Genomic DNA, 55,817 nt, shown 5'->3' with positions numbered 1-55,817 from the left:
GACGAGCACGATCGCGATCAGCACCCGGCGATTGCGAACCCTCCCCGCAAAGACGACGGTCAGAACCAGGCTGAACACCCCGAGCGGCTGGACGACCATGATTGGGGCCAAGGCCAAGGCGATGACATGGAGCAGACCGCCGCCGACGGCGAACGTCGTGCCCGTCCACCAACCGGGCGATCGCAGCAACCGGGCCAGCGTGCGCAGTCCCGGCCTGCCGCCGACGGCCAGGTCGGTGACCTCGGCGTGTTGCCGGATGGCGGCCATTGCAAACAGGACTGCGGCGAGCAGGGCGCAGGCGACAGCGAGCGCGGTCATCGGACGGCCCGCCGCAGTGCGATCGCCACGGTGGCGATGATCAGGAACTCCGCGAACAGCGCGACGCGTTGCAGCAGGCCGGCCGGCAGCCACCCAACCAGTTGCGCCGTGCCGAACGCCGCTGCGGTCATGGCCCCGGCGATCGCGCCGTGCCGAACCGCCGGCGCCACAGCAAGCCAGCGAGGCTCGGCCCGCAGCCTCGTGCTCAACGCCCACGCGGCCAACGGCAGACTGGTGAACAGCACTGCTGCGCCGACGCGGTGGATCTCGCCGGACATCGTCGGGTCCGCCGGGTTGAGGTTGCTCCGGAAAAGGAGTTGACACCCGGTGACTGCAGTTGAACAGGTCACCAGGGTGCCGAACTCTCGACGAGGTGGTTCCCGACCCCGGGCCGCCGGAACGATGTCCAGCAGCCCGGGGTGTCCGATCAGGACGGCAGCGGCATCGGGTCGATGCTCTGGTCGTTCGCGGTCAGGTCGATGCCGTAGTCCTTGGCGAAGACCATGTAAGTGCTGTCCAGCACGTTCTCGGTGTTCTCGTTCAGGGTGTAGACACGCGCCCCGCGCAGCCGGTTGCGCTCGGCACCGGACAGCCCGTAGGTGCCGAAGCCGGTGTTGCCGGCGTAACCGAGCAGCACGCCGTAGTAGTCGCCGTGGTAGGTGTTGACGTGGTCGTGCCCGCAGAACACGCCCTTGACGTCACCGCGGGTGAGGATCGCATTGAACATGCCGCTGTTGAACGGCCCGGGGCATTCGGCCTCGTTGCGCTCGCCGACGATGCCGTGCCGGGCCACACCGCGCGCGTGGTCGGCGTCGGTGCGCCCGTCGACGCTGCCGAACCACATGAAGCGGTACTCCCACAACGGGATGTGGATGAACATCAGACCCGGCACCTTCCGGCCGACCTGGCGCTCGATCTCCACCGACCGCTGGAAGTACCAGGCGACCTGGTCCATCCGCAGCCAGTCCCAGGTCGGGTAGCCCGCGAAGTTCTGCCCGGCGATGTTGTCCGGCGCGTACCGACCACTGTCCAGCAGCCACAGGTTGAACTTCGGCTTGTTGCCCCGTGAGCCGTGGACGAACAGGTTCATGTTGCCGGTACCGGTGACGCCGCGCGGGCCGAGCTCGTTCACATTGTGGGCGTAGGACCGGTAGAACTTCAGCATGTCGGATTCGTCGAGGCCGCCCTTCTCGGTGGAGTCCTCGTCGTGGTTGCCGTAGGTGATGGCCCACGGGATCCTTCGTTCTTCCATCGGCTGCACGATGTTGTTCATCGCCTGCAGCATCTCCAGCTCGGTGTCGCAGCCGCCGGTGATGTTGTCGCCGTTGAGGATGACCAGATCGGGCCGCTGGTCGTCCAGCACGGCGTTCATCAGCTCCAGGGTGCGGCGGTCGATGCGCTCGTCATCCTGGGTGTCGTTGAACTGCACGATCTTGTAGGTGCCGTCCGCCCGGAAACGCAGGTTCGCGGTCTGCGAAGCCGGCGCAGGCGCTGCCGACGCCGCAGGAGCTGTGACGCCGAGCGCCACGGTGGCGGCGCCCAGACCGCCCAGCGCCATGAACTGGCGCCGGCCGACGCCGGCCTCGGTCGACTCGGGTGTAGAGGGGTCGGACTGCTCGTTCATCGTCGTCCCTTGCAAGTAGTTTCGGGGAAACCGACGTTATCGACGAATCGCGACCGCAAAGTGCGGTCTGTCTAGCTCCATGCGGCGAAACCGTGAACATCTCGGCAAGTTAGGCGCCCCGGTACCGGCTCGGAACGAGTGCTCGACCAGAAGGCGAGCGAGTCGGCACTGGCTCCGGCCGCTTCGTTTTCACGTGTGCATGCCTGGGGACCGTGTTCGGGATCTCGCAGACCACCGCAGTGCGCTACGCGTGAACACCCGGCGACTTCTCGAGGATGATCGGCATGCCGATGTTTACGGTGCCGATGCTGTTGTTGTTGCGTGCCAACCTATCCAGCGAGGCGCCAACGCCTGCGCACGAATGTTCACGAGATTTGACGGCACGGTGCTCGCGTCGTTGGTGGATGACATGATCATTCAGCGGCTCACACCCCGGCACGCCATTCCGGCGGCCCCGGGCCGCACCGCGACAGCCTGACCAACCGAAGGGACCGGCATGCGCAGACTCGTCCATTACATCGCCACCACTCTCGATGGCTTCATTGCGGGCCCGGACGGCGCGGACCCCACCGGCCCGAACGGCTTCTGGCCCATACCGGAGGACTACATACAGCACCTCGTGACCGAGTACCCGGAGACGCTGCCCGTCCAGGCCCGGCAGGCACTGTCGGTCACGGCGAGGGGCACGCACTTCGACACCGTGCTCGAGGGACGGCGCAGCTACGAGATCGGTCTTGCGGCCGAAATCACCGACGCCTACCCCCACCTGCGTCACCTGGTCTTTTCCCGGACCCTGACCGAGATCCCGGACCCGGCCGTCGAATTGGTCGCCGACGACCCGGTAGCGATTGTGCGGGAGCTCAAGCAGCAGGACGGCAAGGACATCTGGCTACTCGGCGGCGCCGAACTGGCGGGCTCCCTGTACGCCGAGATCGACACATTGATCCTCAAAGTCGGCCCGCTGACCATCGGCGACGGGATCCCGCTGTTCTCCCGTAAGGCCGCCTTCGACCCGCGCACCTGGACACTCGCCGACCACACGGTCCTCAAGAGCGGCGCGGTGTTCCTCACCTACACGCGCGCCACCAGCTGAGCGCGCCGGGCGGCGGCGCTTGTGCGAGGCTGGGCGCGGGCGTGCTCAGAGGGTCACGCAGGCGCCGCCGTGACCGCAAGCCATGGCCGTCCTGGCAAGCACTCCCCTGGATTCGATGGCGCAGCACGTTACCCCGATCCGGTTCGGCCTGCGAGGGCCGCGGCCTGCCTCATTGGGTGTCGGCGATCCGGGTGACGAGGAAGTCGAGCCGTTCCTCCTGTCCGCCCGGAGGGATGCGGCCGCTGTCGGACAGGACGGCCATGCCGTGCAATGCGCTCCAGATGACTTCGGCGAATAGTTCGCGTTGCTCGTTGTCAGGGCGGAAGCAGCTGACGAACTCGTTGAAAGCAGCCCGTAGCGGGGGCGGTGTCTCGGCGCTCGCGAACTTCAAGTCGGTGGGCAGGATGAACATGGCCTGGTACAGGGCAGGTCGCTCGGTCGCGAACTCCAGGTAGGCGCGGCAGACGGCGCGCAGGGCCTGTCCGGGTTCGCGGGCGGCCTGCCGTGCGCGGCGCAGGTGGGCGGCGAGTTCGCTGAATCCGTCCAGGGCGACGGCGCTCACGATGGCGTCCTTGCCGTTGAAGTGGCTGTACAGCACCGGCTGGCTGTACTCGACACGTTCAGCCAGCCGTCGTGTCGTCACTGCCTCCCAGCCTTCGGTCTCCGCGAGTTCACGCGCGGCCGTGATGATCAGCTGATGACGGTGGGCGCGTTCACGTTCGCGGCGCTCGCTGATGGCGGACATGACGACATCGTAGCAACGCTAGGCATCCTGTCATCGATAATGTACCGTCGCTACTGCTACTAGCGCCGCTAGGGACTGGCGCCGTCATCAAGAGGAGGAAGCAACACGTGCTCGCCGGACTGATCGGCGTAGGCATCATCGTCATCGGCGCGTGCGCGTTTTGGGCCCCGCAGGCCGCAGTTGACTTTGGCATTCCCGACACGCCGACCGAGGACCGCAACTTCCGGGCATGGCTGTCCGTCAAGGCCGTGCGCGACATAGCTTCGGGGGTCTTCATCTTCATCTTGCTGGTTGCGGCGACACCCCAGGTGCTGGGCTGGTTCATGCTGGCCGCCGCCGGCATTCCCGTCGGCGACGCACTGATCGTGTTGCGCAGCAATGGGCCCAAGGCGGCCGTTTACGGCATCCACGGGGCCACCGCCGTGGTGATGCTGACGATCAGCGTGCTCCTGCTCGTCGCGTAACCGCCCGTAGCGCACGGCCGCGAACTCCGATCACAGGTCAGGTGACAACCAGAACCTGGGCAGACCTGGGATTTCGGATCTTCGAGTTGAAGTGGCGCAGCGCCGACGTTTCCCTGCGGTGCTAGCGTTTATGCCGAGGGATGCAAGATGGCAGTTGGCGCAATTCCAACCGAGTTGACGAGTTTCGTAGGCCGCCGCCAGCAACTCGCCATAGTAAAGCGAGCACTCTCTGGTGCACGGTTGGTGACGTTGACGGGTGTGGGCGGCGTAGGGAAAACGCGGTTGGCGTTACGCATCGCCCACGAGCGTCGCCGGGCCTTTCCCGACGGGTGTTGGTTCGTGGAGCTGTCCGGCCTCACGGACGGGGAGCTGTTGGCCACGACTGTCGCCAACACCGTCGGACTGACCGAACGGTCAAGTCGGCCGCCGTTGGAATCACTGGTGGACTACCTCGGCGACAAGCAGCTGCTGCTGGTCCTGGACACCTGTGAGCATCTCCTGTCGCCGTGCGCGGACCTGGTCAGCGCGGTGTTGTCCAGAGCCTCAGGCGTGAAGATCCTGCTGACGTGCCGCGACGTACTCGACGTTGCCGGCGAACACGTGGTTGTCGTCCCACCGTTGTCGCTACCCGACCCTGCGGCGACGTCAGAGCAGGAGATCGCAGACTGTGAGGCGGTGCGGCTGTTCGTGGACCGTGCAGCAGCTACGGCACCAGGTTTTGCGCTCACTGCTGACAACTACGTCGCGGTCGCCGAGATTTGTCGCCGGCTGGATGGAATTCCTCTGGCCATCGAGCTGGCGGTGGCGCAGCTACACGCGTTAGCCGTATGGCAGTTGGCATCACGGCTGGAAAACCGTTTCAGTCTGGTGACGAGCAGGCGCCACAGCTTTCCCGCTCGGCAGCAGACGCTGAGGGCGGCCATCGACTGGAGCTTCGACCTGTGCTCGCCGCAGGAGCAGACATTGTGGGCGCGTTTGTCGGTCTTCGCCGGGGGATGCGATCTGCACGGCGCCGAGGCGGTTTGCCACGAAGACGGGGACGACCAATACGACGTGCTCAAGCTGATCATCGCACTTCTCAACAAGTCGATCCTTTTCCGTGAAGAACACGCTTCGCCGGCCAGGTATCGGATGCTCGACACCATTCGCGAGTACGGCATCCAACGGCTGGGCGAGAGCGGCCAGGAAACGATGCTGCGTCGCCGACACCGCGACTGGGTCCAAGGTCTGGCAGCCCAGGCAGACGCCGAAGTGTTCGGCCCGCGCCAAGGGCCTTGGCTCATGCGGCTGGTCACCGAGCAAGCCAACTTGCGCGCAGCGTTGGAATTCTGCCTGACCGAACCTCACGAGGCCACGGCGGCGTTGCGAATCCTCAAGCAAACGCTTTTTTTCTGGTTCGCCATCGGGCTACCGGGCGAGGGCCGCTACTGGATCGAGCGAGCGTTGGAGCGTGTTCGACAACCTAGTTTGACCCGAGCCTGGGCGATGTGGGCCGCCACCCACCTGGCATGCCTTCAAGGCGACCCCGAGGCGCCACGGTTGCTGCGGGACTACCAGAACTTGGCGCAACAGTTGGGCGAGGATTCCGTTCTCACGGGCACTGTATACCTGTCCGGAATGATCACGCTGTGGCAGGAGGGAGACTTCGCACAAGCGGCTCCGTTGCTGCGGCAAGCCACCGAAGAACACCGCGCCCACCATGACACCGTCGAAACCTGGCTCGCATTGCTCAACTGGGCCATGGGTGCCGCCCTGACCGACGACGCCTCCGCCGAACCCCTCAGCGAGGAACTTCTCGTCATGACTCGCGATTCAGGGGCCGAATTCTTTCTGGAATTTGCGTTGTGGACGGCGTGTGTCGCCCAGTTCCGCCTGGGCAACCTCACTCCCGCCACGGCTTTGATCAGCGAAGCGATGCAGCACTGTCATAACCTCAAGGACCGGTGGGGGACGCCCTGGGTCATGGAAGTACTGGCCTGGGTCACGGCCGCGACTCAACCCGGCCCGCGGGCCGCCCGACTGCTCGGTGCTGCCCATACCCTCTGGCGACGCGCCGGGGTGTCGCTACCAGAATTGGGTATTCTGACCTCTTCCCATAATCTGGCCGAGGCCCAACTCTGCAAGTCGCTCGGCGAACCGCGATTCGACGACTACTTCCGCGAAGGCAAACATCTCACCTACGAACAAGCATTAGATTTTGCGCTCACGAAATCGCAACCCGCATTATCGGCCGCTCCAGCACAGGATAATACGGAGAGTCCATCGCCGCTGACCCGCCGAGAGATCCAAGTCGCCGAACTCATCGCCGAAGGCCTGAGCAACAAGGACATCGCTGCACGACTGGTCGTCGCGCAACGCACCGCTGAATCCCACGTCGAACACATACTCGTGAAACTGAATTTCACTTCCCGAACACAAATCGCGCGTTGGATACTGGACAGACACTCACCGTAATGTTGGCTCAACGACTTTGTCGGCGAGCGCGGCCAGCACCTGACGGCACGAAGGTGGCCCTGTCGAAACGGAAGATGTCAACCAAGTTGACGATGCCGGGCACCGCCTTGCTATGCCCGCCTGAGTTCGAGCACAGGAATGGTGCGGACTCCAGCAGTTTGGCGTGCGTAGTCGGCAAAGCCTGCGGAGCGCACCGCTTGCTCGGCGTAGACGCGGTCGCGTTCAGCGCCGGTCAATTCACGGACGGTCACGTTGTATGTCTGGGTTCCGCGTTCGACACTGCCGTCACCGGCGGCCGAACTCCTGTCGTTCACGATCCCAGGGTAGGCACTGGGATCGGGTGCTGCATGTAGTCGCAGGCACCGGTCGCCGTCATCTGCTTCGCTGCGCGGACGACCTCACGACCGAGGTTGGCCAACTGGTTCGCGAGATTGTCGTCGCGGAGGGTGCCGTTCTCGTCGAAGGCTTGCGCTGCCTGCGCCACCGGCATGACCAGCGGTACTGCCCAAGCACGCAGCGAACGCACGATGAACTCCATCGTGTTGACCGCCTGTAACCCTTGAGTGCCGCCGGCGGCCGTCATGAGCCCGACGACCTTGTCCGTCAAGTACGGTGGGTCGCGCCGGGCCAGCAACTGCAGCCAGTCGATCGCGTTCTTGAACGAGCCGGACACCGAACCGTGGTACATCGGGCTCGACCACACCATTGCCTGGGCGTGGCCCACCGCGTCCACGAATTCCAGCGTCCGCGGCGACGGCTCGATATCGGGTTGGTATAGCGGTATCGCCATCTCGCGGATATCGAACAGCCGTACGTTGGCTCCGGCGTCCTCGCTCGCCCGGAGCACCACCCGCAGCGCGGCCAGACTCGTCGAACCTCGCCGCAAGGAGCCCCCCAGTCCTATCAGCGTGACCTTCCCCATCGGATGCCCCTATCACGATGTCCACGCTCAGAATGTTGGAGTCCGCCAGGAGCTGCAACCGCACTACGCGAGTGTTGCAGGTCTTTCGACTCTTTTCCGCGATACCGCAGGCCGGACCATGGGTGCGTAGCGGCTCCCCACCGCACGAACCGGAGGGAGCGGAGATGGAAGCCGAGATCACGCTCTGGGTGGATGGGACACGACACCGATTGGTGGTGGACACGCGTACGACTCTGCTGGACGCCCTCCGCGAGCGGCTGCGGATCACGAGCCCGAAGAAAGGCTGTGACCACGGGCAATGCGGTGCCTGCACCATCCTGCTGGATGGCCGCCGGGCGTTGAGCTGCTTGGCACTGGCGGTGGCGTATCAAGGTTCGGAGATCGTCACGGCGGACGGGCTGGGTGACGGTGAGCCGCATCCGTTGCAACGTGCGTTCATCGAGCACGATGCCTTCCAGTGCGGCTACTGCACGCCGGGACAGATCGTGTCGGCGGTGGGGATGATCCGGGAGGCCGCCGAGGGGTGGCCGAGCGCGGCGGGTAAGGACCAGGACGCCGCGGAAGTGGTGCTCGATGACGAGGAGATTCGCGAGCGAATGGCCGGAAACCTGTGCCGCTGCGGCGCTTACGCGAACATCGTGCCGGCGATCGCGGAGGTGGCACGGCCATGAAGCCCTTCCGCTACGAGCGTGCGACCGACGTGCCTTCGGCGGTCGCACTGCTGGCCGAGCAACCGCACGGGGCATTTCTGGCTGGAGGCACGAATCTGGTGGACCTGATGAAGCTGGAGGTGGCCACCCCGGAGGCGCTGGTCGACGTGCGGCGGGCGACCTCGGACCGCATCGAGGAGCTGCCGGACGGCGGGCTGCGGATCGGTGCCGCCGTGACGAACAGTGAGCTGGCCGCAGACCGGACGGTCCGGCGGCGATACCCGATGCTGTCGCAGGCGGTGCTCGCGGGCGCGTCGGGACAGGTGCGCAATCTGGCCACCACCGGTGGAAACCTGTTGCAGAGGACCCGATGCGTGTACTTCCAGGACACCACGACACCCTGCAACAAGCGCGATCCCGGGTCTGGTTGTTCGGCGTTGGACGGCTACCACAGGGAACTGGCGATTCTGGGTAGCTCTCCTGCTTGTGTGGCAACAAATCCGTCGGACATGGCAGTCGCCTTGGCCGCGCTCGACGCCGTGGTGCACCTGCAGGGTCCACTCGGTGAGCGGGTGATTCCGCTGACCGAGTTCCACCGGCTGCCCGGTGCCGAGCCGGAACGTGACACGGTGATCGAACACGGTGAGCTGATCACTGCGGTGGATGTTCCGCCACTGGCGATGATGACCCGCTCGACCTACCGCAAGGTGCGTGACCGGGCTTCCTACGCGTTCGCCCTGGTCTCGGTGGCCGCCGCGCTGGAGGTCACCGACGGCGTCGTGGCCGATGTGCGGCTCGCGCTCGGCGGTGTCGCGCACAAGCCGTGGCGAGCGTGGATCGCGGAAGAGGCTCTGCGCGGGGCACGCGTGAGCACGGAGAGCTTCCAGGCGGCCGCCGATGCCGAACTCGCGGCCGCCCGGCCGCTGCCGGGAAACGCGTTCAAGGTTCCGCTCGCGCGCAACGTCATCGTGCACTCGCTGGGTGACCTGGCCGAGTTTCATCAGTTGGGCGAGGAGCTACGTTGACCACGATCACCCCTACCCCTACCGTCGGCGTGTCGATCCCCCGAGTCGAAGGCCCGGACAAGGTCAAGGGCCAGGCCCGCTACGCCTACGAGCAGCCGGTCGACCGGCCCACTTACCTCTACCCGCTGCAGGCGCCCATCACCGCCGGTCGTCTCGCCGCCGTGGACGCCACGGAGGCGCTCGCCCAGCCAGGCGTGCTGACCGTGTTCACGCACCAGAACGCGCCGAGGCTGGTGTCCACTGAGGACGCCGAGCTGGCGATCCTGCAGTCCGACGAGATCGCTTTCCGGGGCCAGTTCGTCGGCGGCGTCGTCGCGGACAGCCCGGAAGCGGCCCGCCATGCAGCGGCACTGGTGCGGCTGGACTGCACGGAAGGCGCGCACGACACCGAGTTCCGCCCCGACCATCCGCACCTTTACGCCCCCGATCACGTCAACCCGTGGTTCGATACCGACACCGACCAGGGAGATACCCAGACCGCGCTGGCCTCGGCGCACGTCACGCTCGACGCGACGTACACGACACCGCGCGAGATCAATAACCCGCTGGAGCCGCACGCCACCATCGCCATCTGGACCGACGACGAGCTCATGCTGTATGAAGCGACCCAGGGGGTCAACTGGGTTCAGCAGACGCTGGCAGCACTGTTCGGGCTCGACCCGCAGCAGGTGCGGGTGATCTGCCCGCACACCGGCGGCGGGTTCGGTTCGAAGGGACCGCACTCCAACGTGGTGCTGGCTGCCATGGCCGCCAAGCTGGTGACGCCCCGGCCGGTGAAGCTGGCCCTCACCCGGCAGCAGATGTTCGCACTGGTCGGCTTCCGCACGCCCACGGTGCAGCACATCCGGCTCGGAGCAAACCCACAGGGGAGGCTGACGGCCATCAGCCACGACGTGATCGAGGAGACGGCGAAGATCAAGGAGTTCGCCGAGCAGACCGCCGTGTGCACGCGAACGATGTACGCCTGCCCCAACCGGCACACCGCACACCGGCTGGTGCCCCTGGATGTGCAACCGCCGACGTTCATGCGGGCGCCGGGCGAGACGCCCGGCATGTTCGCCCTTGAATCGGCGATGGATGAGATGGCGTCGGCCTGTGGCATCGACCCCGTCGAGTTCCGCATCCGCAACGAACCGGACCTCGACCCTGAGACAGGCTTGCCGTACTCCAGCCGCAACCTGGTGGCCTGCTTGCGCGAAGGCGCCCACCGGTTCGGCTGGCAGGACCGCGCCCCCGACCCGCGGGCTCGGCGCGAGGGCGGCTGGCTGGTCGGCAGCGGAGTCGCCGCCTCGACGTTTCCGGTGGTCCGGCTTCCCGGCTCCTCGGCGACGATCCAGGTCACGCCGGGTGGTAGGCACGTGGTGCGGATCGCCGCCGTGGACATCGGCACCGGTACCTGGACCGCGCTGCGTCAGATCGCCGCCGACGCCCTGAAAGTCCCCTTCGATGAGGTCGACCTGCGCATGGGGGACACCGCGCTGCCGCAGGCATCAGTCGAAGGTGGCAGCTCGGGCATCACGTCTTGGGGCTCCGCCATCGTGGCGGCCGCCGTGGCGCTCCGGGAGCGGCTGATGTCCGAGCACGACGGTGTGCTGCCGGAGGGCGGTCTGGAGGTCACCGCCGAAGACCCGGGCAACCCCTACACCCAGCACTACTCGATGCACAGCTTCGGTGCCCAGTTCGCCGACGTGCGTGTTCACGAGGTCACCGGTGAGATCCGGGTGCCCCGGCTGCTCGGGATCTTCGCCGCCGGCCGGATCATCAATCCGGCAACGGCGCGCTCGCAGTTGATCGGTGGGATGACCTGGGGGCTGTCCATGGCGTTGCACGAGGACGCGTTCCGCGACCCGCGGTTCGGCCACGTGGTCAACCAGGACTTCGCGGAGTATCACATCAGCACGAACGCCGACGTACCCGCGATCGAGGTGGACTGGGTCGACGAGGACGACCCCTATGTCAACCCGATGGGGTCCAAGGGCATCGGCGAGCTCGGGATCGTCGGGACCGCCGCCGCGATCGCCAATGCCGCCTATCACGCCACCGGCATCCGCGTCCGCGACCTGCCGATCACCCTCGACAAGTTCCTTTCCTGACGAGCGAATTCCTGGCGGAGCGGGGACCGTTCATGATCGCTTCATGCGTCGTCGGCGACCCCGTCCAGGACGGCGAGCTCGTCATCGGGGAGGACGAGTCCGGCGGCGGCGATGTTGTCCCGCAGGTGCTGAACGGACGAGGTGCCGGGGATCAGCAGTACGTTCGGAGAGCGCTGCAGCAACCAGGCCAGCGCCACGGCCATCGGCGTCGTCTCCAGCCGGGCGGCGACCTCGTCCAGCTCGGCGGACTGCAGCGGGCTGAACCCGCCGAGCGGCCAGAACGCGGCGTAGGAGATGCCCTGCTCGTTCAGCGCGGCGACCAGGGCGTCGTCGCGGCGTTTGGCCACGTTGTACCAGTTCTGCACCGTCACGATCGGCGCGATCGACCGGGCCTCGGCCACCTGCTCGGCATCGACGGTGCTGACGCCGAGATGCCGGATCAGCCCCTCCTGCCGCAGCTCGGCGAGAGCACCGAACGACTCGGCGAGAGAGCCGGGTACCGGCGAGTGGCCGTCGGGACCCCCACCCCAGCGCAGGTTCACGACATCGAGCGCGTCGACGCCGAGGTTGACCAGGTTCTCGTGCACCTGGGCACGCAGGTGCTCGGGCTCGCGGGCGTGGATCCAGCTACCCTGGTCGTCGCGCACCGCGCCGACCTTGGTGACGATCACGAGGTCGTCCGGGTAGGGCGCGAGCGCCTCGCGGATCAGCTGGTTGGTGACGTGCGGACCGTAGAAGTCCGCCGTGTCGATGTGCCGGATACCGGTGTCGACCGCTTCGCGCAGCACCGCGATGGCCTCGTCCCGATCGGCGGGTGGACCGAAGACCCCCTTTCCCGCCAACTGCATCGCGCCGTAACCGACACGCGTGAACTCGAGGTCGGCTACCTGGAAGGTGCCGCCGGGCAAGTCGATCGCACTCATGCGCTCTCCGTATCCTGGGTGGTGCTGTACTCACCCCATGGTCGCCCACATGCGGGCCTTGCTCGGAACCGACCTTGTCCGGATCCACCTGCACCCGGTGGGCTATCGGGCGGTAGCGAACATCGCGACCGCTGGCCGGTTGTGGCAGGACCACCACGGCACCGGCAGGATGACGCGGTGAGCGAACCATCCTTCACCCTCGTCCAGCTCAGGTACTTCGAAGCCGCGGCCAGGCACCTGAGCATGACCGCGGCCTCGCGCGAGTTGATGGTGTCGCAGTCGGCCGTCTCCACCGCGATCGCGCAACTCGAACGGGACCTGGGAGTGCAGCTCCTACTGCGCCACCACGCTCGAGGACTGAGCCTCACCACCGCTGGGCAGGCGTTCCACCAACGCGTTCTCGACTTCCTCGCGCACGGCGCCGAACTCGTCGAAGCCGCCCGGCAGGCCGGCACCGAACTGGTGGGGCCGCTGACCATCGGCTGCTTCACCACCCTCGCCCCGTTCCGGCTGCCCGGCCTGCTGGCCGAGTTCGAGAACCGGCACCCGCAGGTGCGGGTCTCGATGCGGGAGGGCGAACACTCAGCGCTCAAGGCCGCCCTGCGCAACGGCGAGTGCGAGGTCGCACTGCTCTACGGCTACGACCTCGACGACGACATCGACCGCCTCGTCGTGGACACCGCGCCGCCCTATGCCCTGGTCTCGCCCGATCATCGGCTCGCGCGGAAGAAGAAGGTGGCGCTCACCGACCTGGCCGGCGAACCCATGGTGCTGCTCGACCTGCCGCACAGCCGCGAATACCTGCAGTCGGTGCTGCGCGACGCCGGCATCGAGCCCGAGATCCGGCATCGCACGACCGGCTACGAGACTGTCCGTGCGCTCGTCGCACACGGTCACGGCTTCGCCCTGCTCAACCAGCGCCCGCCCGTCGAGGCGACCTACGCCGGGGCACGAGCCGTGGCACTCTCCCTGACCGACGACGTCGGAGCGCTCGAGATCGTGGTGGCGTGGATCCGCGGCGTTCGCCTGACCCGGCGCGCGCAGGAGTTCGTAGAGCTGTGCCGGAGCCTCTACGCGCACCCACACCGCTGAATCGGGCTGACTACCCAAAGGCACGACTGTCTACATGCGCCTCACAGCCGGCCACCGAGGTCGATCACCTAATGCTCGAGGTAGCCGCGCTGGGTCGCGATGTGGTCGGCCACGAACTTGGCGTCGTGCCAGACACCCCAGATGAAGCTCGACCCGCGCCGCGCCAGCCACGGCAGCCCCAGGAAGTAGACGCCAGGCTCGGAGGACACACCTCGCCGGTGCCGTGGCTTGCCGTTCTCGTCGAGCGCGTCGACCTGCAGCCAGCTGTAGTCGACGGCAAATCCGGTCGCCCACACAATAGAGCCGACTCCGACGGCAGCCAGGTCGAGTTCCAGGAGGGGGTCGGTCACACAGTCCGGGTCTGTCCCGAGCGTGCGGGCACTCGGTTCCTCGGGCAGTTCCAGGCCGTTGCGCGCGACGTAGGCGTCGGCTTCGTCGAGTAGCGACAGGTAGTTCGCGTCGCCGCCCGCGATGTTGCTGCCGAGGTCCGGCGCGAAGCGGATGGTCCCGTTGTCGTAGGAGGCGGTCAGGCCGACGAGATTGATGCCGAGCGCGGCGAGGGCACGGAAATCCACAGTGTGACCGCCGCGTGCGCCGCTGACCGCGATGGTGACGTGCTCGGCTCCCCGCGGCGGTGTCTCGGCGTCCCACTTGCCGAGAACTCCAAGCCACCAGCAGAAGTCGCGCCCGCGATACCGGCGCGGAGGCCGGTCGTGGGGGCCGACGGAGAGGTAGACGCGCCGCCCCGACCGGTGGAGCTCTTCGGCGATCTGCACCCCGGACGATCCGGCTCCGATCACCAGTACAGCGCCTTCGGGTAGTTGCTCAGGGTTCCGGTAGGAGCTGGAGTGGATCTGCAGGGGCCCTGCGTCGTCGGGGATGATCGGCGGGATCACGGGCCGCTGGAACGGCCCGGTCGCGGCGACGACGAAGCGGGCGTCGATGGTTCCGTCCGAGGTCTCCACGCGAAAACCGGGCCGGCCGGCGTGCCTCCGCACGGACGTCACCTCGACACCGGTCTGAACCGGTGCGGAGATCTTGTCCGCGTAGGCCTCGAAGTAGTCCGCGATCTTTTCCTTCGACGCGAAGGCGTCCGGGTCGAGATCGACGAACTCCAGACCGGGAAAGCGGTCGTGCCACGCAGGCCCGTTCGCGACCAGCGAGTCCCACCGCTCCGAACGCCAGCGCTCAGCGATCCGGTGCCGTTCCACGACGAGGTGCGGCACGCCGCAGTCGCTCAGATGTTCACTCATCGCCAGGCCGGCCTGGCCCCCGCCTACAACGAGGACCTCAACCTCTCGGCTCGACATCCAGACCTCCACTACGAACAACGGGCAAACCGGGTCGGTTTGTCTCCACACCTCTGTGCGCCTCATCGAATCGTCGCTGGCGGCGAACTCCGTGTCCAACAGATGTTGTTGCAGCTTTAGTTCTGATTTGTTGATCCAAGGTTCCCCCGCCATTGCATCCAAAATTTCGATTCATTGCCACCGAAACATCTGTTGGACAGAACCTGGGCCGGGCGTCACGCTGGTCCGGTGTCCGCTTCACCCGCGGTCACGACGCGAAGGGACCGATGATGGGAGGCACAGCCCGATGACCGCGCACAAGCGGATCCGGCCGTTCAACACCGCCGACACCTACCCGGAACAGAACCTCGACAACGACCTGTGCCAGGCCGTCGTCGCGAACGGCACCGTCTACGTGCGCGGCCAGATCGGGCAGGACCTCGACACCAGCGAGTCCGTCGGGATCGGCGACGCCGGCGCGCAGGCCGAGCAGGCCATGGCGAACATCAAGATGCTCCTCGAAGAGGCAGGCAGCCGGATGGAGCACCTGGTCAAACTCACCATCTATCTGATCGACCCGCGGTATCGCGAAGCGGTGTACCGAGTCGTCGGCCGGTGGACCAAGGGCGTGCACCCGATCTCGACCGGGGTGGTGGTCTCCGCGCTGGCCCGTCCGGAGTGGTTGTGCGAGATCGACGCCATCGCGGTGATCCCTGAGGAGGAACGGTGACCTTGTCGCTCGTGGCGCGTGATGGCGACCGGTTCGGCATCGTCGCCAGCTCGTCCAGTCCCGCCGTCGCGGCCAGGGTCGCGCACCTGCGCCCTGGCATCGGGGCGGCTACTTCACAGAACGTCACCGATCCCCGCCTCGGCGCCCGGCTGCTCGACGGGCTCGCCCAGCACGGCGACGCGGAACGCGCGCTCGCCGAGGTGGCCGGCGCCGCCGAGCACATCGCGTACCGGCAGCTGACCGTGCTCGGGCGCAGTGGCCCCGGTTTCGCCTACAGCGGCGCCGAGACGCTGGGCAAGCACGCGACGGCGAGCGCCGACGGACTGGTGGCGGCGGGCAACATGCTCTGCGGCGAGCACATTCCCGAGGTACTGCTCGACGCGTTCGTCTCGGCGACCGGCGAACTGGAGCAACGGCTACTCGCCGCGCTGGAGGCCGCGGTCGCCGCCGGCGGCGAGGCGGGCCCAGTGCACTCGGCCGGGCTGGTCGTCGTGGCCGACGTGGACTGGCGGGTCACCGACCTGCGCGTGGACTGGGCAGAGGACCCGGTCGAACGTCTCGGCGAGGTGCTCGACATCTGGCTACCCCAACGCGACGACTATGTCCGACGCGGCCTCAACCCCGCGTCGGCACCGTCGTACGGCGTGCCAGGCGATCTCTGATGTCCGCGCTGAAGACCGCCGCCCGGCAACAGGTCGACCAGCACGCCGACGAGCTGATCCAGCTGTCCGAACGGCTGCACGCCGATCCGGAGACGGCGTGGGAGGAGCACCGGGCCGCCGCGGCGGTGCCCGATCTGCTCGACCGCGCCGGGTTCGAGGTGACCGCCGGATATCTGGGGCTGGACACAGCCTTCCTCGCACGGTTCGGTGCCGGGCCCACGAGGATCGCGCTGTGCGCCGAGTACGACGCCCTCCCGGGGCTCGGCCACGCCTGCGGGCACAACCTCATCGCCGCCAGTTCCGTCGGCGCCGCACTGGGGCTCGCCGCCGTCGCCGACGATGCCGGCATCACCGTCGAGGTGTACGGCACTCCGGCCGAGGAGGGCGGCGGCGGCAAGATCGAAATGCTCGACCGGGGTGCGTTCACGGGCGTGGACCTCGCGATGATGGTCCATCCGGCCCCCGTCGACGTCGCCGAGGCGCGCCCGTTCGCGGTGAGCCACTCGAAGGTCTCCTACACGGGCAAGTCCGCGCACGCCGCGGCCTACCCCGAAGCCGGGATCAACGCGGCCGACGCGTTCACCGTCGCACAGGTCGCGATCGGGCTGCTCCGCCAGCAACTCCCGTCTTCCGCCCGCGTGCACGGCGTGGTGACGCACGCCGGAGACGCGCCGAACGCGATCCCGGAGAACGCCACCGGCCGCTGGTACGTCCGGGCCGAGACACTCGCCGAGCTCGCCGAGCTCGAACCCCGCGTGCTGCGCGCGTTCGAGGCAGGCGCACTGGCCACCGGCTGCGAGCTGACGGTGGAACCGGAGAGCAAGCCCTACGCCGAGTTCCGCGCGGACGAGCAGGCGCTGGCGGCCTACCGGGCCAACGCGCTGGAACTGGGCCGCGAGTTCGCCCCGGCCGGTACCGCGGCCCGGATGAACCGCGCATCGACCGACATGGGCAACGTGTCCCAGGTCGTGCCCGCGATCCACCCCTACATCGGCATCGGGTCGCTGCCCGCCACCAACCACCAACGCGAGTTCGCCGCGTTCTGCGTCGGCGGCACCGCCCAGCGAGCCCTGCTCGACGGCGCGGTCGCGCTCGCCTGGACCGGCGTGGACCGCGCGACGCGGAGGGAGGTCTTATGACGTGCCGCCCGGCCCCGTCACCTTGGTCCGCCACCCACTGCACCCCAGTCTCACCCTCACTTTCCGAGCCCCCCTCTGGAGGACAACGATGTCCCGCACAGCCCGGATAGAGCACGACATGCTCGGCGAGATCAGCGTTCCCGCCGACGCCTACTACGGCGCCCACACCGCGCGCGCCCTGGCCAACTTCCCGATCACCGGTGAACGCCTCGCCGACAGATCCCATCTGGTCAACGCCCTGGCGGCGGTGAAGCACGCCACTGCTGCGGCGAACGCCGAGGTGGGCGCGCTCGATGAGACCAGGGCCCGCGCCATCGCGACCGCGTGCACCGAGATCCGCAACGGCGCGCTACACGACCAGTTCGTGGTCGATCTGATCCAGGGCGGTGCGGGCACGTCGACGAACATGAACGCCAACGAGGTCGTCGCCAACCGCGCTCTCGAACTGCTCGGCCACCACCGCGGTGAGTACTCGGTGCTGCACCCGCTCGACCACGTCAACCTGGGTCAGAGCACCAACGACGTCTATCCCACCGCGGTCAAGCTGGCCCTCGACCGGCACCTCGCCGAACTGCTCGCCGCGCTCGCCGAACTACGGGAAGCGTTCACCGCCAAGGCGGTCGAGTTCGCCGACGTGCTCAAGATGGGGCGCACCCAACTGCAGGACGCGGTGCCGATGACGCTGGGCCAGGAGTTCGGTGCCTACGCCGCCACACTCGCCGAAGACGAGCAACGCCTTGCCGAAACCCGTCTGTTGCTGCACGAGCTGAACCTCGGCGGAACCGCCATTGGTACAGGTCTCAACGCTCGGCCCGGCTACCGCGAACTCGCCATCGCGCACCTCCGGTCGCTGACCGGCATCCCCACCCTCGTCTCCTCCCCCGATCTCATCGAGGCGACCCAGGACGTCGGAGTGTTCGTCCAGCTGTCCGGCGTGTTGAAACGGACCGCGGTGAAGCTGTCGAAGATCTGCAACGATCTGCGCCTGCTGTCTTCCGGCCCGCAGGCCGGACTCGGCGAGATCACCCTGCCCGCCCGGCAGACGGGGTCCTCGATCATGCCGGGCAAGGTCAATCCCGTGATCCCGGAGGCGGTCAACCAGATCGCCTTCGAGATCATCGGCCACGACGTCACCGTCACACTCGCCGCCGAGGGCGGGCAACTGCAGCTCAACGCCTTCGAACCCATCATCGCCCGAGCACTGACCGCAGGGCTCGACCACCTCACCGCTGGGATCGGGGTCCTCAGAGAACACTGCGTGCTCGGGATCACCGCCAACCGCGACCGGCTGGCGGAGATCGTGGCTGTCTCAACCGGACTGGTGACCGCGCTCAGCCCCACGCTCGGCTACGAGATGGCGTGCGCGATCGCGCTCGAGGCACACCACACCGGTAGGCCCCCGCTGGATCTGGTGCGCGAACGGGAACTGCTCACCGAGGAACAACTGCACATCCTTACCGCACCGGAGGCGCTCACCGGCAGACGCGTCGCCTGACTATCCATATTGGATGGACTTCGCGCGTGAATTTCCTGTTTCGCCGCTGTTGTGCCTCCATGTCAACGCAGTTCAGCGATAGCCGATCAGTTTTATCGATGCATTACACCATCTCTTTCTTCTTGTCCGATTCTGTGAACAGCTTCTAGCGTCATCCGCACAGGCGGTCCCTTACGGAGGCACCATGACCACTAGCGACTCCCCCGCTGCCGAGGGCATCACCCACGAGCTAGCCGATCCAGCCGCGCTGCGCCGCAGCGTCGCGGCCGGCGCGGTCGGCGTCTTCGTGCACTGGTTCGACTGGGCCGCCTACGCCTACCTGGCGAGCACCATCGCCACGGTCTTCTTCCCCGCGGAGAACGACACCGCGGCACTGCTCGCGGTGTTCGGCGTGTTCGCGGTGTCCTTCGGCATTCGCCCCCTCGGTGCGCTGGTTTTCGGACCGCTCGGGGACCGGATCGGTCGCAAGCGCACGCTGTCCATCGTCATCTTCGTGATGTCCGGCGCGACGCTCGGTATCGGACTGCTCCCGGGTTACGAGACACTCGGTATCGCCGCACCGTTGCTGTTGGTATTCCTGCGTCTGGTGCAGGGTTTCGCAGCAGGAGGTGAGTTCGGCAGCGCGGCCAGCTTCCTCGCTGAGCACTCCCCGCGCAGGTTCCGCGGGTTCGGCGTCAGCTGGCTGGAAGTCGGCTCCCTGCTGGGATTCCTCGGGGGTTCGTTCGTGTTTCTCCTGCTGTCGACCGGGTTGGCGGAGGACGAGCTCACCTCATGGGGCTGGCGCATCCCGTTCCTCATCGCCGCGCCGCTGGGCGTCATCGGCTTCGTCATCCGCAACAAGATCGAGGACACCCCGGAGTACCGGACCCTCGAGGCCACCGACAACGTGCCGCGCAGCCCGGTGAAGGAACTCTTCCGCCACAACAAGAAGCAGCTGCTGCAGGCAGCGGGCTTGATGACCATGATGCACGTGACGTTCTACGCGGTGCTGACCTACCTCGTCACCTACGAGACCGACCACCTCGGCCACTCCGCGGGCAACGCCGCACTACTGTCCACTGTGATCTCGCTGGTGGGGCTGGTTCTGGTTCCCGCGTTCGGCCATCTGTCGGATCGCGTCGGCCGTCGCCCCCTCTTCATCGCCGCGGCCGTCGCGCTCTTCGTCCTGGCTACTCCCGCGTTCCTGCTGATGCAGTCGAGCCTTGTCGGGACCTGGGTCGCCGCGCTCGCGCTGGGCGTCATCCTGGCGGCCATCCTCGGCACCTACGCGGTGTGGTCGGCGGAGATCTTCCCGACCCGTACCCGCCAGGGAGGCCTCTCCGTCTCCTACAACGTGACCGCGGCGCTGTTCGCCGGCACGGTGCCCTACCTGATGACCGTCCTCATCGCTGCGACCGGCAGCCCCCTCGTCCCTGGCCCATACCTGATGGTCGCGGCCGTCTTCGGCCTCGTCGCGGCCCTTTCCCTGCGCGAGACCGTCGGCACACCCCTCCTGCAGGCAGGAGACCTGGAGGCGGATCGACGGCCCGAGCACCCCTGACCCACGACGATCAGGTGGGTGCTGCGCTTCGCTCGTGGGTGCGGCGGGCCGAGACCGGCACTGGGCACGCCCTGTAGGTGACCAGCTAGCGAGCCGCGTCGGCCGAGGTGGCAGCCGGTGTGCCGCCCCGCGCGGCCTTCGTCACGGTGGCGACCATCTCGTCGAGGGACGCCCGGCCGAGGAGCCGGCGACCCCGTCCCAGTGCCGCCGCTTGATCTGCACAGAGGAGTCCGACCGCGACTCCACTGCGAGCGGTGACCGCGATCAACCCGGATAGCGGGGCGCCGGGGCGGACTACGTGTGTGGTGCAGTGCTGGACCTGACCCGCGACCTGGAGCCGGACGCCGTGCAGGTCCGTCCACACGTAGGGAGTGCCCCGGTAGGGCGAGGTGGGCCCGCCGGCAGCGGCGTTACGTCCGGCGTGGGTGCCCTGAGCGATCGCGTTGGTCCAGTTCTCGAACCGGCACCGCCCATCGAGACTTCCGTTCCACCAGGTGGCCACGTCGCCGGCCGCGTAGACGTTCGGTGCCGCGCGCAGGTGGGAGTCGCAGGCGATGCTGCGGTCGGGCTCGAGCACGAGCCCGCTGCCCGCCAGCCACGAGGTGGCCGGGGTCGATCCGATGCCGACCACGACGAGGTCCGCGGTGAGCCGGCTCCCATCGCTCAGCACGACCTCGGCCCCTTCCCCGGCCGCCGCCACCCGTTCGATGCCCGTCCCGAGGCGCAGGTCGACCCCCGCGGCGGATTGAAGAGTCGCGACGGCCTCGCCGATCTCCGGCCCGACGACCCGACGAAGCGGGATCTCGTCGACGTCGACGAGAGTCGCCCGACAGCCTCGTGCGAGCGCCGCGGAGGCCACCTCGGAACCGATGAGGCCGGCGCCGACGACCACGATGTGCGCGCCGGGTGTCAATCGCCGTCGGATGCGCTGTGCGTCGTCGTAGGTGCGCAGGCAGGTGACGGCGGAGACGGTCCCGGCGCTGGGCAGGCGCCTGGGCTCCGAGCCGGTCGCTATCACCAGGGATTGGTACCGGATCTCCTCGTCACCGCGGAACAGCAGTTGTTCGTCGACGTCCAGGCCGGTCGCTGCGCGGCCGAGTTCGAGACGCACCCCGAGATCGTCCTCGAGCACCGAGCGGTCGAGGAGGACGTCCGGGGGGAGGACGTCACCGTGGAGATGTTGCTTCGACAGCGGAGGGCGATCGTAGGGCAGGTGGTCCTCGGCGCCTATCAGCACGATCGGCCCGCGGAAGCCCGCTTCCCGCGCACCTCGAACGACGTGCACGCCGGCGAGCGAGGCACCGACGACCACCAAGGGATGTGAGTTCATGACCAGGTCTCCGTCACTTCCTGCTGCAGGTGAGCTGCTCGCTCCGGAATCGGCAGGGTGAGCAACGCCGACAGCCTGGCCGATTCCCTTCGTATTCCTCGTCGGAATCACGGCGCTCACGAAGGCGTACCTCACAATCGGTGAAATGCTCGAGAAAGCGAAGCGCGAGCGCGCGAATTCATTCGGCTAGCCGGTTCTGCCGGACTTCTGCCTCCGATCGTCGCTTACGCCCCCGACGTAATCCATCCATTGTTCTAGCAGGCAGAACGAAGCCGGCGCGGCAGCGTGCGCGAGGCGCGGTGCCGCTGTCGGACCCGTTCCAGCCCGTAGAACGTGCGCTGGACCGACCGCCCGCCGCCCGCAGAGAATCGAACTCGTCTTGCTGGGGTCTGCCTCCGGATATCTGCGACCTATGGTGCCGAGTCGTTTGTCATCCGACGAAGGCGGGCCAATCGATGGGAGGTCGCTGTGGCGATTGATCCAGATGAGCTGAAAACACTGGTCGACTGGGAGAACGGGCAGATTTCACCCCGAATCTTCATCGATGAGGAGATCTACCGGCAGGAACTTGCACAGGTCTTCGACCGCGCCTGGCTCTTCCTGGCGCACGATTCGATGATCCCGGAGCCGAACGACTTCTTCTCGACGTACATGGGCGGCGACCCAGTCATCGTGTCGCGCCTGGCCGACGGCTCCGTCACGGCGTTCCTCAACGCCTGCAGGCACCGGGGCATGAAGGTCTGCCGTGCCGAGGACGGGAACGCCAAGTCGTTCATGTGCACGTACCACGGCTGGACCTACGACAACGAGGGCAAGCTCATCAACGTGCCGATGTCGGAGGAGGCGTACCTCGGCGACCTGGACTACTCGCAGAACGGTCTGCTGAAGGTCGCGCAGATCGACTCCTACCGCGGGCTGCACTTCGCGACCTTCGACCCCGAGGCGCCTCCGCTGCTGGACTACCTCGGCGACATGACGTTCTACCTGGACTCGTTCCTCGACCAGACACCAGGCGGCATCGAGTTCCTTCCCGGCGTCATCAAGTGGACGATCCACGGCAACTGGAAGATGGGTGCCGAACAGTTCGGCGGGGACGCCTACCACGCGGTGATCACGCACGCGTCGTCGTTCGGGGCGTACAACAAGCGCCGCGACCGAGACTCCAATATGGGCGAGCAGGCGGCGTTGCGTGAGGGACACACCACCGGGTACAGCCTCGCGGGCACCAAGTCGGAGCTGCGCGACATTCTGCGGCACGAGGACGGCGAGCACCAGCCCTCGGACGACTGGGAGGCCGAGAAGCTCGCCATCGCCGAGCAGCGCCTCGGCCCGGAGCGGGCGAAGCTGCGCGGCCACATGAACGTGTTCCCGAACTTCTCGGGTCTGCCCGGGCAGGCGAACCTGCGCATCTGGCACCCGAAGGGTCCCAACAAGTTCGAGATCTGGTCCTTCACCGTTGTGGACAAGGACGCTCCCGACGAGGTCAAGCGGGGCACCCAGCTGTCGGCGACGGTCACCGAGGGCGCAGCCGGCGTCGTGGAGTCCGATGACGGCGAGAACTGGGACCTCATCGGTCAGTTACTCGAACAGGGGCACCGGACCCGTGAGATGAAGTGGAACTACACAATGGGAATCGGGAAGGAGGACCGCATGCACGCGGGCTTCCCCGGCAAGCTCTCCCGCACGATCATGTCCGAGGGACCACAGCGCGCGTTCTACCGTCGGTGGCTCGAGTTCATGACGAGTGCCAAATGGCCGTACACGCCGAAGAGCGCGCAGGCGGCGCCGAACGGAACCGGCTCCGCCACCGTCTCGGAGCATGCCCGATGAGCGCGCCCGAGCTCGCGTCGCCGCGAAAGCTGATCCACAGCCTGGTGGATCCGGAGGCCGTCGCGCTGCAGTACAGCGTCGAACAGTTCCTGTACCGGGAAGCCGACCTGCTCGACACGTGGCGGTGGCGGGACTGGCTGGACCTGTTCACCGACGACATGCGCTACTTCATGCCGGTGCGGAAGAACCGGTTGCGCCGCCAGCGGGGCGAGTCGGAGTTCACTTCGGGCACGCACATGGCCCACTTCGACGACAGCAAGCGGTCGATGATGGTCCGGGTGGGCCAGATGGAGTCGGGCAGGCACTGGGCCGAGGACCCGCCGTCGCGTTGCCGCCACCTGTTCAGCAACGTGCGGATCGACGAGTCCGTCGGCGACGTCCACGAGTTCGGGGTCCAGTCGAACTTCCTGTGCTATCGGAACCGGCTCGAGTCGGAGGTCGACATCTGGGCGGGCGAACGCCACGACATCCTCAGGGTCTCCGACGAGGGTGAGTTCCGCATCGCCTCGCGGGCGATCCTGCTGGACCAGAATGTGATCCTGTCCAAAAACCTCAGCGTCTTCTTCTAGGCGGGCACGGATGACCACAGAGTCGGTAGCGGATTTGTTCGTCGACCGTCGGTACAGCCGGAAGATCGATGACGGGGACGGCGGCTTCGTCCACGTCCACGACATCGGGAGTGGTCCGCCGGTCATCATCCAGCAGGCGTTCGGACCGAGCCCGGGCACGTCCGCCTGGCTGACGTGGAAGGGTGTCGTCGAGAAGCTGCAGGACAGCTACCGCTGCATCCTCCTCGACTTCCCGAACTTCGGCCTCAGCAGCCGTCGCGCGATCAACGAACCGGCGCACGAGGTGTGTGCGCGCAACACGTTCCACGTGATGGACGAGCTCGGCATCGACTCTGCACCCGTCCTCGGGACCTCGATGGGCGGGACCGTGGCCATCGTGATGGCGCTGCAGCAGCCCGAGCGAGTCGACAGGATGATGATCGGCGCGTGCCACGCCTCGACGGGTGGGGACCCGTACACGCTGGCCCCCTTCCCCAGCGAGGTCCTACGTCGATTCGCCGAGTCCCGGGAGAACCCGCCTTCGCCGGCCCTCATCCGGCAGCTGCTCCGGTCGATCGTCTACGACGAGGAGCTGGTGACGCCGGAGCTCGTCGAGGCGCTGTACGAGTGGCGGCTGCGGGACGTGGCGGTCAACGGGGAGGGCGGGGGCGGGCCGTCGTACCCGCACAGTCGCCTGGCCGACCTGAGCTCGATCAGTACGCCGACTCTCATCGTGCACGGGCGGTTCGACCGGATGGTGCCGCTGGAGCACGCGACGCTGCTGATGAGCTACCTGAGCCAGGCGAACCTCGTCGTCCTGAATCGCTGCGGACACTGGCCACCCTTCGAGTTCCCCCAGGAGTACGCCGCCCATGCCCGGCGGTTCCTGGAGGCGAAGCAATAGCCCGTTGTTCCTCCGTACTCCTGCGTCCGGGCGTCCTAGCGTCCGGACGCAGGAGCAGCGTGCAGTCGGGTGGCCATCAGCCTGATCATCGCGTGTTGGCGTATCCGCCGTCGGCCCATATTCTCTTGCCCATATCGAATCCCCGCGCCTGGCCGCCCTCGCTGTTCTTCATCGACTGGGCGTTCAGCGCTGCCGCCGACGGATCCGGATCGCGACCGGCGGCGCACCAACCGATCATCATATTTCCTTGGCGCACCACCGTTTCTCTGGTCCCGGACCAGCATCAGCGGCGCTGAGCACCTCCCACACGGGGATGATCCTTTTATCTCTCCGACACGTCAATCCTCACGTACCCGGCAGCGGACATCGTCCAGAGGCGCGGGTGCCGCGCCGACGGGGACAGCAGGGACCGTGCGATCTGGGCGGCAGCCGTTCTGACCGCCACGGAGAACGCCGATGGAACGAAGCTCCGGGCCGGACCGGCGACCGATACCCCGCCGATGAGCTCCCGCGCGGGAGTGAGGATCGGCGCTGCCACGCACGTGAGCCCCGCCGCCGCCTCCTGGCGGTCGTAGGCGACACCGGTCAGTCGCACCTGCTCCAACTCGAGGCGCAGTCGACGGAGCTCGGCGATGCTGTTGGAGGTGAGCCGCGGGAGTGGACGTGCTTCGAACGCCTCCACGTCCTCGGGACTGTACGCCAGCATCGCCTTGCCGATCGCCGCACAGCTCGCCGGAACCCGACCGCCCACGGCCGATGGGGTGACGACGCGGTTGTGACCGTAGAGCTTCTCGACGTAGAGAACGTCAGACTTGTCCAGCACGGCCAGATGCACAGTCTGGCGGGTGAGCTCGTAGAGGTCCTGGAGGTGCGGCAGGGCGATGTCCCGAAGGGTGGGCATCTGCCCCAGGGACGACAGCTCCATCAGCTTCCGGCCGGGCGAGTACATCGTCCCTTCTCTCGACACGAGACCCCAGCTCACGAGGACAGCCAGCAAGCGATGCGTCGTCGACTTGGGGAGCCCGATCCGCCTCGCGACCTTGGACACCCCCATCACCTGGTGTGAGCGATCGAAGGCGGTCAGGATCGCCAGCGCCTTATCGACCGAACTCAGGGCGCCGCGTGACTCAGCCACCGGTTCGTCCTGGCAGCCGAGGAGGCAGCCGTCCAATTCGGTCAGTGGCTCGGTACCCGGGGCATCTTCATCGCTCGACCTGTGCATGGGTTGGTCCTCCCTGACACGACGCCGCCTGCGACTCTGCGATACAGCGCTCTGCACACACTTGATCTACTGGATCATGAGGCCTCCGGCAACGACGGAGAAGGCCTCGGCCGATTCGATCAGGTTAAATCACGTACCTCCGGTTCGGGAACGAATCGAGCCACACAAGAAGCTTGAACGATCATAATTCTGCGACCAGTCGCTTTTATTGAGAAACGGTCCATGGTACGGAACCCGGTCTTTGCCTGGCGATCGCTCCGCAGGGAGGATGGCGACGAGCTTCGCGCCTCCGTGGGGACGGAACGAGGGGGTCCACGGTGGACCGCCCGCACTGAAGAGGGGCGACGGGCTCTGCCGGCGCGGAGCGGAGCGGGAGTTCGCCGGCAGAGCCCACCCCGAGAACGCCCGAGGATCGGAGGTTCGCCGTTGTCAGTCATCAGGGTCTGCCCAGTAGCCGAACTGAAGGAGGGAGAGGTCAGGCAGGCGAGCGCCGAGCCGCCGGTCGCGGTCTACAACATCGGCGGCGAGGTGTACGCGACCAGCAACATCTGCAGCCACGACCACTTCTTCCTTTCGGACGGATATGTCGACGACGATCGCATCGAGTGCTCGCTGCACTTCGCACAGTTCTGCATCCGCACCGGCGAGGCGATGACGGCTCCGGCGACCGCGCCGATCGCGACTTACGCCGTCGAGATCCGCGACGGCGACATCTACGTCAGCATCCCGGAGACCTAGTGTCCGGCCGGCTCCGCAGCTCGACCGCGCGACGGGCCCTCGATCGCGGTGCGGTCTGCGGACCTCGGGCGTGTCCTGGGAAGACCGCGACATTGGTGGTAGTGCAGAACCGTTCCATGCGATGGAACCGCATCTACGGCAGCGTAGCGATGAACTGCACAATACAGATTCGGAATTCCCCCGGGCTCCTCCGCGAAATGGGATATACCCGGCCGCGGATCTCGATTTGCTGAGCCTTCACGAACGCACGTTGACCCGAACGACGACCGGCATTTGCCAGCCCCGAACCCTGGCAGGCCATCACGAGAGTGGAGCAGAGCTCGATGGTGCGACGATCACTGAAGCCAGCCATAGTGCCATTCTTGGCAGCCGCGTTGCTCCTGGCGTCCTGCGGGACGTCGTCAGACGACGCCGGTGGGTCGAGCGCCGCCGGCGACCGCACCCTCACGATCGGTGCCGCAGCTGCTCCGTTCCCCAACCTGAACCCGGCCCAGGCACTGTTCGCCAGCTACCTGCCGCTGACCAACCAGAGCATTCTCACGCTGGAGGAGGACGGCACGATCAGCCCCGGGCTCGCGGAGTCCTTCGGGTACGTGGGTGAGGGCAACACCACCTTCCAGTTGACGTTCCGCCAGGACGCGAAGTTCTCCGACGGATCGCAGGTCAACGCGGCCGCCGCGAAGACGTGGTTCGAGTACATGGCGGCGACCCCGGGCCCGTTCCAGGCCGCGCTGAAGGTCGGTTCGGTCGATGTCGTCAGCGAATGGGAGGTCAGGCTCAACCTGGCCGAGGCCAATCCGCTGGTTCCGTGGGTTCTCTCGTCCTGGACCCAGGGCTGGGGTGGGATCGCATCACCGAACGCGGTCGCCGACCCCGACGGCCTGGCGACGAACCCCGCGGGGGCCGGGCCGTACAAGCTCGACCCCGCCGAAACCGTCACCGGTGACCACTACACGTTCGTCCCGAACGAGTTCTACTTCGACGCGGACAGCCGCACGCGCTGGGACAAGGTCGTCTACCGGGTCATCTCGAACCCCTCGACGCTCCTGCAGGCGGTTCAGACCGGCCAGGTCGACATGTACCTGGCCGGAGGAACGACCTTCCCCACGGTCAAGACCGCCGAGAGCTCCGGAATGGCCACGGCGAGCTTCGTCGGGAACACCGACCTGCTCTTCTTCGGGAACCTGGAGACCGGCCCCTTCAGCGACATCCGGGTGCGGCAGGCCGTCAACTACGCGCTCGACCGGGAGAGCATCAATCAGGTGACGAACGTCGGGTACGGCACTCCGACGAGCGCCCTGACGACCCTCGACGGGGACAGTGCAGACCTGCGCGGCCGCTACGGTCACGATCCGGAGCGGGCGCGGGCGCTGCTGGCGGAGGCCGGCTACCCGAACGGCTTCGCCACGAACACCTCGTGCGCCGCGACGAACCTCACGCAGTGCCAGGCGATCGCGCAGTCCCTAATGGACATCGGGATCACCATGAAGATCGAGGTCGATCAGACCAGCTCTCAGCTACAGCTCTTCCAGAGCGGGCAGCGGGAGACATTCGTCGCGCTGTGGCCGGTCAACTACAACCTGTTCAACTACGCCTCGTTCTGGGGTGGCAAGGCGACGTTCCGGGTGTCGACGCCGGAGTGGAACGACCCGGAGATCGACGCCGCGTTTCAGAAGGCCCTCACCGCACCCGCGGACGAGTCGATCGCCCTGATGCACCAGGTCGTCGAGCGTGCTCAGGAGCAGGCCTACTTCGCCCCGGTCTTCGACATCGACCAGATCTTCGTCTACGACCCGGACAAGATCGCACCGATCGCGAGTTCGGACTCCCGGTTCGCGTACTCCATGGCACGGCTGAACCTCGTGGAACCGAAGTGACCAGCGCGAAACTGGACGTCGCTCCCGGCGAACCGTCTCCCGGCCCGCTGAGGTGGGCGTACGGCTCGGCGCACCGATGGCTCGGCCGGCACTGGCTGCTCGGAACGATGCTGCGCCGGGCCCTGACCCTGGTCCCGCTGCTCCTCGCCGCGAGCGCGATCAACTTCATCCTGATCTCGTTCATCCCAGGCGACGCCGCGCGCGACATCCTCGGCGACCAGGCCTCCGCCGAGGCGTACGCGGCCCTGCGGCAGGAGCTCGGCCTGGACCTTCCACTGTGGAACCAGTACACGAACTGGCTCGGGGCCGCCGTGCGCGGCGATCTCGGAACCTCGCTGGCCACGAACGAGGACGTCGTGTCGGTCATCACCGAGCGGCTGCCGGTCACGCTGTGGCTCATGGTGGGCGCGCTGCTGGTCATCGCGGTCGCCGGAATCGTCGTCGGCGTGCTGAGCGCAGTGCGGCGCAACTGGATCTCCCGGCTGATCGACATCGTGGCCATGATCGGTTTCGCCACGCCGTCGTTCTGGATCGGGGCACTGCTGATCAGCTGGCTCAGCGTGAGCCTCGGCCTGCTGCCCGCGTCCGGCTACGTCGCGTTCGGCGACGGCGCCGACCTCTGGCTGCAGTCTCTGATCCTGCCCGTCGCCGCACTCGGTCTCAGCTCGACGGCGACCGTCGCCAAGCAGGTGCGCGAGGCGATGGCCGAGATCATGGGGAGCGAGTACGTCCGGATGGCGCTGGCCAGCGGGGTCAGCTACCCGTCCATCATCTTCCGGCACGCGCTGAAGAACGCCGCGCCGCGCGCCGTCACGGTCATCGGCCTGAGCGCGGTGAGCCTGGTCGGAGGTGCGGTGCTGGTCGAGGCACTGTTCGCGCTCCCGGGCCTGGGCCTGCTGTCGGTCACGTCGGTGCAGAAGCACGACCTCCCGATGATCCAGGGCCTGATCGTCTATTTCGCCGTGATGGTCGTGGCGATCAACGTCCTCGTCGACGTGAGCTACGCCTGGTTGAACCCGAAGGTGCGTAAGGGATGACCGAGACCCAAGCTCTTATGGCAACGCTGAACGCCTCGCCCCGCCGGGCACCCGCGCCCCGACTCTGGCGCCGGCTGCTCCGCAAGCCCGAAGCCGTCGTGTCGATCGTCTTCCTGGGGGTGGTCACGGCGATCGGCGTCATCTATCCCAGGCTGCGGCCGGACGTCGTCACGCAGTTCGCCGGCGACGCGACCGGGATGCTGTCCGGTCCGAGCTCAGCGCATTGGCTGGGCACGGACGGACTGGGGCGGGACGTCTTCGAACGGCTGCTCGCGGGCGCCGGGCCGACGATGGAGGGGGTGGGGATCACCGTTCTCGTCGTCCTGCTCCTGGGTATGCCCATCGGGATGATCGCCGGCTTCTTCGGCGGCAGGGTCGACGCGATGATCAACTGGGGTTCCGATCTGGTGCTCTCGTTGCCCGGCCTGATCATCCAGCTCGTGGTGCTCGCCGTCTACCCGGCGAACCAGTGGTTGGCGATGGGCGCCTTCGGCATTCTCTACGCCCCTCGGCTGGCACGGATCGTCAGGTCCGTCGCGCTCTCCGTCCGGGAGGAGCTGTACGTCGACGCCGCCATCGTGTCCGGCGTCAGCTGGACGTTCATCCTGACGCGACACGTCCTGCCGCGTGTGACGGGATCGGTCGTCGTACAGATGGCGATCGTCGCGGGCATCGCCCTGCAGGTCCAGACGGGCCTGGCCTTCCTGGGTCTGCTCGTGCCCGCCCCCGCGCCGAGCTGGGGTGGTCTGATCGCGGACGGCATCTCGAACATCGCCCTGCAACCGTGGCTGATCTGGCCCGCCGGGCTGGCGACGGTGCTCACCACCCTCGCGTTCGGCGTGCTCGCCGACTCCCTGCGGGACGCCGGCGCGGAGGGCTGGTCCCGGCAGGGCAGCAGGCTGCTGCTCGCGGCCCGCAGACGGCCCGCGAGCGGATCGGGGAAGCCGGCGGTCGGAGCGGCACCGCCGGAGGACGCCGGTCCCGGGAGCGATGTGCTGCTCGCGGTCGAGGACTTCGGTGTCGCGGTGACCAAGCCGAGCGGCGGAGAAACACTGCTCGTCGAGGGGGTCCGGTTCGAGGTCGCGCCCGGCGAGATCGTCGGTCTGGTCGGCGAGTCGGGCTGCGGCAAGACGACGACGGCGACCGCGGTGATGGGGCTGCTGCCGGACGGGGCGCACGTCACGTCGGGCCACATCTGGTACGGCGGACGCGACCTCACCGCCCTCTCCGAAGCCGAGCTGCGGCGGATCCGGGGCAAGGAGATCGCCCTGGTCTCGCAGGAGCCGATGGTGAGCCTCAACCCTGCGTTCCGGATCGGCTGGCAGTTGGCGGAGGTGGTGCGGCGCCACCAGTCCGGGCTGAGTCGGGCCGACGCCGAGCGGCGGGCCGTCGATCTCCTGCGCAGCGTGCACCTGCCCGATCCCGAGCAGGTCGCGCGCCGCTACCCCCACGAGCTGTCCGGTGGCATGGCCCAGCGCGTCTCCATCGCCCGGGCGCTCGCCGGTGACCCGGACCTCCTGATCGCGGACGAGCCGACCACGGCGCTCGACGTGACGGTGCAGGCCGAGATTCTCGATCTGCTCCGCGAGATCCGCCACGAGCGCGGAATGGCGATCCTGCTGATCACGCACGACTGGGGTGTCCTCGCGGACATGTGCGACAGGGCCGTCGTCATGTACGCAGGCCAGGTGGTGGAGGACGCGTCGATCGAGGCCGTCTTCACGCGCCCGTTGCACCCCTACACGACGGCCCTGCTCGAGGCGAACCCACAGCACGGGGCAGCCGAGGAGATGCTCCCGACGATTCCGGGCGTCGTGCCGTCGCCGGGTGACTGGCCGGTCGGCTGTCACTTCGAGGAGAGATGCGGCCACGCGACGGCGGCCTGTGGCGAGCACGGCGTCCCACTCGAGATACCTGCGCCGGGGCGGCTGTGTCGATGCATCCACGTCGACCGGCCGGCTCTCCTGACCCTGGAGACGGTGGACCACGGAGGGGAACGATGACAGCGGTCGCCGCTGAACGTGAAGTACTGCTGGACGTCGCCGGGCTCTCGGTGCACTACCGGGGCGAGGCGGGGGCCGGGGTCGTCCGGGCCGTCGACGACGCGTCGTTGCAAGTGCGGGAGTTCGAGACCGTCGGGCTCGTCGGCGAGTCCGGCTCGGGCAAGACGACGATCGGTCGTGCGGTGCTCGGCCTGGCTCCGGTCGCCGGGGGCGAGATCTCCTTCGCCGGCGAGCAGCTGACGCGGGCGTCCGCGCGGAAGCGGAGACTGCTGTGCGCGGACCTGCAGGTGATCTTCCAGGACCCGTACAGCAGCCTCAACCCGGCTCGGAAGATCGGCCAGACGCTGGCCGAGCCCTTCAGGGCCAAGCACCGACGCAGCCCGGCGGAGGGCGTGGAGCACAAGGTCGGCCGGGCACTGGAGAAGGTCGGCCTGGATCCGGAGGTCGCCGACCGCTATCCGTACCAGTTCTCCGGAGGTCAGCGTCAGCGCATCGCGATCGCCCGCGCGCTCGTCACCGATCCGCGGCTCATCATCTGCGATGAGCCGGTCAGCTCCCTGGACCTCTCCGTCCAGGCGCAGGTCCTGAACCTACTGCGGACGCTCCAGACCGAACTCGGGCTGAGCTACCTGTTCGTCTCGCACGACCTGGCCGTGGTGCGGCACGTCTCGCACCGCATCGTGATCCTCTACCGCGGCCGGGTGATGGAGGAGGGGCCCGCCGACGCCGTCTACGCCGCACCGGCCCATCCCTACACACGCATCCTCCTGGCGGCGGCCCCGATCCCGGATCCCGCGGAGCAGCGGCGACGGCGGGCGGACGCCGCGGCGACTCGCAACGAACGGATGCACAAGGCGGTGACAGCGGTCGGGGCCGGCTGTCCCTTCGCCGCTCGGTGCGCGCACGCCACGGCGGTGTGCGAGGCAGAGCAACCGGACATGGAGACCTTGGCGAACGGGGTCCGGGTCGCCTGTCACCACTGGCGCGAGCTCCGCTCAGTGGAGCACGGAGGACGGCGATGAAGGCATTCTACGTAGCGATCTATCTACCTCCGTTCATCTTCGCGTTGGGACAGGGGGCGATTCTCCCCGTACTGGCGGACCTCACCGTGTCGCTCGGCGGGAGCCTCGCGGTCAGCGGCATCGTCGCGGGCGGGATCCTGATCGGCACGCTGCTCGGCGACCTCCCCGGCGGGATGATCGTCAGTCGCTTCGGTGAGCAGCGGGCGATGCTGATGTCCGCGGTCGTGAGCCTCGGCGCGGCCGTCGTGTGTCTCACCGCCGCGAGCTGGGTCCAGCTCGCCATCGGCGTGATGGTGCTGGGTTTCTCGGGCGCGACCTTCGGACTCGCCCGGCACACCTACATGACGGTGATGGTCCCCTACGAGCGCCGAGCCCGGTCGCTGTCCCTCCTGGGCGGATCCATGCGCATTGGCCTGTTCCTCGGGCCGTGGCTGGCCGTGGGCCTCATCAGCACCCTCGGCACGCAGTCGGTGTTCTACGTACACATCGCCGCCTGCCTGAGCGTGATCGCGGTGCTGCTCCTGCTCCCTGACCCGGAGAGCTTCCCGGCTCCGGGGGGAGCGGAGCATCCCCGCAAGGCCCCGCCGCCTTCCCCTTCGGCCGTGACCTCGGTGCGGGCCCATCGGCACGTGCTGCTGCGCCTCGGGCCGGGCGTCTCGATGCTCGCCGCGATCCGCGCGTCGAAGACGATCCTCATCCCGCTCTGGGGCGTCCACATCGGACTGTCCGCGCAGCAGACCGCGCTCATCGTAGGCATTTCGGCGGGCGTCGAGCTGATCCCGTTCTACGCGTCGGGCCAGATCATGGACAGGTTCGGGCGGCTGGGGGCCATCCTGCCCTGCCTGATCGGCCTCGCGGCCTGCCACGTGGCACTCCCGTTCGCCTACTCGTTCGAGTCCCTCCTCGTCGTCGCGGTCCTGCTCGGCTTCGTGAACGGGATAGGCAGCGGCATCCAGCTCACGCTCGGCTCGGACATCGCCCCCACCGCAGCACCCGCGAAAGTCCTCGCGGCGTGGCGGATCTTCGGCGACTCCGGCTCGGCCGCTGCGCCGCTCGTCGTGTCCTGGCTGATCGCCGTGGCGTCGCTGCCGTTCGCCACGCTCACGCTCGCCGGGGTCGGGTTCGTGGGCGCCGGCCTCCTGACGCGGTACGTGCCCCGGTTCACAGGGCGGAACAAACGAAAGGCGGACAAGGTGGCGGCGGAACCGGTGGGCGGTGCATCAGCATGATCGTGACGACACTCCCGCTGAGCGCGGTGGTCACGCACTTCGTGACCGGACTGCTCACCCCGTCCGAAGCCGTGGCCTGGCACCGGGAGCGGATCGCTCGGCTCGACCCGTCGCTGCGGTCGGTGGTCACGCTGAACCCGCGTGCCGAGGAGGAGGCGCGGGCAGCCGATGCCCGGTGGGCCCGGGGCAAGGCCCGCAGCGAGCTGGACGGCGTGCCCTTCCTCGCCAAGGACAACCTCTTCACGAAGGGCCTGCGGACGACGTGGGGCTCGGCGCTATACGAGGACTTCGTGCCGGATCACGACGAGCTCGTCGTCGCCAGGCTCCGGGACGCGGGTGCCGTACTGCTGGGCAAGACCAACACGCCGGAGTTCGCGGCCTACGGGCACACCAGGAACCGGCTCTTCGGGGTCACCCGGAACCCCTGGAACCCCGAGCTGACCGCCGGCGGGTCCAGCGGCGGCTCGGCCGCGGCGGTCGCCGCGGGCTTCGCGGCGTTCGCCCTGGGGACCGACGCGGGTGGTTCGGTCCGGCGGCCGGCGGCGCACAACGGGGTCGTCGGCTTCAAGCCGTCGCCGGGCCGGGTTCCGCGGGGCGGGGGCTTCCCGGTCTGGCTCGGTGACCTCGACGTGGTGGGGCCGATCACCCGGTCGGTGGCGGATCTCGACGTGGTGCTGCGGGTGATCGCGCAACCGGAGCCGGGCTCAACGGACCTGGCGCCCTGGACCTGCGGGATCATCGGCGACGGGGCCCCCAAAACCATTCACGTCGCGCGGGCCGTCAACGACCTGCCGGTTGATCCCCGGCTGCAGGACGCCGTGAGCGGCGTGGCCCGCCTCCTCAGCGGGCTGGGGCATCACGTCCGCGTCGGCGAGCTCCGCATAGATCTTGCCGAGCTGAGCGAGCTCGGCGGGCTGCTGAGCCGTCCGGTGGTCGCGGAGCTCGTGGCGGAGTTCCCCGACTTCGCCGACCGCGTCGACGATTACAGCCTGCGAAGGCTCGTCGCCGCGCAGGAGGGCGCGGCGGTCGACGAGCCGGACATCGCCCGGCGGTACGCGCGGTACCGGGACGAGATCGAGCGCACCTTCGGCGATGCCGACGTGATCCTGACACCGACAACCGCGGCCCAGGCCTGGGACGCCGAGCAGGACTACCCGGATGTCATCGCGGGCCGGGCCGCGGGTCCCCGTGATCACGCCGCCTTCACCGGCTGGGTCAACGCCGCCCTGCTACCCGCGATCAGCATCCCGGCTGGGGTGGACGACGACGGCCTGCCGATCGGCGTGCAGCTCGTCGCGCGGCGAGGGGCGGACGAGATGCTGGTCGCCCTGGCGGCCGAGGTCGAGCGGACGAAGGACGACAACGCCGAGCCCCTCCCCCGCTCTGGAACCGGCCGGTGAGCGGCCGGCCCGTCGCCGCCGGCCCCGGAGGCGATCCCGAACCCGATCACGCAGCAGAGAGGAGCGCCTCCGTGGCACTCACCGCAGAGCACCTGATCTCCGTCCCCGGCCTACTCAGCCGGTGGGTCCGGCTACCCAACGGCGTCAAGTCCCACTACGTGACCTCCGGCGAAGACGGTCCGGCGGTCATCCTGATCCACGGCGGCATCGCCGGTTCGAGTGGGACCGCGGGCTTCCGCCACATGGCCCCGTTCCTCGGGGCTCGGGGCTTCCGCGTCTACTGTCCGGACCTCCCTGGTTTCGGCCTGACGACCGGCCCGATCGAGGAGTACGAGCCCGGCTTCTCCGGGATCGTCGACTACCTCCACGACTTCGCCTCCGCCCTCTGCCTGGACAGGTTCTTCATCGGCGGCAACTCGATGGGCTGCTCGGCCTCGCTCATGTACATGGTCGCGCACCCGGAGCGCGTGAAGGGCGCCGCGCTGATCGCCGGGAACATCGGTGACCACCTGCACTGGCAGGAGATGGCCGCGGTAGATCCGCGTACCCCGGAGGAGAAGCCACCCGCGGTCCCGTTCGACGGCTCCGAGGACAGCATGCGCCGGCTGATGAGCACCATCATCCTCGACGCCGACCAGATCACCGACGACCTCGTCGCGATGCGGACGCACGCCGCCAACCTGCACAAGGATGCCTACGCCCGGGTGATGGGCGGTGTCGGGGCCGAGTACCGCGGCACACTGGACGCCAACGTCAAGGCCCGGCTCCGGATGCGGGGCAGGCTGGAGGACCTGACCATCCCGACGGTCTACGTGTACGGCCGCGAGGACGTCGTGCTCGCCGTCGAGGCAGGCTACGCGCAGGAGGACCTGCTGCCCAACTTCCAGTTCTTCTACCCGGAGAAGACCGGTCACCAGGCCCAGACCGACTCACCGGAGCTGATCAACCAGCTCTTCCTCGAGTTCTTCCGGGACGGCCGGGTCAGCCGGGCCACCGCCGCCGCGGCCGGCGTGTCCGGGCGCAGGCCACCGCTGCCGAACCTCGTCGAGGCGTGACCCGGCACTCGCAGCTCCTCCCATCCACCGCCGAGCCATCCGGAACCGCGCGCTGAGCACCTAATGCCCAGGCGCGAGCCCGAGACGAGGCACCCGTACCAACTGCTCACATCACCGGTCTCAGGAGAGGAACGCACGGTCATGGACATTCAACTCGGCTACCTGTCGCTCGGCGTCAGCGACCTGGAGGCATGGGTGTCGTTCACCCGCGACTTCGCCGGTGCGGAGGTGTCCGATCTGGACGGAACGGACAGCAGGCTAGTCCGGATCGACGACCACCGGTTCCGCTACCTGCTCAGCCCCACCGGTGAGGACGACGTCCGCGAGATCGGGTGGGAGGTGCCGGACCCGGCGGCGTTGGACCTGGTGCGCAGTCGGTTGGGCACACGCGGCCACCCCTACAAGCAGGCCGAGTTCGACGCCGAGACGGCGCTGCACCCTCGCGACCGGATCGTCTTCGAGGACCCGAACGGCGTCCGGTCGGTGGCCTACATCGCCCCGCACAAGCCGAAGCAGAAGGTCGACCTCGGCCTGGGCCACGAGGGGTTCGTAACCGGCCGCCAGGGCGCCGGGCACATCCTGTTGTTCGCGGAGTCGCTGACCGAGTCGGTCGAGTTCTACCGTGAGGTCCTCGACTTCCGGATCTCCGACTACTGCGTGACCAACCCCTCGTCCGCGGGCGTGGTGTTCCTGCGGTGCAACCCGCGCCACCACACCCTCGCGCTGGTCGAGGCCCCGAGCCTCCCCCGACTCAACCACATGATGTTCCAGTGCACCTCGATCGACGACGTCGGATACGCCCTCGACCGGGCCAGGGCCCAGGGGCTCAAGGTCGTCCAGGAGTTCGGCAGGCACAGCAACGACCTGATGCTCTCCTTCTACGTGGAGTCCCCTTCCGGGTTCGAGGTGGAGTACGGCTGGGGCGGCCTTGAGGTCGACGAGGCGGACTGGACCGTCAAGACCTTCGACCACGTGAGCGTCTGGGGCCACCAGCGACCCTTCGGCTGACCAGGGCCTATGAGCTCGGGTCACCGCCACGCGGCCGCCGGCCGAGCTCGATTCGTCGCACAGAAGACACAGAAGACAAGGAGATCGGCAACGTCATGCAGCTGGGCGTGGTCCTGCCACAGACCGAGTTGGGAGCCTCACCCACCGCCGTGCGTCGTTACGCGACCGAAGTCGAGCGCCTCGGCTATGGGCACGTGCTGGCCTACGACCACGTGGTCGGGGCCGATCGCCGCGTCCACGACCGCTGGCGAGCGAACACCTACGACGTCGATTCGGCGTTCTTCGAACCGTTCGTGGTCTTCAGCCACATCGCTGCGATCACCACCCTCGATCTCGTCACAGCGGTGATCATCCTTCCGCAGCGACAGACAACGCTGGTCGCCAAGCAGGCCGCCACACTCGACGTCCTGAGCGAGGGTCGCCTGCGGCTCGGGGTCGGGATCGGGTGGAACGCGGTCGAGTACGAGGCCCTCGGGGAGCGGTTCTCCTTGAGAGCTCGCAAGTTCGAGGAACAGATCGAGCTCCTCCGACTGCTGTGGAGCCGGCCCTCCGTCACGTTCCAGGGCGAGTTCCACCGTGTCGTCGGGGCCGGCATCAACCCCCTCCCCCTTCGCCGTTCAATCCCCCTCCTCGTCGGGGGATCGGCTCCGGTGGCGCTGCGTCGTGCCGGACGCGTCGCCGATGGCTGGATACCGAACGTGCCCGTCGGCGACGGACTCCGTCAGGCGATCGACATCGTCCACGAGGCGGCGGTCGAGGCGGGGCGTGACCCCGCCTCGCTGAGCATGTACGGACGCGTGACCTTCCGTGGGGACATTGCGGAGTTGATCGACGCCGCGCACGAATGGCGCGAGTTGGGGGCCACCCACCTCTCCGTGGACACGATGGGCGCGTCGCTGATGACGGTTGACGACCACCTCGCCGTGCTCGGGGAGTTCCTCGGGGCTGCTGGCGGGCTCCGGCCGGAGTCCGAACAGCGGCAGCATTCGTGATCGTCGCCGGTCGGCCCGGCACACAGAAGACGTCACCGTCCGGACCCCCGACAGCACTACCCCGGGTCCCGGTCGATCCGGATGTCGACCACGTCCAGCCCGTCGGCGCGCAGGCGCTCGGCTGCCCGCTCGTCCCGGGCGCCGACCTTGCGTTCCTCACTCATGAGTCATCCCTCGTCTACATCACCGAGGCCTCCCCCGGCGTGGTCCCTCGGCCGGTATCCGGACAGATGTCGTCGGGGTCGGTGGTGGCCAGGCGGTGCGGGCCGGGCCGGTACCCCGACGGGAACAGCGGGCCGCGTTCCCGGCCGGCGATCAGCCGGGGCAAGAGATGGGCGGTGTCGGCGCCCCATGTGATCCACATGATGTCGCCGCCCTCGGCGGTCCTTGTTCTCTCGCCGCCGTCCGTCGCGGCGACGTTGCTCCTTTGAGGATCGCCACGAATCCATTCAGCTCTTTGTCGAGGTCCGTCAGGCTGTGTATACGCGTAGTCTTCGCGTGAGCGGCGGTGAGGTCTGTTGCGTGAGTCTATTGTGGTGCGTGGCGAGCGTTTATGTATGTGTTGCCTGATTGGGCGGTGCTGGTGTGAGTTTTCCGTAGCGTCGTCCGACACGCCGCATCATGGTCAACCACCGCTCGGTGCCCCCTTGCAGGTGTTTCATGGCTGTGCTCAGTTCGGGATTGATCGCCCCGATCTCGTCCAGCGCGCCTGCCATCTTGTCCTCGAACTCGTGGAAGTATTCGATGGTCCTGGCCACAGCTTGCGGAAAGTCGATCCCTTCTGCCCGCTCGATGATTCGGGTGATGTTGGTGTACTGGCAGATTTCCTGATATCTCCTGTTGAGGTTGCAGAGATCCAACAGGATTCCCGTGGCTATCCCGCAGTATTTTATCGCTTGTTCAAACGCGGGGTGATCGTGGATTTCCAGCAAGGGTTCACGGAGATCGGGGTCTACATGGGCCGCGAAGTAGACCATGGCTGGCATGGCGTCGTTCCACCTTCGAAGGTCGAAGTACTCGTCGACGGTCATCGACTTCCGCTGAATCTCGATCGCGCGGATGCTGATGGTGGCCTCGAGATACTTGCGCAGGGAGAACTTTGCGAGGTCCAACACCCGGGAGTCCCAGCTTTCCGACGCGAACAGCTCCCAGATCGCCCTGAACCGTGCGTCGGCTGCTGGTTCCCCTTCCAGAGCGATCCGGTACATGCCGGCCCAATCGTGGATGGACGAGAGGCTTGTACTGTTGTCCATGATGTCATCGACGATTACCCAGGTGGCATACATCCTGGCCGTCATTTTCATCAGTTCCGGCCGGCCGGTTGGATACACGTACGAGACGTAATGTGCTCCGCACGCCACATAGAAACCTTCATGCTCGTCGTGGTCTCTTTTGACGGCGGGGTGGATGAATCGATCGTAATACTCCTGTACGTCGCGATTGATCTCGTCGAGGTCAGGGTGGATAGGCCGGGGAACCGGGAGGTCACCTCGGGGACCATGTAGTGGGCCTCTGCCGTCATCGTTACTCCGATCATCACGCTTGGGTGGTGAGGCGATCTATGCGAAAGGGTGGGCTGCCGGGCCGTTGTCCAGGGTCCAGCCTGGCGGTGTGGACCGGCTCGTCACGCCGGCTGTACTCATCACGACCTCCTCGCTGCGGGGCTGCACAGCGGTTGCGGTCATGGGGTGTTCCTCCACTTTGCCGGGCGTGGATCTCGCGGGCGTCCGATTCAGGAGAGCCGTCCCATGTAGGGGGCTGAGTCGTTGTCGATCTGGTCGTTGGGTTCGAGGTCGGCGAAACCGTCGTCGCCTTCATAGCGCACCGCCATGTACAGGATCATGCGTGCGACATCGCCTTTGACTTCGTCGCGTGGTTCGAAGGAGTCGCTATCGGTGTGGTTGCCGGGTGCACCATCGACTTCGCTGCCGCCGTTGTCGAAGTCTTTGTTGCTGCGGATGTTGTTGGCCCGAGCATTCGTGGGCGCAGGTGGTGCAGATCGGTTCCGGGGCCGATCGAGGTCCCGGAGTCGCCGTGGGATTTGGCCCAGACATGCTCGCGGTTCCAGTCCCCGACGTTGCCGCCGTGCTGGCTTTGCGCTGGACTGTCCACTGTAGACATAAGGCCTTCGGTGCCGGCGTAGTAGTCCTCCTGCGCCACCGCGGGCGGCGCCAGCAGCCCCGCGGCGATTGCCAGGGCGGACAGGGCGCCCGCCAGTGTCCGCCGCGCATCTGTGCCCCCGTCTCCGCCAGGTAACCGCCCGACCTGGTGGTTACGTGATCGTGTGCGCCCTTTCACGCTCCCACAGGGCCGAGCGAGGCTAGTACCGACAAATGGTGTGAACCTCGTTGAACATCGGGTGACACGCACCGACACAGAGAGCAGCCAGGACGCCGAGGATTGCCCCGATGGCTTCGCCGACCTCGAACCCAACGACCAGGTCGACAACGGTTCAGCCCCCAATATGGGACGGCTCTCCGTCCTGCTCGAATGGCACGCCGCCGACCCGCCCGACGAATTCGAAAAGAACCGCAACACCATCATCTACGAGCAGTTCCAGCACAACCGCAACCTCTTCATCGACCACCCCGAATAGGTCAACGCCATCTGGTAACAGCCACCGGACCCGTCCTGCCAGGTTAATGGCTGGCAGCGGGCCGCAGGCGGTCGAGATCGTGCTGCGGTGGAGGGCCTGCATCGGAGCGAACCGTACGCCGGCAGTGCACCACCTGGTCAGCGGTCACATCGCCGGTGAGGTGTGGGTGACGCCCGACTGGCAGGCTCGCCGTCGTGGACGAGTTCGTGGGTGCCCAGCGACCAGCACAACTCATCACCGATCCCGCCGAGGCGCTACGGGCGCTCGAAGCGGTCGTTCCGAACCTGCCCGCCGCCCGACGGCCTGAACCCGCCGTCCTCGACTGGGCACTGATCGAGGGCAACCTGGGTACGTCCCTGCCCGCGGACTACAAGCTGCTCGCCGAGCACTATCCCCAGTTCGTCCTGGGCGACTTCCTGACGGTCCGAATCCCCGATCCCGGACAGGAGAACCGCTTTCCGTACAACGACGAGGCCATGGCCGATGAGTGGGAGGAGTGGTACGGGCTGCGCCCGTACCCGGCGCCCGGTGGATGGCTGCACTGGGGCGCGTCGAGCAGTGGTGACCACTTCCTGTGGACCACCTCCGGTGACCGACCGGAAGACTGGCCGGTCACCGTCCTGTCCCGCAGCGCCTGTTGGTGGCACTACACCAGCGGCGTCGTCCAGTTCCTCGCTGACTGGGTCCAGCGAACAGTGAAGCTGTGGAGCCTGCCACTACTGGGCACCGAGGTCGCCATCCGCGACGAATCCGGCAAGTACCGCGTCGTCACGTGAACCCTGGTGGACACCCCGTGGTTCCGGCGTGCTCTTTCTGTCGCACTCCCAGAACCGGGCAACGAGAGACGGAAATGTTTCCTATCTCGGCGGTCCAGTTCTCCGGTTTCTGCGCTGGTTCCGCTATTTCTTGCGGGCTGATCGGGAACGGGACTTCTTGGTCGCAGCGGGTGCCTGCTGTGCAGCGTCATGGGCGACGATGACGTCGGAGGGAAGGCGGCCTCGGTCGGAGATGGCCCAGCCGTTGTCCCGGGCCCAGGTTCGGATCGCCCACGTGCGCCCCCGATCGACGGTGGTCACAGGGGTGGCGGTTTGTGGTGTGGTCGAGCGCACTTTGCGACCTCCGGTGCGGCGCCCCACGTCAATGTAGCGGGCGAGCTCGCCGCGCAGGCGGGTGGCATTGTCATCGGACAGGTCGATTTCGTAAGCGACACCGTCCACAATGAACGGCACCGTCTGCGTGGCAGCCCCTCCGTCAATATCGTCGACCTGGACTTTCATCCAGAGCCAGCGGGCTCCTCACGACCGTCGGGCTGACAGGATTTGAACCTGCGACCCTTGACCCCCACAGGAGCCACTGAGCGAACCGCTTGGCAGTGTTTTCCGGGGTTGCTTCTGAGCATCTTCAACGAATGCGCCATTCTCGCCGCGAATCACCCTCAGCCGCGCTCCCCCGGTCTCGTCCCCGCGCCGCGTCTGTCGCGGGATCAAGCCGACCGCTGCGGTCGCGAGGTCCGCACCGTCTCCCCCGCCCTCGCCGGGGATGACCGTGAATTCGCGCTCGACCGGCAGCAGATCACGATCGCTCGCCGCACGGTGGTGATCAACTCACAGCCGGGGTCGATCCAGAGCGTGCGGCCGCGTGCGACGCCCTCGCCCGCGGGCGCCGGCGGGACTGGGTCGGCCTCGAACTCGTCCCGGACGACACACCCGAACACATGACCAAGAACATGCCCGTCATCCACCCCGGTTCGGCGACCGTCGACTGTGGATCGAAGTGGAGGTTCAGCCGTGACCGCCCTACTGCGTGTGCTCACTCTCCTGGCCGCCGTCGCCACCGCCGGCGCGCTGGCCTCCGCGCAGCTGTTCCTCGCCGCCGGTACCCGCCGCGGTCGGCATGCTCGGCACCGCCGTCACCGCGCTAGTTCTCTGGATCACCACATGACCGGCACCGACCTGCCCCGCATCCCCCGTTCGGTCCCCGACTGGCACGAACGCGGTGCGTGCAACCTGTTCCCCGAGCTGGTCGACGCGTGGCACGAAGCCAAGCCGAAAAGCCCACAGGCCCTCGCCTGCCGGATCATCTGCTCGGCCTGCCTCGTGCGCCAGCTGTGCGCCACCGAAGCCCTGGAGCGCGGTGAGCCGTGGGGCATCTGGGGTGGTCTCGACCGCGCCGACCGCAAGCAGGTCGCCACCGAACACGGCTACCCCGCGCCGGCCGTGCTGCCCGAGCACGGCACCAACTCCCACTACGCGAAGCACGAGTGCAGTTGCCCCGACTGCCGACGCGCCCACGCCGTCTACGAAGCCGAGCGCCGCGCCACTGCCCGCGAGAAGGCCCGCCGCCGTGACCTCTGGCGGCACGTCGAGGCCGTCGAGCAGCCGGTGCGCATCGGCCGCCGCTGGATCGGCCCCGGCCAACTCATGCTGCCGATCGCGCTGCCGTCACTCACCCTTCGCGTCGAGCGCACACGCAAGCGCCCGGCGAGCCTACGCCTGCAACTCGTCGCCTAGGACGATGCGACCCACAGCATCATCTCGGGCGACGAGACAGTACGGAACCTCCTATTCGCAGCGTCGGGCCGATCAATTACCCCAACCGTTACGTCGCCGAGCGCGGCGACTGTGACCCGGCGTTCGGGAAAGATCGCCCGCCAACCACGCACCGCATAACCATCAACCACCAACTCGGCAGGCTCCCACGGGGCACTCCCATCTGCCAACGCATCAGCAACTGCTTCGCGAGACTCCGTGCCGGCATCGTCTACTGCGAGCAAGGCCGAGCGTGCTGACGGCACGAGCGCCCCGTACGGCCCCTGCGGAATTTCGTCATCTGGATGCCGTTGCGGTCGACTCTGGATGATGACCTCGCCCACAGTGTCTGGGTTGATCACGAGGCCGACGTAGTCAAGCAGGCCGGAATCCTCCCTGCCGGGAATCGGATTCCACAAGCCCAGGTGGCCGGGCTGCGGTGGAACGTCGGCCACGGTCAGGACCGAGAAGTTCGGCACGAACGGAAGCGGTCGATCGGGCATCATGTTCCCCCCAGGGTTCGTTGGGCTGCGACTACCCCTAGCGTAGTAGGTGACGGTTGGCGACTGACATTGCCAATCGCCAACCGTCCAGCTATTTAGTCATACTAAATACTGTCACTACCGCTGCAAAATACTATATTGCCGCGCTCGTTCGTGAGCCTCGTAAAAACGATCCATCCACGCTGAGCAGGGCTAACAAGAGCGTTCACGCCCTCACGGCGAGACGCGCCATATGCCGCCCGCTTCACGACTCGCTGCTGCCTATCCTTCACGGTGACACGGAGAAGTAGCGTCTTCACGCTACTTCTCCCCACGATGTTTCGAACAGCCGCCCCTGTAGCCCAGATTCGGATTGTGTTCGCGTTGATACGACGCCATTGCAGGCCATTACAGTACTTTGGAGCCGCCGCCTCGGCCACGTGAGGTTGAGCAGTAGATGAGACTCCCCGCTGACTAGCCACAGCTGTGACTGGGAAGCCCAGCAATCCGATCAGCAACGCAATTGCAATATTCAGACGGATTCTTGAACGCACAAAACCTCCCCAAGTTTTGTACCTTCGTACACGCGGAAACCTACCGAGGAAAGCAGGAAAATCAGGCCAGCAAGACTTTCTAATTTCCCGCCCCATGATGCCGAAACCGACGCATCGGACGTTACCGACGTAAACATAATGGTCAACCGATCCCCGAGAAAACAACACGATCGAAGGACGACTTCCGTCTTAACGTTCGACCCTGATCCTCGCAGTCAGGCAGTGATGTTGACCCCGTTCGGCGGACACGGAAGTGAGGAAAAGTAGGGTCCGGCGATCTTGTGAAGGAGATCGTCTGACGTGCTGAAGCCCTATCCGCCGGAGTTCCGGCGACGTGCCCTTGGTCTGCTCGAGGCCGGCCGCTCAGTGCGCGATGTCGCCGCGTCACTGGGCATCGCAGAGTCCTGTCTGCACCACTGGAAACGCCAGGGCCTTATTGACCGTGGGCTGAAGCAGCCCAGCCGGGACGCGATCGAGTCGGATGCGTTGGCTGAGGCTCGCGCGCGGATCGCTGAGCTGGAGACCGAAGTCAAGATCCTTCGCAAGGCAGCGGCCGCAGTGGAGAAGGTGGTGCCCCCAAAAGCCCGGTTCGTCCTCGTCGCTGAGCTCGCCGCTGAGGGCGTGCCGGTCAAGCAGGCCTGCCTGTCCCTGGGCGTCTCCCGAGCGGGCTTCTACGAAGCGCGTAGCCGCTCACCCTCGGCGCGGACGATCCGGCAGGCCTGGCTGACCGGCCAGATCACGACTATCCATGAGGCGTCCCGGCAGACCTACGGGGCAGCGAGGGTCCGCGCCGAACTCGTCCTCGGTCACGGTGTGAGAGTGTCTCGCAAGAGGCGTCGCCGCCTTGATGCGGCGCGCAGGTCTGGCCGGGCTTCCGTTGCGGTGAAAGGCGAAACGGGTCCCCTCGGCAAAGACGGTCACCGACCTGGTCAAGCGCGACTTCCACCGCGACGGACCGAATCAGCTCTGGGTGACCGACATTACCGAGCACCCCACACGGGAAGGCAAGCTCTACTGCTGCGTCGTCCTCGACGCCTACTCCCGCCGGGTCGGCTGGGCCATCGATTCCCGCCAACGAGCCGACCTGGCCACCTCCGCGCTCGGAATGGCCATCGACTCGCGCGGCATCGCCGGACAGATCCCGGGCGGGATCATCCACGGCGATCACGGCACCCAATTCACCTCGTGGACCATCACCGAACGCGCCCGCACAGCAGGCCTGCTGCCCTCGCTGGGCAGCATCGGCGACCCCTACGACAACGCCGTCATCGAGTCCTTCTGGGGGCGCATGCAAACCGAGCTACTCGACCGCCAACGCTGGCGCACCCGCGCCGAATTGGCCAACGCGATCTTCGAGTACATCGAAGCCTTCCACAACCCGCGACGCCGCCACCCCGCACTGGACCGGATGAGCCCCGAACAGTTCGAAACCATCGACCACCCATCGGAGCCGATCTCCTCACCGACGAGTCCGTGAAACGGGGTCAACATCAAACCACGTCAACGTGCGCTGGGGCGAGCTGGCGCTGAACAAGATCGCTCGCGAGGACATTGACCTTTGGGTTGCCAAGCTACTTAAGTCCAAAAAGGATCGTGGTGCCGAGTTGGGGCCGTCGCAAGCGAGGCATGCGTACCGGGTGCTCGCGATGGTGCTGGAATGGTGCACGCCCTCACGCATCCCGGTCAACCCAGCTCGCGGCGTGAAGCTTCCGGTGCGCCCGGACGCCGAGCACGTGTATCTCACCTATGAACAGGTCGAACGGCTGGCGGACGCGGCGGCAAAGCTCCGCACGAAGTACGACCGGCCAACTGCGGGCGCGGCCATTAACAAACCGCTGATTCTCGTCCTGGCCTACACCGGGCTACGGTGGGGCGAGGCAGCGGCGCTGCGCGTCGGCAGGGTGGACCTGCGCAAGCGGCGCATCCGGGTCGCCTCCACCTTTTACGAGATCAACGGCGTACAGCATGAGGGCCTGCCCAAGACCGGCAAGCGACGCACCGTCTCGTTCCCTGCCTCGCTCGTCCCGGTCCTCCGTCCCTTCGTTGATGGCCGGGAGGAGGGCGAACTCCTGTTCACAACCGCGCGCGGGCAGTCGCTTCGGAGCCACAACTGGCGCACCCGCGAGTTCGTCCCGGCAATCGCGGGTGCCAAGCTCAAGGTCGATGGGCTGACCCCGCACAAGCTCCGGCACACGGCGGCGTCACTGGCCATCTCGGCCGGGGCAGACGTGAAGGTCGTTCAGCAGATGCTCGGACACGCCGACGCGGCCATGACCCTCAACATCTACGGACACCTGTTCCCCGACCGGCTCGACGAAGTCGCCGACGTGCTCGACCTCCGCCGGGCCAAGGCGCTGCGGGAGCTGGAGGCGGCAGCCTAAACGATCTCAGCCCCGGAGCGAGTGACATAAATGTGTCATGCTCCGGGGCTGAGTGCGTCCAGACAAAGAATAAGAGGCCGTCTACCTGCATAGACGGCCTCTCGCCGGTCGGGCTGACAGGATTTGAACCTGCGACCCCTTGACCTTATTCGGGTACCCCGTGACCTGTGCGACGCGGCGACATCGTGGTCCTGGCCTCGACGAATGACCTCATCGGTTGTTGTCATCTGTGGTGTCGTGTCGGTCGCATGTTGGTTGAATGTTGGCTCCCACTGGGCCACTCGCACCTGCAACGCCGAGCTGTTCCCCACGCGACAGATCACGCATGGTCTACTCGACCTCTTGCACCAACGCGGCGGGAAGGTCTGACGCGCGCACGCGATGCGACATGAACGCGGCAAGCCGCGACCGGCGGCACCTTCTCAGATCATCCTTGGAAGTGGAGGATGCAACCCATGGCGGAGAACGAACGCGCGGCCAACGACGGATACACCAGCCAGAGTTCAGGGATCGCGTATCACCGGGTTGACGAGCAGTTGGATAATGGTCGACACCTTACCTTTTATGTGACTATTCCTGAACGAATGACTGTTGTTGAAATGCCAACTGTGCGAGTAAATCGGAAGGGTGGCGCCACATCGGCGGATCTAAAGTTTAGGCGAGAGCTATTCGAAATCGTTGGGTCCATTACGGTTGCTGGCGGGCAAATCGAAGCTGCACTAAAAAGAATCCTGTTGCTTTTAAAGGGTGCGGATACAGTGTTTTCCTTGGCTGACTACCAATGGTCGGAGCTGCACAAGCGTGTACTGGCGGCATGTGGAAGTGATGATCCGCGAGGGGTAGAGGCTAGAAAAGTGTTGGAGTGGGCCGAGAGTAAGGATCTTAGGGAGCGCCGGCATACGGCGGTTCATGGGGCTTGGTGGATCTTCGATGATTGCGGCGCGCGCGTTAGTCGCTGGCCACGCAACGAAGGCGGGCACATAATAGTGTCCGAGCTTGAGGACTGGAAACGGCTTTCTGACGATCTTTGGGAATTTTGTGAGATGCTAGACGCTGTAGTTGCTGAAGATTGGCCCAAAGCCGTTTTGTCGGGCTGTGACTAATACCGGGGTGATATCCGCTTAACTGCATCTTCTGCGTACGAAGGGGCTTGGTGGTCATCCCGTCGCCTGATGGCGTCTCGATCACGCCGCGTTGGGGCCGCGACCTCTGCTCGCCAACTGTCGGCCGAACTTGCCAGGCTCGCGGTCCCGGCGCGGTGTGATAGCCATCAGTCAGGCGACGGGATGACCACCAAGCGCCCACCCTGCCAACCGCAGCGTGGCCACGGTCCCCGGCCATCCCGGAGCCTGCCCGTCCGGCGAGGACGTGTTCTTTCCTCTGTTCACCGCTCCCCTGCTCCCCCGGCCTGCCTCGGCTCCGGCCGATGCGCGGGGACCGGCGCCAGCCGCACGCCCCGCGCAGGCTCGGCCGGAGCAGAAGAGCTGCAGGCCAGCGGCCCCGCAGGGGCCGCCTTGAACAAGTAAAGAAACTCTGAACACAGGGTCCGTACAGCGAGAAACGCCCGCGTTCCGGCAGGCGGTCCGGATCACGGGCGTTGCTCAAAGAAGTATCGGGCTAGCAGTTCAGGAGTTCCGGCTTTTGGTTGAGAATCTGCGCACGGGTGGACGTGAAGTCCTCATACTCGGCGACGGCGTCAGAGTTGAAGATGCCTACCTTGCAGCAGTTTTGGAAGGCGATGCGAACGTCATAGTGCTGCTCGACGGCCTTGCGCATGGCGTCGCTCGCGACGAGTCGGAAAAGCTGACCCCACGCCTCGTCAGTCGGCGGGACATCCTCGTTGATCGCAAACCGATCGCCATTCGCGCGGAGCTTCTCGGCCGTGCCGCTGACGACGGACCACGCGTACGGCAGCGAACTTTCGATGCAGCGAAGGAAGTCCGCGTCGTTGATCTTCCCCGCGTGGGCCTGTTCGAGCAGTGCAGGCGAGACGGTGAGGGACACCTTGTTCTCCTTGCTAGTTGAAGATGGTTGTCATCACCATTCTTGTCACAGGGGGGCGTCGGGGGGAAGTGAGACAACCCGACTAGCTGAGTCACGATCACAGCCGTCACCGTGAGCGACCACGGCGAGCGTCACTCTGCGGAGAGTGGTGCAACCTTGGTGCTGTACTCAAGCTTGTACTGGTTGGCAGCGAGCAGGATGTCTGCGGTCTCGATGGGTTGGTCTCCGCAGAACGACGTCCGCACGATCACGACGACCGGCGTACCAGGCCGAAGTTGAAGCCGTTCAATCTCGGACGGGCGAGGCATCCTCGCATGTAGGCGCTCTCGCACCTCGGTCGGCCTTAGATCGATCGAGGTGAACCGGTCCACAATGCCCGCCCCCATGAGCGGACCCTCTTCCGGCTTCTCAATCGGCGTGCCGCGCGTGATGAACAGAGGTTCATACGACGTCGTCAGCATCATGGGTTCGTCGTTGGCGTAGGACACGTACTCCGTGCGCATGACCTCGTCGCCCAACCCAATCTTGAGCCGGTGGGCAACCTCCAGCCCTGCTCGATCGGGCCTCGTCTCATGGCTATAGCGCGGCACACGGCTCGTTGCGATGGCCTCGTCCGCGAACGGGGCACCTGGCTCTGACTTGTAGTGCTGGGCTGCTCGCCTGATCAGCGGGTCGTACAGGCGCACAGTCGCACGCCCGCCCTGCTGACGGTCGATCAGCCCCTCGGACTCAAGGAGATCGAGCGCGTGACGGACGACGATGCGTGACGCGCCGAAGGTCTCGGACAGCTCGCTCTGCGTCGGCAGCCGGTCTCCCGGCGAGAGCGTTCGCGCGAGGATCTGATCTCGGATCGCACCGGCCATTCGCTCGTACATGTGCTCTGACGTGGCCTCTTCCATGATCAACAACTTTCTTTCAATCTTGGTATGCCAACTTCTTGCATCTTCTGCCGATGCGGGTTAAAGTTGGCATACCAACTTGGTTGGCATACCAACTCTAGCAGTCAAGCAGGAGGACAACGACATGAAGGACATCCCGTTCGTGAGCTCGGGTTACCGGTTCATGGTCACGGAGGCTCCGACGATGAAGATGCGCGAGAACAAGACCGGGGAGCTGGTGCCTGCGGCTGATCGCCAGACGGGGCAGGTGCCGTTTGTGGTGATGTTGTTCGCGAAGCCGCGCCCGGTTGTGGGGCAGCGTCCGGGTAAGGGTGAAGAGATCAAGGTGACGGTGGCGCACGAGCCGGGTGAGGAGATCGAGGAGGGCTCCTATGTGGAGCTGGTGAACCCGGTGTTGAACACGTGGCAGACCACCAATGACGAGGGCCGGATCACCGGCTCGGGGCTGTGGTTCAAGGCGGAGGCGGTGAAGCCTGCCGGGCAGGGCGGTTTGTCCTCGGCCGCGTAGTCCGGCTGCCTGACCGGTGGGTGACCGGTCGCGGGTTCCCCCGCCTCCCGCGAATCAACACCCTGGGGCGCTGCCTCTTCGCGTTTCCCCCGGCGCGGGTTAGCTGCCCGTTCGAGTCGGGCCAGCGCACCTTCTTGTGTTCATTGACAAATACAGAGTGGGCCGATCCATGCCAAAAACCGCGCCATAATCGCGCCATTTGTGGTGGCGCGCGTTGATTTCCGGGCTCATTATCCCGGGGGTCTTTGGGTTTTACCACAAACAGTTTCGAGTGGAAGGAGTGGTGAATGGTGGGCGAGTTGATCGAGTTGTCGGGTGGGTTGTCGTCGTATGACCCGGCCGGGCCGAAACGGGGCGTGTGATGGCTGATCACGTGTGCTCAGCGAATTTCTGGCTCTCGCCGACTCGGATTGCGACGTGCACTGTGTGCGGCGCGCAGTGGCAAATGTAGGGAGGAAAAATAATGTCGTACGTGTTTTTGCTGGTGCTGTTGGGTTGTTTGACGGTGGCGATGCCGTGGGCTGGTGTGCTCGCGATCTCGCTGGGTTTGGGCGGTATCGCCTGGACGAACAGGAGGCAGGGATGAGCGGGCGCCCGGTGCAGGTAGCCCGGTTGGTTCGCCGGTGGGCGGCGCTGCTGGAACGAGACCGGCAGGACGCTTTGACCGAATCAACGAGTGATCTGGCGTGGCAGGCGGGGTTCTGCGAGGGCCTGCGCCACGCCCAGCACGTCATCAGGAACGGGAGCTGACGGGATGCGGGAGATTCAGGCGATTATCGCAGCCGCCAACGCCGAGTATCGGCGGTTCGTGGCCTCCAACCCGGACCGGGAAACCCGCACGGCCGTGAGTAATGCAGTGAAGTTTCTGACCGCTGATCTGACCTCGGCTGCCGCGCTGGTGGCCTCGACACAGAACAGGAACTGAATCACATGCAGATATCGGCGGTGAACCGGCGTGCGCAGCAGAACTACGCCACGTTCGTGGCGGCGCTGGACCTGGTGGCGGAGCAGTTCGACGAGATCGACAAGCTGATCGACCGTGTGGATGACAGGAAGGCGGCGGGTGGTTTCACTATCGCCACCAAGGACGAGTTGCAGGGGCTGCGGCGCAAGGCGTTCGACGAGTTGGACCGGATGCGCACGGCGGCGAAGAAGTACGAGGCGGAATTGGTGTCGCGGGACTGGAGGCTCTGAAACCATGTCGCATCAACTCGACCGGGTCATCGACGACGTGGACGCCGCGCTGCGGCAGCTCAAACGCTCCCTGCGGGGCATCCCGATCCGGCGGGAGGGGTTCAAGGCGCACCACGACAAGGCCGCGCGCGCGATGGCCACCCTGACCACGGAGCTGACCGACGCACGGTCAACCATCACAGACTGACCGCACAACTCATCGCACGATTACACGCGCGACCGGCCCCGCACCCGAGATCTGGGTGGTGGGGCCGGTTTCGTTCTACCGGAAGGACTTCAACGTCATGAACACCCCACAGTCGAAGCGGCGCACCGGCCGCGAGGTCAAGGCCGCCGTGTGGACCGCCCGTCACCCCGGCGCGATCCTGACCCCCGGCGCGGCCGTGACGGCCGGTCTCGAATTGGGCTGGGCCACCACGGGCGGCATCCTCGGCGGGACGGCGGCTGGGTTGTGTGGCTGGTACCGGGCGCACCCGGACACCTTCGACGCCTACGCCGCGCCGAGGATGCGGGCCTGGCGGCGCCGCTGGTCGGTCTACCTCGGGCCCCGCTGGCACGCCGCCTTACGGGCGTGTGATCTGTACACGGTGCACCGCAAGACCGGTGAGGAGCGTTTCCCCCGCATCATCAAGGTGCGGTCCTACTCGCCCACGGTGGACACCTTGTGGCTCAAGATCCCGGCGGGGCAGCACGTCCGCCAGTTCGAGGCCCGGCTCCCGGAGTTGACGGAGGCGTTGCGGGTGGAACGGATCGCGGTGGAGCGGGTCAGGCCCGGTGTGGTGGGTCTGGTGATCGAGCGGTCGGAGCCGTTCACCGAGACCATCGAGGCCCCCGACATGCCGCAGGAGGCCGACGCCGTGGACCTCAACGGCGTGTACGTCGGCGAGACCGAGTACGGCAGCGATTGGCGGCTGCCGGTGAAGGGCAAGCATCTGTTCATCGCGGGTGCGACCGGGGCGGGCAAGAACTCCATCGTCATGTCGCAGTTGCGGGCGCTCGCCCCGCTGATCCGCGATGGGCTGGTGCGGTTGTGGCTGTGTGACCCCAAGCAGATGGAGTTCACCAAGCTCGCCGGAATCGCGCACCGCTACGAGACCGAGGAAGGCAAGTGCTCCGATCTGGTCGATGAGTTCGTGGAGAATCTGCGGGCGGTGCAGCGTTCCTTTGCCGAGACCGGGAAGCGTAAGATCACCGTCTCGCGGGAGACGCCGTTGAACCTGCTCATCCTGGATGAGATCGGGGCTCTGCTGGCCTACGGCGACGGGGCGATTTCCCGGAATCTGCGTAAGCAGCTCGCGATCGTCGGCTCGCAGGGCCGCGCGACCGGGCACACGATGACGGCGCTGGTGCAGGAACCCACCAAGGACACCGTCCCCATCCGGGAGCTGTTCACCACCCGCATCTGCCTGCGGGTCACCTCGGCCGCGCACGTGGACATGGTCCTCGGTGAAAACGCCCGCCTGCGCGGGGCGATCGCGGATGAGATCCCCAACAGTGAGGACACCGCCGGTATCGGCTACGTCATCCGGGAACGCTCCCGCGTCCCCCAACGAGTCCGGGCCGCCTACGTCGACGACACCGAGATCGACCAGCTCGTCACCTTTGTCCACACTAGACGGTTGGGTGGCGGGCGACTGACGGCTGTGGCCTGATCACGTAAGGAGTTTTGGTCGATGACTGTTGATGTCCGTTGGCCTGCCCTGTTGGCGGTGCCGCACTACCAGGTTATGCGATGGCATCCGGTAGCCGAGGACGGCTGGCCCGAGTCCGGCACGCTGCACGCCGATCGCCGCCAGGCCGATTGGGAAATCCAGCTAGCCAGGGATGCCATCGCCCGTACCGGCACGAATCCCGACTACTACACCTTCGACATCGTCGTTCACGATCCCGTATTCCTGCCCCGCTGCGGGCAATGCGCCGACCTGCCCGATGACCGGTACCAGGTATTCGCGTACTGGGACGAACTCTGTGACGGCATCCGCGACGTTCCCGGCTGGCAGGCCACTAGTGAACAGGTTGTGTTCTGCCCGCGCCATCTCCCGAGCGACGGGTGGTGACCGGTGACCCCACGATGCCTGATGAGAAAGGAACCTTCATGTTGACCCTGGCTTTCCTGTGGACCTGGACGAAAACCACACTGGTCACGGTGCTCGCCGTCGTGATCGAACACGCGATCTTGACCAGCTTTTGGGCGTTCACCCCGGTCGCAACGATCACGGTGCTGGTCTACCTGGTGCTGTGTGTCGGGCTGTTCCGGGAGTGGCGCACCCAGGCCACCGGCCACCACCACCAGGTCACCGATATCCGGCGGGAGCGTGCGCGATGAGCCGCCGCGACCGTGACCAGCTCGACCTGTTCGGTAGCACGCCCCCGGCCCCGGCGGTGCAGCCCGCGCGGCAGTGCCCACCCACACGCGGCCGCAACACCCGCAAACCCCCAGCCAACCCACTGGTCGCCAAGGACGTGCTCGCCGAAGTCCAACACGGCCGGTTCGGGATGCTCGACAACACCGACCGCGTGATGGTCTTCGAAGACGACGACCGTGTCCGGGTGGCTCTCGACGAAGACCTCGTCCACCACCTGCTAGCCAACGGCTACATCGAACGCAGCCCCGCCCGGGATGCGGTGAGCTGCCGCCACGGCGCCGTGCGCAAACCCGTGCTGCCGCTACGGCTAGCCAAACGGGGCCGGGCGATGCTCAACCGCTGGACCGCCCTGCACGGCGACCCCGCCTAACGAAAGGAGCACCCGCATCATGTCCACCATGGACAGTCCAGCCCGGGCTACTCGCCTGGTGGACATCACCCGTATCACCGTCGCGGTGATCCTCGGCGGTATCGGCGCCGCCGCCGGGTTCACCCACACCCACGAATGGGCCACCCACCACGGCCAACAAGGCTGGCTCGCCTGGGCCACCGCCGTGGTGATCGAGGGCATGGTCGTGATGGCCGGATTCGAGGTCCAACGCGACCACCGCGCCGGAACTACGAGCATGGTGAGCTTCCCCATGGCCGTGCTCGTGGCCGGGTTCGGCGTCCAGATGGCCGCCCAAGTAGCCCTCGCCGAACCCAGCCCCGCCGGATGGCTCGTCGCCGCCATGCCCGCCCTCGGCTTCCTCATCGTGGTCAAACTCCTCATGCGCCGCACACCCACCACCAAACAGCCCGCACCCACCACACCCGTCCCGGCCGCACCTGCCCCAGCACCTGTGCCGGCAAAAACCCACCCCGTCCCGGCCGCGCCCACCGACCCCGTCCCGGCACCCGTGGCGGCTCCGGCAACGTCCCCGCGGCTGAAGCTCCCGCCAGAGCTGACCGCCCGGCTCGACACCCTCATCGGCGAGGCCACACAGGACGGACGGCAGCTCACCGTGCAGGACATTCGCCGCGCGGTCCGGGTCCCCGAGGACATGGCCCGCCGCATCCTCGACCAATACGCCCCCCGCAACGGGCACTCCATCACTCCGTAACCACGAAAGGCCCCTGATGAAGATCCGTCTAATGGGGACGGAAACCGAGATCGCCGCCACCATTGCCGCGATCACACCCGTTCTCGACATCCAGGAAATCAGCGACTTCTACCTGAATCGTGGCGCCACCATCCTCGGCAGGGTCTACGTCACCGTTGCCCCACCGGCCGCTGCGCGCACGATCCACGCGGACGCCGAACGCGTAGACAACACTCGAACTCTGCGCGGTCGTAAGGAAATCCGCTAGCACCATCATCCACAAAGGACAAACGCCCACATCCCGGGGCACGGCCACCAACACCACGGCCGTGCCCCGGACTTTTGCGCCCGGCCAACCGAAAGGCTCCGACATGCTGACGTTGGAACAACGCCTCACCGACCGCGTCCAAGCCCGCGACTACGCCGACTGGCGCGCCAAAGTACACGCCGTCAACGGCTGCGCCCGCCCCATCCGCCTCGGCGGCGCACACCAACTCCAAGACGCCGCCACCGGACGCGTGCTGCACCACCACGGCGGGGACATCTTCGCCCCCTGCGGCAACCGCCGCGCCACAGTCTGCCCCGCCTGCGCCGACCGCTACGCCGCCGACGCCTTCCACCTCATCCGCGCCGGGCTCTGCGGCGGCACCAAAGGCGTCCCCACCACCGTCACCGACCGGCCCCGCGCCTTCCTTACCCTCACCGCCCCCTCCTTCGGCCCAGTCCACCACGCCCGCACCACCCCACGAGGCAAACGCATCCCCTGCGGC

Annotated in this window: 58 protein-coding genes and 4 pseudogenes (1 of these 62 only partly in view); 44 read left to right on the top strand and 18 right to left on the bottom strand. The window is 66.8% G+C overall.

Annotated features, from left to right (window positions below; all coding sequences use genetic code 11):
- Positions 1-314: 314 nt before the first annotated feature.
- The gene (locus ABZ863_RS23755) at positions 315-668 is read right to left on the bottom strand and encodes a DUF998 domain-containing protein (RefSeq protein WP_358539379.1); all 354 of its coding nucleotides are present in this window, start codon (positions 666-668) and stop codon (positions 315-317) included.
- A 77-nt stretch (positions 669-745) separates the two neighbouring features.
- Positions 746-1,942, bottom strand: a complete 1,197-nt coding sequence (locus tag ABZ863_RS23750) for a metallophosphoesterase family protein (protein ID WP_358539376.1) — start codon at positions 1,940-1,942, stop codon at positions 746-748.
- A gap of 496 nt (positions 1,943-2,438) precedes the next feature.
- Here ABZ863_RS23750 and ABZ863_RS23745 point away from each other — a divergent pair, with 496 nt between their 5' ends.
- Positions 2,439-3,035 carry a dihydrofolate reductase family protein gene (locus ABZ863_RS23745; RefSeq protein WP_358539373.1) on the top strand — a complete coding sequence of 199 codons (597 nt, stop codon included), beginning with the start codon at positions 2,439-2,441 and terminating at the stop codon, positions 3,033-3,035.
- A gap of 169 nt (positions 3,036-3,204) precedes the next feature.
- Here the strand turns inward: ABZ863_RS23745 and ABZ863_RS23740 are convergent, their stop codons facing one another.
- Complete coding sequence (locus ABZ863_RS23740; protein ID WP_358539371.1) at positions 3,205-3,780, bottom strand: TetR/AcrR family transcriptional regulator; 576 nt, start codon at positions 3,778-3,780, stop codon at positions 3,205-3,207.
- 107 nt (positions 3,781-3,887) lie between these two features.
- Between ABZ863_RS23740 and ABZ863_RS23735 the strand changes: the two genes are divergently transcribed.
- Positions 3,888-4,244, top strand: a complete 357-nt coding sequence (locus ABZ863_RS23735; RefSeq protein ID WP_358539368.1) for a DUF4267 domain-containing protein — start codon at positions 3,888-3,890, stop codon at positions 4,242-4,244.
- A gap of 147 nt (positions 4,245-4,391) precedes the next feature.
- Positions 4,392-6,698 carry a LuxR C-terminal-related transcriptional regulator gene (locus ABZ863_RS23730; RefSeq protein ID WP_358539367.1) on the top strand — a complete coding sequence of 769 codons (2,307 nt, stop codon included), beginning with the start codon at positions 4,392-4,394 and terminating at the stop codon, positions 6,696-6,698.
- Positions 6,699-6,808: 110 nt separating this feature from the next.
- Here ABZ863_RS23730 and ABZ863_RS23725 read toward each other — a convergent pair whose 3' ends face one another.
- Together ABZ863_RS23725 and ABZ863_RS23720 are read right to left on the bottom strand one after the other, a co-directional pair.
- Positions 6,809-7,012 (bottom strand): hypothetical protein, encoded by a 204-nt coding sequence (locus ABZ863_RS23725; RefSeq protein ID WP_358539364.1) that lies wholly within the window; start codon positions 7,010-7,012, stop codon positions 6,809-6,811.
- On the bottom strand, positions 7,009-7,620 hold the full coding sequence (locus ABZ863_RS23720) for an NADPH-dependent FMN reductase (RefSeq protein ID WP_358539362.1): 612 nt from the start codon (positions 7,618-7,620) through the stop codon (positions 7,009-7,011). The genes ABZ863_RS23725 and ABZ863_RS23720 overlap by 4 nt, the downstream gene beginning before the upstream one ends.
- A 164-nt stretch (positions 7,621-7,784) precedes the next feature.
- Here ABZ863_RS23720 and ABZ863_RS23715 point away from each other — a divergent pair, with 164 nt between their 5' ends.
- From ABZ863_RS23715 to ABZ863_RS23705, 3 genes are read left to right on the top strand one after another with little or no spacing between them, the layout of a single operon-like run.
- Entirely contained in the window at positions 7,785-8,291 is a 507-nt protein-coding gene (locus ABZ863_RS23715) for a 2Fe-2S iron-sulfur cluster-binding protein (protein WP_358539360.1), read from the top strand.
- Positions 8,288-9,295, top strand: coding sequence for a xanthine dehydrogenase family protein subunit M (locus ABZ863_RS23710; protein ID WP_358539358.1), 1,008 nt, complete (start codon positions 8,288-8,290; stop codon positions 9,293-9,295). The genes ABZ863_RS23715 and ABZ863_RS23710 overlap by 4 nt, the downstream gene beginning before the upstream one ends.
- On the top strand, positions 9,292-11,388 hold the full coding sequence (locus tag ABZ863_RS23705; protein WP_358539357.1) for a xanthine dehydrogenase family protein molybdopterin-binding subunit: 2,097 nt from the start codon (positions 9,292-9,294) through the stop codon (positions 11,386-11,388). The genes ABZ863_RS23710 and ABZ863_RS23705 overlap by 4 nt, the downstream gene beginning before the upstream one ends.
- Positions 11,389-11,429: 41 nt before the next feature.
- On the opposite strand, the gene ABZ863_RS23700 is transcribed toward ABZ863_RS23705, so the two are convergent.
- The gene (locus tag ABZ863_RS23700; RefSeq protein WP_358539354.1) at positions 11,430-12,311 is read right to left on the bottom strand and encodes an oxidoreductase; all 882 of its coding nucleotides are present in this window, start codon (positions 12,309-12,311) and stop codon (positions 11,430-11,432) included.
- 49 nt (positions 12,312-12,360) lie between these two features.
- Here ABZ863_RS23700 and ABZ863_RS23695 point away from each other — a divergent pair, with 49 nt between their 5' ends.
- Both ABZ863_RS23695 and ABZ863_RS23690 read left to right on the top strand, forming a co-directional pair.
- The gene (locus ABZ863_RS23695; RefSeq protein WP_358539352.1) at positions 12,361-12,492 is read left to right on the top strand and encodes a hypothetical protein; all 132 of its coding nucleotides are present in this window, start codon (positions 12,361-12,363) and stop codon (positions 12,490-12,492) included.
- Positions 12,489-13,403, top strand: a complete 915-nt coding sequence (locus ABZ863_RS23690) for a LysR substrate-binding domain-containing protein (protein ID WP_358539350.1) — start codon at positions 12,489-12,491, stop codon at positions 13,401-13,403. The genes ABZ863_RS23695 and ABZ863_RS23690 overlap by 4 nt, the downstream gene beginning before the upstream one ends.
- Before the next feature lie 68 nt (positions 13,404-13,471).
- Here ABZ863_RS23690 and ABZ863_RS23685 read toward each other — a convergent pair whose 3' ends face one another.
- The gene (locus ABZ863_RS23685; RefSeq protein ID WP_358539348.1) at positions 13,472-14,713 is read right to left on the bottom strand and encodes an NAD(P)/FAD-dependent oxidoreductase; all 1,242 of its coding nucleotides are present in this window, start codon (positions 14,711-14,713) and stop codon (positions 13,472-13,474) included.
- Between the two features lie 286 nt (positions 14,714-14,999).
- Between ABZ863_RS23685 and ABZ863_RS23680 the strand changes: the two genes are divergently transcribed.
- The 5 genes from ABZ863_RS23680 (at position 15,000) to ABZ863_RS23660 (ending at position 20,258) form a co-directional block, all read left to right on the top strand.
- The gene (locus ABZ863_RS23680; protein WP_358539345.1) at positions 15,000-15,422 is read left to right on the top strand and encodes a RidA family protein; all 423 of its coding nucleotides are present in this window, start codon (positions 15,000-15,002) and stop codon (positions 15,420-15,422) included.
- Positions 15,419-16,084, top strand: coding sequence for a DUF1028 domain-containing protein (locus ABZ863_RS23675; protein ID WP_358539343.1), 666 nt, complete (start codon positions 15,419-15,421; stop codon positions 16,082-16,084). Before ABZ863_RS23680 ends, ABZ863_RS23675 begins: the two co-directional genes overlap by 4 nt.
- Complete coding sequence (locus ABZ863_RS23670; protein ID WP_358539341.1) at positions 16,084-17,223, top strand: M20 family metallopeptidase; 1,140 nt, start codon at positions 16,084-16,086, stop codon at positions 17,221-17,223. Before ABZ863_RS23675 ends, ABZ863_RS23670 begins: the two co-directional genes overlap by 1 nt.
- Before the next feature lie 88 nt (positions 17,224-17,311).
- Positions 17,312-18,718 (top strand): aspartate ammonia-lyase, encoded by a 1,407-nt coding sequence (locus ABZ863_RS23665; RefSeq protein WP_358539338.1) that lies wholly within the window; start codon positions 17,312-17,314, stop codon positions 18,716-18,718.
- 184 nt (positions 18,719-18,902) lie between these two features.
- Positions 18,903-20,258, top strand: a complete 1,356-nt coding sequence (locus tag ABZ863_RS23660; RefSeq protein ID WP_358539336.1) for an MFS transporter — start codon at positions 18,903-18,905, stop codon at positions 20,256-20,258.
- Positions 20,259-20,343: 85 nt separating this feature from the next.
- On the opposite strand, the gene ABZ863_RS23655 is transcribed toward ABZ863_RS23660, so the two are convergent.
- Positions 20,344-21,588 (bottom strand): NAD(P)/FAD-dependent oxidoreductase, encoded by a 1,245-nt coding sequence (locus tag ABZ863_RS23655; protein WP_358539333.1) that lies wholly within the window; start codon positions 21,586-21,588, stop codon positions 20,344-20,346.
- Positions 21,589-22,056: 468 nt separating this feature from the next.
- Between ABZ863_RS23655 and ABZ863_RS23650 the strand changes: the two genes are divergently transcribed.
- The 3 genes from ABZ863_RS23650 to ABZ863_RS23640 are packed head-to-tail and all read left to right on the top strand — an operon-like array spanning position 22,057 to position 24,870.
- On the top strand, positions 22,057-23,418 hold the full coding sequence (locus tag ABZ863_RS23650; protein ID WP_358539331.1) for an aromatic ring-hydroxylating dioxygenase subunit alpha: 1,362 nt from the start codon (positions 22,057-22,059) through the stop codon (positions 23,416-23,418).
- Complete coding sequence (locus tag ABZ863_RS23645; RefSeq protein WP_358539329.1) at positions 23,415-23,987, top strand: 3-phenylpropionate/cinnamic acid dioxygenase subunit beta; 573 nt, start codon at positions 23,415-23,417, stop codon at positions 23,985-23,987. The genes ABZ863_RS23650 and ABZ863_RS23645 overlap by 4 nt, the downstream gene beginning before the upstream one ends.
- Before the next feature lie 10 nt (positions 23,988-23,997).
- Positions 23,998-24,870: an alpha/beta hydrolase gene (locus ABZ863_RS23640; RefSeq protein WP_358539327.1), complete on the top strand. Its 873-nt coding sequence runs from the start codon at positions 23,998-24,000 to the stop codon at positions 24,868-24,870.
- Positions 24,871-24,974: 104 nt separating this feature from the next.
- On the opposite strand, the pseudogene ABZ863_RS23635 reads toward ABZ863_RS23640, so the two are convergent.
- Positions 24,975-25,093: pseudogene (locus ABZ863_RS23635) on the bottom strand (IS5/IS1182 family transposase); the annotation flags it as partial.
- A gap of 99 nt (positions 25,094-25,192) precedes the next feature.
- Entirely contained in the window at positions 25,193-26,005 is an 813-nt protein-coding gene (locus ABZ863_RS23630) for an IclR family transcriptional regulator (protein WP_358539324.1), read from the bottom strand.
- Between the two features lie 513 nt (positions 26,006-26,518).
- Here ABZ863_RS23630 and ABZ863_RS23625 point away from each other — a divergent pair.
- From ABZ863_RS23625 to ABZ863_RS23580, 10 genes are all read left to right on the top strand, one after another.
- Positions 26,519-26,830, top strand: coding sequence for a bifunctional 3-phenylpropionate/cinnamic acid dioxygenase ferredoxin subunit (locus ABZ863_RS23625; RefSeq protein WP_358539321.1), 312 nt, complete (start codon positions 26,519-26,521; stop codon positions 26,828-26,830).
- A 362-nt stretch (positions 26,831-27,192) separates the two neighbouring features.
- Positions 27,193-28,707, top strand: a complete 1,515-nt coding sequence (locus ABZ863_RS23620) for an ABC transporter substrate-binding protein (protein WP_358539318.1) — start codon at positions 27,193-27,195, stop codon at positions 28,705-28,707.
- Positions 28,704-29,744: an ABC transporter permease gene (locus ABZ863_RS23615; protein ID WP_358539316.1), complete on the top strand. Its 1,041-nt coding sequence runs from the start codon at positions 28,704-28,706 to the stop codon at positions 29,742-29,744. The genes ABZ863_RS23620 and ABZ863_RS23615 overlap by 4 nt, the downstream gene beginning before the upstream one ends.
- Positions 29,741-31,747: a dipeptide/oligopeptide/nickel ABC transporter permease/ATP-binding protein gene (locus ABZ863_RS23610; RefSeq protein WP_358539313.1), complete on the top strand. Its 2,007-nt coding sequence runs from the start codon at positions 29,741-29,743 to the stop codon at positions 31,745-31,747. The genes ABZ863_RS23615 and ABZ863_RS23610 overlap by 4 nt, the downstream gene beginning before the upstream one ends.
- A complete protein-coding gene (locus ABZ863_RS23605) occupies positions 31,744-32,769 on the top strand; it encodes an oligopeptide/dipeptide ABC transporter ATP-binding protein (RefSeq protein ID WP_358539310.1) in 1,026 nt (341 codons plus the stop codon). Before ABZ863_RS23610 ends, ABZ863_RS23605 begins: the two co-directional genes overlap by 4 nt.
- Positions 32,766-33,998, top strand: coding sequence for an MFS transporter (locus ABZ863_RS23600; protein ID WP_358539307.1), 1,233 nt, complete (start codon positions 32,766-32,768; stop codon positions 33,996-33,998). The genes ABZ863_RS23605 and ABZ863_RS23600 overlap by 4 nt, the downstream gene beginning before the upstream one ends.
- Positions 33,995-35,398, top strand: a complete 1,404-nt coding sequence (locus tag ABZ863_RS23595) for an amidase (protein ID WP_358539304.1) — start codon at positions 33,995-33,997, stop codon at positions 35,396-35,398. Before ABZ863_RS23600 ends, ABZ863_RS23595 begins: the two co-directional genes overlap by 4 nt.
- Positions 35,399-35,469: 71 nt before the next feature.
- On the top strand, positions 35,470-36,453 hold the full coding sequence (locus tag ABZ863_RS23590; RefSeq protein ID WP_358539302.1) for an alpha/beta hydrolase: 984 nt from the start codon (positions 35,470-35,472) through the stop codon (positions 36,451-36,453).
- Positions 36,454-36,594: 141 nt separating this feature from the next.
- Positions 36,595-37,461, top strand: coding sequence for a VOC family protein (locus ABZ863_RS23585; RefSeq protein ID WP_358539299.1), 867 nt, complete (start codon positions 36,595-36,597; stop codon positions 37,459-37,461).
- Positions 37,462-37,556: 95 nt separating this feature from the next.
- The gene (locus tag ABZ863_RS23580) at positions 37,557-38,453 is read left to right on the top strand and encodes an LLM class F420-dependent oxidoreductase (protein ID WP_358539296.1); all 897 of its coding nucleotides are present in this window, start codon (positions 37,557-37,559) and stop codon (positions 38,451-38,453) included.
- Between the two features lie 178 nt (positions 38,454-38,631).
- Here the strand turns inward: ABZ863_RS23580 and ABZ863_RS23575 are convergent, their stop codons facing one another.
- From ABZ863_RS23575 to ABZ863_RS23560, 4 genes and pseudogenes are all read right to left on the bottom strand, one after another.
- Positions 38,632-38,817, bottom strand: coding sequence for a hypothetical protein (locus ABZ863_RS23575; RefSeq protein WP_358539294.1), 186 nt, complete (start codon positions 38,815-38,817; stop codon positions 38,632-38,634).
- A gap of 187 nt (positions 38,818-39,004) precedes the next feature.
- The gene (locus tag ABZ863_RS23570; RefSeq protein ID WP_358539292.1) at positions 39,005-39,784 is read right to left on the bottom strand and encodes a terpene synthase family protein; all 780 of its coding nucleotides are present in this window, start codon (positions 39,782-39,784) and stop codon (positions 39,005-39,007) included.
- A 228-nt stretch (positions 39,785-40,012) separates the two neighbouring features.
- The gene (locus tag ABZ863_RS23565) at positions 40,013-40,138 is read right to left on the bottom strand and encodes a hypothetical protein (protein ID WP_358539289.1); all 126 of its coding nucleotides are present in this window, start codon (positions 40,136-40,138) and stop codon (positions 40,013-40,015) included.
- 50 nt (positions 40,139-40,188) lie between these two features.
- Positions 40,189-40,631: pseudogene (locus ABZ863_RS23560) on the bottom strand (endonuclease); the annotation flags it as partial.
- Between the two features lie 229 nt (positions 40,632-40,860).
- Here ABZ863_RS23560 and ABZ863_RS23555 point away from each other — a divergent pair.
- Positions 40,861-41,049, top strand: a pseudogene (locus ABZ863_RS23555) (endonuclease); the annotation flags it as partial.
- A gap of 194 nt (positions 41,050-41,243) precedes the next feature.
- Entirely contained in the window at positions 41,244-41,825 is a 582-nt protein-coding gene (locus tag ABZ863_RS23550; protein ID WP_358539286.1) for a hypothetical protein, read from the top strand.
- 123 nt (positions 41,826-41,948) lie between these two features.
- On the opposite strand, the gene ABZ863_RS23545 is transcribed toward ABZ863_RS23550, so the two are convergent.
- A complete protein-coding gene (locus ABZ863_RS23545; RefSeq protein ID WP_358539283.1) occupies positions 41,949-42,326 on the bottom strand; it encodes an Lsr2 family protein in 378 nt (125 codons plus the stop codon).
- Positions 42,327-42,836: 510 nt separating this feature from the next.
- Here ABZ863_RS23545 and ABZ863_RS23540 point away from each other — a divergent pair.
- Positions 42,837-43,559, top strand: coding sequence for a WhiB family transcriptional regulator (locus tag ABZ863_RS23540; RefSeq protein WP_358539281.1), 723 nt, complete (start codon positions 42,837-42,839; stop codon positions 43,557-43,559).
- Here the strand turns inward: ABZ863_RS23540 and ABZ863_RS23535 are convergent.
- Positions 43,556-44,080 (bottom strand): hypothetical protein, encoded by a 525-nt coding sequence (locus ABZ863_RS23535; protein ID WP_358539278.1) that lies wholly within the window; start codon positions 44,078-44,080, stop codon positions 43,556-43,558. The two genes, ABZ863_RS23540 and ABZ863_RS23535, sit on opposite strands and share 4 nt — an antisense overlap.
- A gap of 833 nt (positions 44,081-44,913) precedes the next feature.
- On the opposite strand from ABZ863_RS23535, the pseudogene ABZ863_RS23530 reads away from it, so the two are divergent.
- The 3 genes and pseudogenes from ABZ863_RS23530 to ABZ863_RS23520 all read left to right on the top strand — a co-directional run bounded on the left by ABZ863_RS23530 (position 44,914) and on the right by ABZ863_RS23520 (position 48,097).
- Positions 44,914-46,090, top strand: a pseudogene (locus ABZ863_RS23530) (IS3 family transposase).
- A 28-nt stretch (positions 46,091-46,118) separates the two neighbouring features.
- On the top strand, positions 46,119-46,994 hold the full coding sequence (locus ABZ863_RS23525) for a site-specific integrase (protein ID WP_358539276.1): 876 nt from the start codon (positions 46,119-46,121) through the stop codon (positions 46,992-46,994).
- 455 nt (positions 46,995-47,449) lie between these two features.
- Positions 47,450-48,097, top strand: coding sequence for a hypothetical protein (locus ABZ863_RS23520; protein ID WP_358539273.1), 648 nt, complete (start codon positions 47,450-47,452; stop codon positions 48,095-48,097).
- Positions 48,098-48,611: 514 nt separating this feature from the next.
- Here the strand turns inward: ABZ863_RS23520 and ABZ863_RS23515 are convergent.
- The gene (locus ABZ863_RS23515) at positions 48,612-48,998 is read right to left on the bottom strand and encodes an SCO5389 family protein (RefSeq protein WP_358539271.1); all 387 of its coding nucleotides are present in this window, start codon (positions 48,996-48,998) and stop codon (positions 48,612-48,614) included.
- Positions 48,999-49,129: 131 nt separating this feature from the next.
- A complete protein-coding gene (locus ABZ863_RS23510) occupies positions 49,130-49,897 on the bottom strand; it encodes a GntR family transcriptional regulator (protein WP_358539410.1) in 768 nt (255 codons plus the stop codon).
- Between the two features lie 124 nt (positions 49,898-50,021).
- On the opposite strand from ABZ863_RS23510, the gene ABZ863_RS23505 reads away from it, so the two are divergent.
- The 12 genes from ABZ863_RS23505 to ABZ863_RS23450 form a co-directional block, all read left to right on the top strand.
- Positions 50,022-50,405: a hypothetical protein gene (locus ABZ863_RS23505; RefSeq protein ID WP_358539268.1), complete on the top strand. Its 384-nt coding sequence runs from the start codon at positions 50,022-50,024 to the stop codon at positions 50,403-50,405.
- Between the two features lie 582 nt (positions 50,406-50,987).
- A complete protein-coding gene (locus tag ABZ863_RS23500; RefSeq protein ID WP_358539265.1) occupies positions 50,988-51,155 on the top strand; it encodes a hypothetical protein in 168 nt (55 codons plus the stop codon).
- 4 nt (positions 51,156-51,159) lie between these two features.
- A complete protein-coding gene (locus ABZ863_RS23495) occupies positions 51,160-51,330 on the top strand; it encodes a hypothetical protein (RefSeq protein WP_358539263.1) in 171 nt (56 codons plus the stop codon).
- A gap of 5 nt (positions 51,331-51,335) precedes the next feature.
- Positions 51,336-51,599, top strand: a complete 264-nt coding sequence (locus ABZ863_RS23490; RefSeq protein WP_358539261.1) for a hypothetical protein — start codon at positions 51,336-51,338, stop codon at positions 51,597-51,599.
- Positions 51,600-51,603: 4 nt separating this feature from the next.
- The gene (locus tag ABZ863_RS23485; protein WP_358539258.1) at positions 51,604-51,786 is read left to right on the top strand and encodes a hypothetical protein; all 183 of its coding nucleotides are present in this window, start codon (positions 51,604-51,606) and stop codon (positions 51,784-51,786) included.
- A 97-nt stretch (positions 51,787-51,883) separates the two neighbouring features.
- Entirely contained in the window at positions 51,884-53,251 is a 1,368-nt protein-coding gene (locus tag ABZ863_RS23480) for an FtsK/SpoIIIE domain-containing protein (protein ID WP_358539255.1), read from the top strand.
- A gap of 21 nt (positions 53,252-53,272) precedes the next feature.
- A complete protein-coding gene (locus ABZ863_RS23475) occupies positions 53,273-53,656 on the top strand; it encodes a hypothetical protein (RefSeq protein ID WP_358539253.1) in 384 nt (127 codons plus the stop codon).
- A gap of 38 nt (positions 53,657-53,694) precedes the next feature.
- The gene (locus ABZ863_RS23470; RefSeq protein ID WP_358539250.1) at positions 53,695-53,925 is read left to right on the top strand and encodes a hypothetical protein; all 231 of its coding nucleotides are present in this window, start codon (positions 53,695-53,697) and stop codon (positions 53,923-53,925) included.
- Positions 53,922-54,335: a hypothetical protein gene (locus ABZ863_RS23465; RefSeq protein ID WP_358539248.1), complete on the top strand. Its 414-nt coding sequence runs from the start codon at positions 53,922-53,924 to the stop codon at positions 54,333-54,335. The genes ABZ863_RS23470 and ABZ863_RS23465 overlap by 4 nt, the downstream gene beginning before the upstream one ends.
- Positions 54,336-54,363: 28 nt before the next feature.
- A complete protein-coding gene (locus ABZ863_RS23460; RefSeq protein WP_358539246.1) occupies positions 54,364-55,068 on the top strand; it encodes a DUF2637 domain-containing protein in 705 nt (234 codons plus the stop codon).
- A 31-nt stretch (positions 55,069-55,099) separates the two neighbouring features.
- Positions 55,100-55,315, top strand: coding sequence for a hypothetical protein (locus tag ABZ863_RS23455; RefSeq protein WP_358539244.1), 216 nt, complete (start codon positions 55,100-55,102; stop codon positions 55,313-55,315).
- A 103-nt stretch (positions 55,316-55,418) separates the two neighbouring features.
- Positions 55,419-55,817: the beginning of a replication initiator gene (locus ABZ863_RS23450; protein ID WP_358539242.1), read on the top strand. It continues 969 nt past the right edge of the window; 399 of the gene's 1,368 nt are visible here — the first part of the coding sequence; its start codon is at positions 55,419-55,421; the stop codon falls past the right edge of the window.

This window comes from Saccharomonospora sp. NPDC046836 (assembly GCF_040645195.1).
GTDB lineage: Bacteria > Actinomycetota > Actinomycetes > Mycobacteriales > Pseudonocardiaceae > Prauserella_A.
The sequence above is the reverse complement of the archived record's forward strand: the minus strand, read 5'-3'. Positions and strand labels throughout refer to the sequence as shown.

Bases quoted from the DNA above. Each gene is read 5' to 3' on its own strand.
- ABZ863_RS23750 (WP_358539376.1), bottom strand. From the start codon at position 1,942: ATGAACGAGCAGTCCGACCCCTCTACACCCGAGTCGACCGAGGCCGGC.
- ABZ863_RS23745 (WP_358539373.1), top strand. From the start codon at position 2,439: ATGCGCAGACTCGTCCATTACATCGCCACCACTCTCGATGGCTTCATT.
- ABZ863_RS23740 (WP_358539371.1), bottom strand. From the start codon at position 3,780: ATGTCCGCCATCAGCGAGCGCCGCGAACGTGAACGCGCCCACCGTCAT.
- ABZ863_RS23730 (WP_358539367.1), top strand. From the start codon at position 4,392: ATGGCAGTTGGCGCAATTCCAACCGAGTTGACGAGTTTCGTAGGCCGC.
- ABZ863_RS23720 (WP_358539362.1), bottom strand. From the start codon at position 7,620: ATGGGGAAGGTCACGCTGATAGGACTGGGGGGCTCCTTGCGGCGAGGT.
- ABZ863_RS23715 (WP_358539360.1), top strand. From the start codon at position 7,785: ATGGAAGCCGAGATCACGCTCTGGGTGGATGGGACACGACACCGATTG.
- ABZ863_RS23710 (WP_358539358.1), top strand. From the start codon at position 8,288: ATGAAGCCCTTCCGCTACGAGCGTGCGACCGACGTGCCTTCGGCGGTC.
- ABZ863_RS23700 (WP_358539354.1), bottom strand. From the start codon at position 12,311: ATGAGTGCGATCGACTTGCCCGGCGGCACCTTCCAGGTAGCCGACCTC.
- ABZ863_RS23695 (WP_358539352.1), top strand. From the start codon at position 12,361: ATGCGGGCCTTGCTCGGAACCGACCTTGTCCGGATCCACCTGCACCCG.
- ABZ863_RS23685 (WP_358539348.1), bottom strand. From the start codon at position 14,713: ATGTCGAGCCGAGAGGTTGAGGTCCTCGTTGTAGGCGGGGGCCAGGCC.
- ABZ863_RS23680 (WP_358539345.1), top strand. From the start codon at position 15,000: ATGACCGCGCACAAGCGGATCCGGCCGTTCAACACCGCCGACACCTAC.
- ABZ863_RS23670 (WP_358539341.1), top strand. From the start codon at position 16,084: ATGTCCGCGCTGAAGACCGCCGCCCGGCAACAGGTCGACCAGCACGCC.
- ABZ863_RS23665 (WP_358539338.1), top strand. From the start codon at position 17,312: ATGTCCCGCACAGCCCGGATAGAGCACGACATGCTCGGCGAGATCAGC.
- ABZ863_RS23660 (WP_358539336.1), top strand. From the start codon at position 18,903: ATGACCACTAGCGACTCCCCCGCTGCCGAGGGCATCACCCACGAGCTA.
- ABZ863_RS23655 (WP_358539333.1), bottom strand. From the start codon at position 21,588: ATGAACTCACATCCCTTGGTGGTCGTCGGTGCCTCGCTCGCCGGCGTG.
- ABZ863_RS23645 (WP_358539329.1), top strand. From the start codon at position 23,415: ATGAGCGCGCCCGAGCTCGCGTCGCCGCGAAAGCTGATCCACAGCCTG.
- ABZ863_RS23640 (WP_358539327.1), top strand. From the start codon at position 23,998: ATGACCACAGAGTCGGTAGCGGATTTGTTCGTCGACCGTCGGTACAGC.
- ABZ863_RS23610 (WP_358539313.1), top strand. From the start codon at position 29,741: ATGACCGAGACCCAAGCTCTTATGGCAACGCTGAACGCCTCGCCCCGC.
- ABZ863_RS23605 (WP_358539310.1), top strand. From the start codon at position 31,744: ATGACAGCGGTCGCCGCTGAACGTGAAGTACTGCTGGACGTCGCCGGG.
- ABZ863_RS23600 (WP_358539307.1), top strand. From the start codon at position 32,766: ATGAAGGCATTCTACGTAGCGATCTATCTACCTCCGTTCATCTTCGCG.
- ABZ863_RS23595 (WP_358539304.1), top strand. From the start codon at position 33,995: ATGATCGTGACGACACTCCCGCTGAGCGCGGTGGTCACGCACTTCGTG.
- ABZ863_RS23585 (WP_358539299.1), top strand. From the start codon at position 36,595: ATGGACATTCAACTCGGCTACCTGTCGCTCGGCGTCAGCGACCTGGAG.
- ABZ863_RS23580 (WP_358539296.1), top strand. From the start codon at position 37,557: ATGCAGCTGGGCGTGGTCCTGCCACAGACCGAGTTGGGAGCCTCACCC.
- ABZ863_RS23575 (WP_358539294.1), bottom strand. From the start codon at position 38,817: ATGTGGATCACATGGGGCGCCGACACCGCCCATCTCTTGCCCCGGCTG.
- ABZ863_RS23565 (WP_358539289.1), bottom strand. From the start codon at position 40,138: ATGACCGCAACCGCTGTGCAGCCCCGCAGCGAGGAGGTCGTGATGAGT.
- ABZ863_RS23545 (WP_358539283.1), bottom strand. From the start codon at position 42,326: ATGAAAGTCCAGGTCGACGATATTGACGGAGGGGCTGCCACGCAGACG.
- ABZ863_RS23535 (WP_358539278.1), bottom strand. From the start codon at position 44,080: ATGCCCGATCGACCGCTTCCGTTCGTGCCGAACTTCTCGGTCCTGACC.
- ABZ863_RS23520 (WP_358539273.1), top strand. From the start codon at position 47,450: ATGGCGGAGAACGAACGCGCGGCCAACGACGGATACACCAGCCAGAGT.
- ABZ863_RS23510 (WP_358539410.1), bottom strand. From the start codon at position 49,897: ATGGAAGAGGCCACGTCAGAGCACATGTACGAGCGAATGGCCGGTGCG.
- ABZ863_RS23505 (WP_358539268.1), top strand. From the start codon at position 50,022: ATGAAGGACATCCCGTTCGTGAGCTCGGGTTACCGGTTCATGGTCACG.
- ABZ863_RS23500 (WP_358539265.1), top strand. From the start codon at position 50,988: ATGAGCGGGCGCCCGGTGCAGGTAGCCCGGTTGGTTCGCCGGTGGGCG.
- ABZ863_RS23495 (WP_358539263.1), top strand. From the start codon at position 51,160: ATGCGGGAGATTCAGGCGATTATCGCAGCCGCCAACGCCGAGTATCGG.
- ABZ863_RS23490 (WP_358539261.1), top strand. From the start codon at position 51,336: ATGCAGATATCGGCGGTGAACCGGCGTGCGCAGCAGAACTACGCCACG.
- ABZ863_RS23485 (WP_358539258.1), top strand. From the start codon at position 51,604: ATGTCGCATCAACTCGACCGGGTCATCGACGACGTGGACGCCGCGCTG.
- ABZ863_RS23480 (WP_358539255.1), top strand. From the start codon at position 51,884: ATGAACACCCCACAGTCGAAGCGGCGCACCGGCCGCGAGGTCAAGGCC.
- ABZ863_RS23475 (WP_358539253.1), top strand. From the start codon at position 53,273: ATGACTGTTGATGTCCGTTGGCCTGCCCTGTTGGCGGTGCCGCACTAC.
- ABZ863_RS23470 (WP_358539250.1), top strand. From the start codon at position 53,695: ATGTTGACCCTGGCTTTCCTGTGGACCTGGACGAAAACCACACTGGTC.
- ABZ863_RS23465 (WP_358539248.1), top strand. From the start codon at position 53,922: ATGAGCCGCCGCGACCGTGACCAGCTCGACCTGTTCGGTAGCACGCCC.
- ABZ863_RS23460 (WP_358539246.1), top strand. From the start codon at position 54,364: ATGGACAGTCCAGCCCGGGCTACTCGCCTGGTGGACATCACCCGTATC.
- ABZ863_RS23455 (WP_358539244.1), top strand. From the start codon at position 55,100: ATGGGGACGGAAACCGAGATCGCCGCCACCATTGCCGCGATCACACCC.